Raw genomic sequence first — 57,421 nt, 5'->3', positions numbered from 1 at the left:
GACCAGCTTCTTCACGGCCTGCTCAAGGCCGTACTTCTCCAGGCACGGTGAGCACTCCTCGAAGTGCACCTCGAACTTGGTGCAGTCGCTGTCCGGCATCTCACGGTCGAGGAACTCGTAGAGGTGGTCGAGAACCTCGGCGCAATCCGTCTCATGCGGCTCTCCGCAGCTCATGAGTCCGAACCTTTCCGATCGTCCGACGACTCCCCGACACCCGCCGGGACAAGCCCGCGGTCACGGGCGTAATCCTCCAGCATGCCGCGCAGCTGACGGCGGCCACGGTGCAGTCGTGACATGACCGTACCAATGGGTGTCCCCATGATGTCCGCGATCTCCTTGTAGGCAAAGCCCTCGACATCGGCGAGATACACCGCGATGCGGAACTCCTCGGGAATCGCCTGGAGCGCGGCCTTCACATCGGAGTCCGGAAGGTGGTCGAGCGCCTGCGACTCGGCCGACCGCAGTCCGGTCGACATATGGGACTCGGCGCGCGCGAGCTGCCAGTCCTCGATCTCCTCGGCGGCACTGCGCTGGGGCTCGCGCTGCTTCTTGCGGTACGAGTTGATGAAGGTGTTGGTGAGGATGCGGTACATCCACGCCTTGAGGTTGGTCCCCTCACGGAACTGGTGGAAAGAGGCGTACGCCTTGGCGTAGGTCTCCTGTACGAGGTCCTCGGCATCGGCCGGATTGCGCGTCATGCGCAGCGCGGCCGAGTACATCTGGTCCAGGAAGCCCAGGGCATCCCGCTCGAAACGGGCATTGCGCTCGGCACCGGTCTCACGGATGTCGCCGTCGTCGGTCCCTGTGTCGGTCCCAGTGACCGGACCCACCTCCTCCAACGCTGTGGTGGGGCCGAATGCGGACCCACTCGAATCGGAGAATAGTCGACCTTGCTGCGGCGGGGCCTGTCGGTCCGCTCCGCCCGCCGTACGGACGGGAGCGGTCTTGGCCGCCGAAAGCACCGTCCACTCCAGGTCAGCGGCGTCTGAGCGACGCGGGCAGATGGTCGAACCCATACGACGGACTCCCTCTCCAAGCTCCTGTGTCCTTACACACCCCACAACAGCGATCCCGTCTCCGGCATTCCCTTGTGCCGCAAGGCTTCGGCTGTCTTTTCCGTGCCCGTCCCTTGCCTGTCCCTTGCCTGTCCTTTGTCGGCTCTTTGCCGCTGCGGCCGTCCTACTGCCGTCCTATGCAGAGAGCCACTCCGCGACACCGTCGGTGAGGATTTTCAGGGCCTCCTCCTGGGACAGAGGCGCCCTTTTCGGTACGGCGAAGCCGTGATCGCCGTACGGCACCTCCAGGAACTCGTACGCGCCCTCAGGAAACTCGGCGTGCTTTCCGAAGGTGTCGTTGCCGCCCTGGACGACCAGCGTCGGTACGCCCGCCTCCAGCAGCTCGGCGGCCCGTGACTTCTCCGGCTTGCCCGGCGGATGCAGCGGAAAGCTCAGCGCGAGTACGGAGCGTGCGCCCAGCTCACGCGCCGTACGGCAGACCACGCGCGCGCCGGCGCTGCGCCCGCCCGCGACAACGGGCAGGCCCGGCTTCTCCAGCGCGGGCCAGAGCGCCCGCCAGCCCGTGTCGAGAGTCTTGGGCGCGGGCGCCAGTCTGCGTCCGGCTACTCGCCACGGCTGCTCCACCAGGGCGACGGTGACGCCGAGCGGCGGCAGCGCGGCGGCGAGGGCCTGGAGGTCGCGCGCCTCGATCCCGCCGCCCGCGCCATGGCCGAGGGCGAGAACGAGCCGTGGCCGCGTCGCCGCGTACCAGGTGATACGCGCGTCTCCGGCCGGCGTCCCGACGCTCTCGCGCTCCGGCCCGTCCACGGTGGTCTCTTTCGGCTCACTCGTCACACGTTCATCCTGCCGTGCGAGGTACGGCCCTCAGGAACGTGCGGCCCTCAGAACAGCGTGCTCTCCTCCGGCGCGGCCAGCTCCGCCAGCAGCTCGGGCCCGTTGTTGCGGACATTGCTGACGGCCGTCGCAACGGGATACGCCCGCATCAGCCCGGCCGGCGGCGGTTCGAGCAGCCCCCGCAGCTCCTCGGGATCCGTACGCGCCGGATCCAGCCAGGCGTCCCAGCGGTCCGGCGTCAGCATCAGCGGCATCCTCGGGTGGATCTCCGCCAGCGAGCCCGGTCCTTCGGCGGGAGCGACCGCCAGCGGCGTCTTCTCCGCCTCAGTCGTGATCACCGAACAGGTCACCCACCAGGCCTGCGGATGGTCGTCCGGCAGAGTGCGGTCGCGCCAGAACTCGTAGAGCCCGGCCATGGCCATCACCGCGCCGTCGGCGGGCGTCACGAAATAGGGCTGCTTGCGCGGACGCTTCTTTCTGCCCTGCTCTTCGAGCTGACGCTCGTCGGAGCCGGTGACCCACTCGTAATAGCCGTCGGCCGGCAGGATGCAGCGGCGCGCGAGGAAGGGCCTGCGGAAGGAGGGCTTCTCATGCACGGTCTCGGCGCGCGCGTTGATCATCCGCGCTCCGCCCTCGGGCGTCTTCGCCCAGGACGGTACGAGTCCCCACTTCAGCCTGCGCAGCTGACGAACCGGGACGGGCTCTGCGGCGTCTTTCACCGGACGCTCCAGAACCGCGTAGACCTCCTTCGTCGGAGCCACGTTCCAGTCGGGAGCGAGGGTCTCCTCGGGCTCCCACTTCTCTATGCCGAAGAGCCCCTGAAGAACTTCCGGGCTCCGGCTCGCCGCATACCGTCCGCACATAAATGCAACACTGCCACGACTGCAACACTGCCACGACGCAAACCCAATTGAGGAGCCGCCCGAGAAATGGCCAGTATCGACTCGACCTCGATCGCCGATCTGTGGGACCGCGTCTTCGGCACCCAGCCCGCACCGGAGGACTGGCTGGTGGCCCTGGCCGGTGCCCTCGCGCTCATAGCCGTCGTACCGCGTCCGCTCTGGCGGCTCTCCCGCAACGCGATCACCATCGCGCACGAGGGCGGCCACGGGCTCATAGCCCTGGTCACCGGACGCCGGCTCGACGGCATCCGGCTGCACTCGGACACCTCGGGACTGACGGTCAGCCGTGGCAGGCCCACGGGCCTCGGCATGATCCTCACCGCCGCCGCGGGATACACCGCGCCGCCGCTGCTCGGTCTCGGCGGTGCCTGGCTGCTCTCCGCGCACCACATCACGCTGCTGCTCTGGCTGGCGACGGCCCTGCTGCTCGCGATGCTGGTGATGATCCGCAACGCGTACGGAGCGCTCACCGTGATCCTCACCGGTGCCGCGTTCCTGTTGATCTCCTGGCTGACCGAGCCCGCCGTCCAGTCGGCGTTCGCGTACACGGCTGTCTGGTTTCTGCTCCTCGGGGGCGTACGCCCGGCGTTCGAGCTCCAGGCCAAGCGCCGGCACGGCGGAGCCGGCGATTCGGACGCCGACCAGCTCGGACGGCTGACGCATGTACCACCGGCGCTCTGGCTGTTTCTCTTCCACGCCGTCTCGCTCTGTTCACTCATCGGCGGCGGGCGCTGGCTACTGGGCTTGTAAGCGCCCTGTGCACCTCCTATCACCTTCTCGTTACGCCCTGGTTTCGCCACTTTTGTTCAGGATCCGCTTCGGTTACGAACCACTAAAGTGATGGCCATGACCGAAAGCTCCGTGCAGCCCGCCCTCTGGCCCGCCCCCTACGCACACGGGGCCGTCGAAGCGACGGTTACCGTGCCCGGTTCCAAGTCGGTCACCAACCGCGGTCTGGTCCTCGCCGCGCTGGCCGCCGAGCCCGGCTGGCTCCGCCGCCCGCTGCGCTCCCGTGACACCCTGCTGATGGCCGACGCCCTGCGCGCCATGGGCGTCGGCATCGAGGAGGGCCTCTCGTCCAGCTCCACCGCCGCCGGCGTTCCCGCGCCGGGCGGCGAGGCCTGGCGCGTGATCCCGTCCGGGCTGCACGGCCCGGCGACCGTCGATGTCGGCAATGCCGGCACGGTGATGCGCTTCCTGCCGCCCGTGGCGACGCTCGCCGACGGAGCCATCCGCTTCGACGGCGATCCACGCTCCTACGAACGTCCACTGCACAGCGTCATCCATGCCCTGCGCGCCCTCGGCGCCCGTATTGACGACGACAGCCGCGGCGCGCTCCCGCTGACCGTGCACGGCGGCGGTGCGCTGGACGGCGGCGCGGTGGAGATCGACGCCTCCGCGTCCTCCCAGTTCGTCTCCGCGCTGCTGCTCTCGGGCGCGCGCTTCAACCAGGGCGTGGAGGTACGGCATGTGGGCGCCGTGCTGCCCTCCATGCCGCACATCCGGATGACCGTCGACATGCTCCGCGCGGTCGGCGCCCAGGTTGACGAGCCCGAGACCGGCGGGGAGCCCAATGTCTGGCGCGTCTCTCCCAGCGCCCTGCTCGGCCGCGATCTGACCGTGGAACCGGATCTCTCCAACGCCCAGCCGTTCCTGGCCGCCGCGCTGGTCACCGGCGGCCGGGTCACCGTCCCGGACTGGCCGGAGCGGACCACTCAGCCGGGTGACGCGCTGCGTGAGATCTTCACCGAGATGGGCGGCTCCTGCGAGTACGTCATGACGGCGGAGGGCTCCAGCCTCACCTTCCGTGGCACGGGCACGATCCATGGCATCGACGTCGATCTGAGCGAGGTCGGCGAGCTGACACCCGGTATCGCGGCCGTCGCCGCGCTCGCCGACTCGCCCTCCACGCTGCGCGGCGTCGCGCATCTGCGGCTCCATGAGACGGACCGGCTGGCCGCGCTCACCAAGGAGATCAACGAACTGGGCGGCGATGTCACCGAGACGGCGGACGGACTGCACATCCGCCCGCGCCCGCTGCACGGCGGTGTGTTCCACACCTACGACGACCACCGGATGGCCACGGCTGGTTCGATCATCGGCCTGGCCGTCGAAGGAGTACAGATCGAGAACGTGGGCACGACCGCCAAGACACTGCCCGACTTCCCGCGGATGTGGACCGACATGCTGACGGGAGCGGGAGCCTGACGCGATGCGGCGCTACGGCAAGAACCCCGACGAGGACGACATCCGCTCCCGCCCCAATCCCAAGGGCAACCGGCCGCGTACGAACATCAGGCCCAAGCACGAGGACGCCTCGGAGGGCATGGTCCTGACCGTGGACCGCGGCCGGATCACCTGCCTTGTCGAGGACCGCGTGGTCCTGGCGATGAAGGCACGCGAACTGGGCCGCAAGGCAGCCGTGGTGGGAGACCAGGTCGGTCTGGTCGGTGATCTGTCGGGCAAGAAGGACACGCTGGCGCGGATCGTACGCATCGAGAAGCGCCACTCCGTACTGCGGCGCACGGCGGACGACGACGATCCGTACGAGCGCGTGGTCGTCGCCAACGCCGACCAGTTGGCCGTCGTCACCGCGCTCGCCGATCCCGAGCCGCGTCCCCGGCTGATCGACCGCTGTCTGGTCGCCGCGTACGACGGAGGTCTGGAACCGCTGCTCGTGCTGACGAAGTCCGATCTGGCCTCGCCCGACGAGCTGTTGGAGACCTACAAGGCGCTCGGTATCCGCTATGTCGTCACCCGGCGCGACGAGTTGGCGAGCGGATACGCCGCCGATCTCGTACGCGAGTATCTCGACGGCCGGGTCACCGCCTTCGTCGGCCACTCGGGCGTCGGCAAGACGACGCTGGTCAACGCCCTGGTGCCGGAGGACAGACGACGGACCACCGGCCTGGTCAACGCGGTCACGGGCCGCGGCCGGCACACCACGACCTCGGCGCTGGCCCTGCCGCTGGAGAAGGCGGACGGCTGGGTGATCGACACCCCGGGCATCCGTTCCTTCGGACTGCACCATGTCGATCCGTCCCGGGTCATCCTCGCCTTCCCCGATCTGGTGCCCGGTACGGAGGGCTGCCCTCGGGCATGCAGTCACGACGAGCCGGACTGCGCGCTCGACGCATGGGTGGCCGAGGGACACGCCGATCCGGCCAGGCTCTATTCCCTGCGCCGGCTCCTCGCCACACGCGAACGGCGCGAAGGGGACTGACGCGCACACGTTTGCGATCCCGCGGTGCTGGTAAGGGCATAATCCAACCAGGCGGGACGAGCAGTCACTGATACGGGGAGGCCTCTGACAATGGCGTGGCTGCTGGTTGTGGTCGCCGGAATCCTGGAGACGGGATTCGCCGTCTGCCTCAAACTCTCCCACGGCTTCACCAGGCTCTGGCCGACGATCGCCTTCGCGGCCTTCGCGCTCGGCAGCTTCGGTCTGCTGACGCTCTCGCTGAAGAAACTGGACGTCGGTCCCGCCTACGCGGTCTGGACGGGCATCGGCGCGGCCGGTACCGCGATCTACGGCATGATCTTCCTCGGCGATATCGTCTCCGTACTGAAACTCGTCTCGATCTCCCTGGTCATCATCGGAGTCATCGGGCTCCAGCTCTCGGGCTCGGCGCACTGAGCGGTACGGACGAGGCCGCGGGCAGCGGCGCGGTGACGGCCGTACGGACCAGCGGTGCCACGGACTCGCCACCGGGCGCGACGAGATGGGCGAGCGCGAGCCGCAGGGCCAGCTCACAGCGGTAGAGCAACTCGGCCCTGCCCGCACCGGACCGCAGATGATCCGTACGGTGCCGTTCCAGCGCCGCCACGGCTCTGTCCCGTACCAGCGCGACCAGATCGCCCGTCGCGGGCGGTCCTGCGTCGGCGCGGCGCTGCGCCGGGACGCCGGAGGGCGGCGCGGTGATCCGTACGGGAGCCGGCGCGGGCAGCCACCGTCCCCAGCAGCCGGTGAGCAGCGCCCGCAGCAGAGGCCGCGCCCGCGCCTCGGTGACGGTCCACTCGGCGACGGCCACCAGTCGGTCCACGGTGTCCCGCCGCTCGCTCAACAGCCGTTCCACACCGCGCAGATAGAGATCGACCTCGCGCCGCACGAGCGCGCGGGCCAGCCCGTCCTTGCTGCCGAACTCGTTGTAGAGCGTCTGCCGGGAGACTCCGGCGGCCGAGGCCACATCGACCATTCTGACCGCGGACCAGGGCAGCCCGGCGAGTGCCGAGAGACCGGCGTTGAGCAGGGCTTCACGCGCAGTAGGCATCGTCGCCTCCGGGGCCGTGCGGCTCTGCGCCCAGAGTTGACGGACCGTCGTCGGCTGTCAAGACCAACGGCGAGGCCCGCCTGCGGCTTCTTGCCGGTACGGGCCCCATGGCCGGGGCTTCCTCCCGGTGGATACTGTGACGACCATGCCCGACTACCACGATGATCTGCGTCTCGCCCATGTCCTCGCGGATGCCGCCGACGCCGCGACGATGGACCGCTTCAAGGCCCTGGACCTCAAGGTCGAGACCAAACCGGACATGACTCCGGTGACCGAGGCCGACAAGGCGGCCGAGGAGCTGATCCGTGGCCATCTCCAGCGGGCCAGGCCGCGCGACGCGATCCTGGGCGAGGAGTACGGCATCGAGGGCACGGGCCCGCGCCGCTGGGTCATCGATCCCATCGACGGTACGAAGAACTATGTCCGCGGAGTACCGGTCTGGGCGACGCTGATCTCCCTGATGGTGGCCGCCGAGGGCGGTTACGAGCCGGTCGTCGGCGTGGTGTCGGCGCCCGCGCTGGGCCGGCGGTGGTGGGCGGCGAAGGGCGGCGGCGCGTACACGGGCCGCAGCCTCTCCTCCGCGACCCGGCTGCGTGTCTCGAAGGTCTCGCGCATCCGGGACGCGTCGTTCGCGTACTCCTCGCTGACCGGCTGGGAGGAGCAGGGCCGGCTGGACGGCTTCCTCGACCTGACGCGCGCGTGCTGGCGTACGCGCGGCTACGGCGACTTCTGGCCGTACATGATGGTCGCGGAGGGCTCGGTGGACATCTGCGCGGAGCCGGAACTGTCCCTGTGGGACATGGCGGCGACGACGATCGTGGTCCAGGAGGCGGGCGGCACCTTCACAGGCCTGGACGGCCGAGTGGGCCCGCACAGCGGCAACGCGGCGGCATCGAACGGCATCCTCCACGAGGAACTGCTCGGGTACCTGAACCAGCGGTATTAAGGCCCGAACCCCGGCTTCCCGCCCGGTCCGGGCCCGCATTTCCAGCCCGTCCGGCGAGGCGCGCCGACCCCGCCGGGAGGCGCACCGCGTGCACCGCGTCGCGCCGCGTGCATCGGGCGCCCCCTTGTTGCTCCGGCCAAGGAGTGCCACTCTGAAAGTCCCCCCACTTGTGAACTTGTGAATCGTTTCTCATTGGAGGGTCTCCACAGGACGGTTTACCAGGGAGGTGCATTCACCCCATGCTCGTCCGTGACGCCATGAGTTCGGTGGTTCTGACCATCGGGCCCACGCATACGCTCCGCCAGGCGGCCCGGCTGATGTCCGCGCGCCGCGTCGGCGCCGCCGTTGTTCTCGACCCGGACCACTGCGGCATCGGGATTCTCACCGAGCGCGACATCCTGAACTCGCTCGGTGCGGGCCAGAGCCCCGACGCCGAGACCGCCTGTACCCACACCACCACCGATGTCGTCTTCGCCGCGCCCTCCTGGACGCTGGAGGAAGCCGCGGCAGCCATGTCGAGCGGCGGATTCCGCCATCTGATCGTGCTCAACGACCGGGAGCCGGTCGGCATCGTCTCCGTACGCGACATCATCCGCTGCTGGGCGCCGGACCGGCGCGAGGCGGCGGTGCTGGCCGGCTGACACCGCGCCGCGCCCGGGGGGACGGCGGAAGGGACCGGATCCCGAAGGACCCGGCCCCTTCCGTCTCGGCGAGGCTGTCAGCCGCGCAGGGCCTGGACCGCGGCCTCCAGTCGCTTGCCGAAGTCACCGTCCGCCTGGCGGAAGTTGTTCACCGCGCGCTCGACGATGTCGTCGCGCGAGACCTTGGAGATAAAACCGGCGAGGTTCTCGATCAGCCGGCCCTTCTCGTCCTCGGACATCAGCCGGTAGAGATTGCCCGCCTGGACGAAGTCGTTGTCCTCGGCGTGGCTCGGGGCCGCGTGCTCGCCCGTGGCACCGCTGACCGCGACCGGCTGCCAGAGCGGCCGGTCCGTCTGGAACGGGCCGCCGAAGCTGTTCGGCTCGTAGTTCTTGGCACCCTTGTGGCGGCCGTCGTACAGGAAACCGTCCCGGCTGTTGGTGCGCGCCTCGGTGGCGTGCGGACGGTTCACCGGCAGATGGTCGGCGTTGATGCCGACGCGGTAGCGGTGGGCGTCGCCGTACGCGAAGAGACGGCCCTGGAGCATCTTGTCCGGGGAGGGACCGATGCCCGGCACGAAGTGGGCCGGCGAGAAGATGGACTGCTCGACCTCGGCGAAGATGTTCTCCGGGTTGCGGTTGAGCTCCAGCTTGCCGATCTCGATCGGCGGATAGTCCTCGTGCGGCCAGACCTTGGTCAGGTCGAACGGGTTGAAGCGGTAGGCCGCCGCCTCGTCCGCCGGCATGATCTGCACCTGCACCGTCCAGGACGGGAAGTCACCGCGCTCGATGGACTCGCGCAGATCGCGCTGGTGCGAGTCCGGGTCCTCACCCGCGAGCACCGCGGCCTCGGCCGAGGTCAGGTTCTTGATGCCCTGGTCGGTCTTGAAGTGATACTTGACCCAGAAGACCTCACCGGCCTCGTTGTTCCACTGGTACGTGTGCGAGCCGTACCCGTTCATGTGGCGCAGCGTCGCCGGGATACCGCGGTCACCGAAGAGCCAGGTCACCTGGTGGGTGGACTCGGGCGACAGCCCCCAGAAGTCCCAGACGTTGTCCGCCTCCTGCGAGCCGGTGTACGGGTCGCGCTTCTGGGTGTGGATGAAGTCGGGGAACTTGATGGCGTCCTTGATGAAGAACACCGGGGTGTTGTTGCCGACGAGGTCGTAGTTGCCCTCTTCGGTGTAGAACTTCAGCGCGAAACCGCGCGGGTCGCGTACCGCGTCGGCGGAGCCCAGGTTGCCCGCGACGGTGGAGAAGCGCAGAAACGTCTCGGTCTGCTTGCCGACCTCGGAGAGGAATTTGGCGCGCGTCCACTGCGAGACATCGCGCGTCAGCGTGAACGTGCCGTACGCACCGGCGCCGCGCGCGTGCACGATGCGCTCCGGAATGCGCTCACGGTTGAAGTGCGCGAGCTTCTCCAGCAGCGCCTGGTCCTGGACCAGCACGGGACCGCCGACGCCCGCGCTCTCGCTGTTCTGGTTGTCGGCGACCGGAGCCCCGGCCTCCGTAGTGAGCGGTCCCTGCGTCACGTGCGCCTCCTGCGTCATTTGCTGCCGGTCCTGTCCCTTGGCGGCTACCGCCACCGCCGATCCTACGATGGACTTTGTCCAAGTCAAGCAGACATCCAAAGTCGTACACGTTCGGGACCTGGTTCCCTTCACTGTTAAGCTGGTCATCATGAGTGACCTGTTGGAACGACTTCGCGGACGAGGCTGGCGTATGACGGCCCAGCGGCGCGTTGTGGCCGAGGTGCTCGACGGGGACCATGTACATCTGACGGCCGACGAGGTGCACGCGCGTGCCGTGGCCCGGCTGCCGGAGATCTCACGGGCCACGGTCTACAACACACTGGGCGAGATGGTCATGCTCGGTGAGGTGATCGAGGTCTCCACGGACCGCCGCGCCAAGCGGTACGACCCGAACGCGCACCGGCCTCACCACCATCTGGTCTGCGCCCGGTGCGGCACCATCCGCGATGTCCATCCCACGGGCGATCCGCTGGCCGATCTGCCGGACGGAGAGCGTTTCGGCTTCACGGTCTCGGATGTCGAGGTCACCTACCGCGGCACCTGCCCGGACTGCGCGTCCACCTGACCGCTCCGCTCACCTCGCCGTACGGACTCCACCGTACGAAGCGGCTGAGGCGCGACCGTACGAAACGACTGAGGCCCGGAACTCTTTCGAGTTCCGGGCCTCAGGTCTGTTCAGTAGCGGGGACAGGATTTGAACCTGCGACCTCTGGGTTATGAGCCCAGCGAGCTACCGAGCTGCTCCACCCCGCGTCGGTAAACGCAACATTACGTCACGCCCGCCGACCGGTGCAAATCCCTTTACGCGGGCCCAGGGCCAGGACGCGACGCACGGTGGCTGCGCTGGTTGGTTCAGTACGCCGTTTCCTCCCGGCCGACTGCTTCGTTAGGCCGGAGACAACCGCGTCATCACCTTGCCCCCGGAGGAATCCATGCCACCGTCCAGCAAGTTCGTGCGGTCCGCCGTGACCGTCACCGCCGCCGTCGGGATCGCGGCCGGAGCCGCCACACCGGTCTGCTGGGCCGCTCCCGTCGAGCCCGCCCAGACCATGAGCAGCAAGGCGCCGGCCGCGCCGCAGCCCGCTCCCGGCGCCCAAGCGCAACAGCCTCTCGCGGGACTGCTCGGAGGTCTGCCTCTGATCGGCGGTCTCCTGGGAGGCCTCTCGGACCGCAACGCGAAGACCGATATGACACCGGTGCGCTGGGACCGTTGATCATCGACACCGTGCGTCGCGCCGTCCGCCGTCTGCGGCCGGCGCGACCGGATCGCCTCTCCCGCGCGCGGGCCGGTCATCTCTCCCGCGCGCAGGCCTCGGCCGGTCCGGCGGGGCTGGCCTCCGCCGCCACTGCGGACACCACCGGGCCCGCCGACGCCCTCAACGGCTACGAGGTCCTGGACGAGGTGCTCCGGCTGCCGGTCAGCACCTGGCGCTACCACTGGGATCCGCCACATGTCCGGCATCTGGGCCCGATGGCCCAGGACTGGCACGCCGCCTTCGGACTCGGCGCCGACAACGTCACCATTTCCGCCACCGACACCAACGGTGTCGCTCTGGTCTGTATCCAGGCGCTCCACCGCCATATCGAGGACCTGCGCACACAGATCACCGCTCTCCAGGACCAGATCGCGCGCCTGGAGGAGCCTCGCCGGCCCGACGCGCCCATGCCGCCTGCGCGGTAGTACGCGGCAGTAACCGACGCAACGGGAAACCGACGCGGCGGGCGGCTCAGACCGTGAGTTCCTGCGGCTCAGGCTGTGAGTTCCTGGTGGAGCGCCTCGCGCAGTCGGGCCGCGCGCTCCGCCACCTCGGCGGGGCCCAGCTCGACGGCGCGGGCGCACCAGCGCTGGCCCTCGGTCAGCTCGCCACGGCGCGCGGCGAGCAGCGCCAGACGCAGCGCGGCCCGGCCGTGGCCCGCCTGGGCGGCCCTGGTCCACCACAGGGCGGCCTCCCGCTCGCCGCCCTCGCGTACGAGCAGCAGTCCGAGGTTGAAGGCGCCGTTGCGGCTGCCCGCCTCCGCCGCCTCCCGGTACCAGCGCGCGGCGTCGGTGATGTCACCGCGGGCGGCGGCCAGCATCCCGACCCGTACCTGCGCCCGGCGGTGTCCCTGCTCGGCGGCGCGCTCGTACCACTGCTCGCACTCGCTCTTCACTCCGTACGGCTCGCCGAGCGCGGGCGGTCCTGGCGGCGGCTGGCGCGAGTCGAGCAGCGTGGCCAGCCGGAACGCGGCCTCGGCGCTGCCGCCGCCCGCTGCGCAGCGCAGATGGCGCTCCGCCGAGCGCTCGTCGCCGTCCCGCAGACAGGCGATACCGACCTGGAGGGCCGCCTCCGTATGGCCCGCGGCGGCGGCGCGCTCGTACCAGCGCAGGGCCGTACGGTCCTCGTCCCGCCCGGCGTACAGGATGCCCAGATTGAACGCGGCGTCCACACTGCCCGCCTCGGCCGCCTTGGAGAACCAGGGCTCGGCGCCGGTCGGGTCGTCGGCCTGCAACAACAGCACGGCGAGCGCGTTGGCGGCCTCACGATGGCCCGCGTAGGCGGCGCGGCGGTACCACTGCTCGGCCTGGACGGTGCGGTCCTGGGCGGCGCAGAGCAGCCCGAGGTTGTACGCGCCGTTGACATCGCCCGCGTCCATCGCGGCGCGGTACCAGCGCTCGGCGGTCTGCTGCTCACCTCGGGCGGCGTGCAGCGCGCCGAGGGCGTTGGCCGCGTTGCCGTCGCCCTCCTGCGCGGCACGCAGCCACCAGATGGCCGCGCTCTCCTCGTCGCCCGCGTCGCGCAGCAGAAAGCCGAGGGCGCAGGCCGCCCGCGCGTCGCCGTCCCTGGCGGAGGTCAGATACCAGCGGCCCGCTTCCTTCAGCTCGCCGCGCTTCTCCAGAATCGCGCCGAGGTGCAGCGCGGCCCTGCGGTGGCCGCGGGCGGCTGCCTGCCGGTACCACTGGGCGGCCTCGGCGAGGAGCGCGGGCGCGTCGGCGCCGCCGGTGGCGTCCATGCCCGTGCCGGTGTGCCGCGCACCGGTATGGCTCCCGGTGTTCATACGCGTACCGGTGCTGTCGCGGTGGACGCCGGTACGTCCCGTCCGGTGGCCGCCCGTGCCGCTGCCGCCCGGCGCCGTCGGGCCCGTACCTCTGCGGTGGACAGGGCCGGCTCCGGCGCGGACCGTCTCACGGGCCCGGCGCTCCAGCGTCCTGGCGAGCCGGTACGCCGCCTCGCGGTGTCCCTGCTCGGCGGCGGCGCGCAGCCAGCGCTCGGCCCCGACATCGCTGCGGTGCTCCAGCAGATCGGCGAGGGCGTAGGCGCCGAGGGCATGGCCCTGCTCGGCGGACTGGCGCAGCCAGTACTCCGCGGCCGGCTCGTCGCCCAGCTCACGGTGGTGACGGCCCAGGGCATGGGCCGCGGCGGCGGATCCGGCGACGGCGGCGATACGCCACCAGCCGGCCGCCTCGTCCGGGTAGCCGCGCTGATGCAGCAGAACACCCAGATTGTTGGCGGCGGCGCGGTCGCCCTCGGAGGTCGCGGCCCGCAGATACGGCTCGGCTCCGTCGAGATCGCCACGGCGCAGCAGCAGGGCGCCGAGCACGCTCATCGACGCGACGTCCCCGGCGTCGGCGGCCCGGCGGTGGCGTGCCTCGGTCTCGGCGTCGGCGGTGTCCTCCGGGCCGGCCGGGTGCGGGGCCACACCGGCCGTGTGCGGGGCTCCGGCGCCCGTGGCACCAAGAGAATCCGCGGCGTTCGCGGCGTCGGCCGCGCCTGCCGCATGACGCTGCACAAACCGCCCTGTCTCCAACAGAGTTGTCCTATCCCCCATAATTTCCATCGTCGCACCACCTGCCACCCGCGTACAGCAGGTATACCGCGACCCACAAGGTCACTTCAGCGTTTTGTCGACATGCCCACAGAGAGACAAGTCAAACACGCTCGGGCCCAAGTCCCGCGCCTTGAAACACCGTTCGTGGGGCCGGACACGCCGGACATACGTCAAGGGCCCGGATCCTGTTGGATCCGGGCCCTTGACTTCGCGTAGCGGGGACAGGATTTGAACCTGCGACCTCTGGGTTATGAGCCCAGCGAGCTACCGAGCTGCTCCACCCCGCGTCGTTGTGTCCCAACCGTACCACGACGCGGAGTGATGCCTGCTCAGCCGCTGTCGGCGCTGCCGCTGGCCGTGGCGCTGGCCGACGCCTCGCTGTCCGACGAGCCGCCGCCCGACGCGCTGTCCGAGCCGCCGGCCGGGCTGCTGTCCGCCGCGGCGGCCCGTCGCAGGGCGTCCTGGAGGGCCTCCTGCGCCTTGCCGTACGCCGCCCAGTCCTGCTTCGCCAGCGCCGCCTCACCGTCGTCGTACGCCTTCTGCGCGTCCGCGATGGCCTGTTGGAGCGCCGTGTCACCGGTCGCGGGCGGCTTGGTGGTGTCGCCGTCGGACGGTGGCGGTGTCGTGACCGGCGGCTCGGAACTCTCCTCGCCGAACACGGCGTTGAGCGCCTCGCCCAGGCTGTCCTTGAAGACGGGCTTGCCTCCGTAGGAGACGGCCACCTTCTTCAGCAGCGGATAGTTGGCGCTGCCACCGCGCGCGTACACCGGCTCGATATAGAGGAAGCCGCCTTCGAGCGGCACGGTCAGCAGATTGCCGTACTCGATGTCCGAGTCGGTGCCTCTCAAGTTCCTGACGAACTCGGCGACTTCGGGCACACCGTTCAGCTCGCTCTGTACCTGCTGCGGGCCTTGGACGGTCGAGGTCACTCTCAGCACTCTGATCTTGCCGTAGTCCGCACTGGTCGCATCCGCGTCCACCGCCATGAACGCACCGAGGTTGGGGCGTCCGTTGGGCGTGAAGGTCGTCGTCAGCGAGAACCTCTGATCGTCCTGACCGGGCATCTTGAGGCTCAGATAGTACGGCGGGACCGCGCTGCTGTTCTTGTTGGTCGGATCGTTCGGCACCTGCCACGCGTCACTGCCGCTGTAGAACTGCGCGGGGTTGGTGACGTGGTAGCGGGTGAGCAGCTCGCGCTGCACCTTGAACATGTCCTGCGGATAACGGAGATGGGCCAGCAGATCGGGATCGATCCGGTCCCGCGCCTTCACCGTGCCGGGGAAGGCCTTCATCCAGGTCTTGAGCACCGGGTCCTCGGTGTCCCACTGGTACAGATTGACCGTGCCGTCATAGGCGTCGACGGTGGCCTTCACCGAGTTCCGGATGTAGTTGACCTGGTTCTGCTGTGCGACGACCGCGCGCTGGTTGTCGGTCAGCGAGTCGGCCGTGGTGTCGCCGAGCGTCGTACGGGACGCGTACGGGTAGCCGTTCGTCGTGGTGTACGCGTCGACGATCCACTGGATACGGCCGTCGACCACGGCGGGATAGGCGTCGCCGTCGATCGTCAGCCAGGGCGCGACCGCCTCGACGCGCTCCTTGGGCGTGCGATTGTAAAGGATGCGCGAGCCGTCGCCGATGGCGCCGGAGTAGACCATCTGCGGCTCGCTGAAGGCCACGGCGTATGCCGCGCGGTTCAGCGGATTGGAGAGATCGACTCCGCTCTTGCCCGCGTAGCTCGTGGTCTGCTCGCCGTTCTTCTCGTAGTCGAGCTCCTTCTGCGGGCCGCCCACGATCGAGTACTGCTCGGTCTTCTCGCCGTAGTAGATCCGCTGCTCGTACTTGTCGAGCTGCCCGCTCGTCGGCAGACCGGACTCGGTGAATTCGGGAGCGCCGACCGTGCCCTTGTTCTCGTCGGTCACGGTGTTCGTGCCCTTGGAGGCGATCGCTCCGTACCCGTGCGTGTAGGTGAAGTGGTCGTTGATCCAGTTGCGCTTGGGGATACCCGTGATGTTCAGCTCGCGCAGACCGACGACCGTGTCCTGGATCTTGCCGTCGGCATCGGTGTACCGGTCGACGTCCAGCGTGGCCGGGAACTGGTAGTACTTACGCTCCTGCTGAAGCTGCTGGAACGCGGGCGAGACCACATTGGGGTCGACCAGCCGGTAACTGGCCGCGGAGTCGGCCGCCTTGCGCTGATCGGTCTTCTTGGCCGGATCGCCCTTGCCCTGGTAGTCCTGCACATCGGCGTCGTCGATGCCGTACGCCGCGCGTGTGGCGTCGATGTTCTTCTTGATGTACGGCGCTTCCTTGGCCTGCTCGTTCGGCTGGACTTGGAACTTCTGCACGATCGCCGGGTAGAGACCGCCGATGAGGATCGCCGAGAGCACCATCAGACCGAAGCCGATCACCGGAAGCTGCCAGGTGCGGCGCCAGAGCGTCGCGAAGAACAGCACGGCACAGATGACGGCGATGCAGAAGAGGATCGTCTTCGCCGGGAGATAGGCGTTGGCGTCCACATATCGCAGCCCGGTCCAGCTGCCCGCGGCCTTGAAGTCACTGGCCTTCACGGCCAGCCCGTACCGGTCCAGCCAGTACGCCACGGCCTTCAGCGAGACAAAGACACCGATCAGCACCGACAGATGGCCGGTGGCGGCGGCCGTGGCGCGCGCACCCGGGCTGGTGATCCGCAGCCCTCCGTACAGATAGTGCGTCAGCGCGGCGGCGATCAGCGACAGCACGGCGGCGGCGAAGCCGAAGGCCAGCAGAAAGCGGTACCAGGGAAGATCGAACGCGTAGAACGACACGTCCATCTTGAACTGGGGGTCCTTCTGGCCGAAGGGCACTCCGTTCACCCACATCAGCCAGGTGCGCCACTGGCCGGAGGCGGAGGCGCCGGCGATCAGCCCGACCAGCGCGGTGATCGCCAGAAGCACCCACTTCTTGTACGGCGCGATCCCCATCCGGTACCGGTCGAGGTTCTGCTGCTCCATCGACATCGCGCTCAGCGGCGGGCGCAGCCGGTGCGCCAGCCAGATGTTCAGACCGACGGCGAGGGCCATCAGCAGCCCGAAGACGGCGAAGAGGCCGACCTTCGTCCAGAGCGTGGTCGTGAAAACCGATGAGTACTTCACCGAGCGGTACCAGAGCCAGTCGGTCCAGAACCCGGCGAACATGACGAAGAGCATGGCCAGCACGGCCAGCGCTCCCAGCGTCATGAGCAGGGTCCGGGCCCGACGGGACGGCCGGCCCACTCTGATCCGTGGCCCGGTCGGGCCTCCGCCGCGGTCCGGCATCTGGAAAGCCAACGTGCGCACCTCGAAGTTCGCGGTCGTGTTTCAGCGTGTGAAGCGGGCCCCAGCGATCGTAGGGCCCACTCATGCAACTTACTGAGGCTTTACCTAGTTCCCGCACCGGGGTCCGAAGGAGGCAGGATATCGACCATGTCCAACGTCTCTCCCTCAGGTACACCCATGGCCGCGAGCCCGCTGACCCGCGCGGTGCTCGAAATCGACGAGTACGCGTCGGGGCTCGGCTGGGACCAGCCGGCCCGGCTCTTCGCGCTGGTCGACACCGCGCGGCTGCGCACCGACGAGCCGGAGCTGGCCGCCCAGCTCGGTCTCGACGACGGCGGCGCGGTCGCTCCGCTCACGCCCATCGAGCAGGACGAGATCCCGTCCGGCACTCCGCTGGACGAGTTCCTCGGCACCATCGCCTGGCCCGGGGCGGTGGCGGGCTGCGCAATGACGGTGGAGCGGCTGATGCTGCCGCCGTCGGCGGAGGCGTCCGTACCGGACGGTCTTGACGACGCAGGGCTCGCCCGGTGGGTCTCCGCCCATCCGGAGCGCCAGGAGGTCCGGATGACGGTCGCCGTGCTGCGTGACGGCGCCCGTGAGTCGGCCCTGCGGCTGCGCGAGAAGGACTCGCCGAGCGAGGTGCTCACGGGCTCGGGACTGGTGCCGGGCCTGGCCGAGGCCCTGGCGGCCACGTTCGAGGCATAGACCAGGGCCCGGTGGTGGAGACGGCCGGTCAGCCTGCCGAACAGCTCGGCAGACTGGCCGTGTCCCCGTCGCGGATCTTGTTCAGCGACTTCCTGGCGTCGTCAATCGTCTTCACCTTGACCAGGGTGAGGCCGGCCGGGATGTCGGAGGCCGCCGCCGCGCAGTTCTGCTCCGGCGTGAGGAAGTACTCTGCGCCCGCGCCGCGCGCGCCGACCAGCTTCATCTCGATACCGCCGATCGGGCCGACCTGGCCCTGGTCGTCGATCGTGCCCGTACCTGCGACGAACTTGCCGCCGGTGAGCGCGCCGGGCGTGAGCTTGTCGACAATGCCGAGGGCGAACATCAGCCCGGCGCTCGGGCCGCCCACATCGGCGAGCTTGATGTCGACGTTGAACGGGAAGGTGTGGTCGGTCCCGGCCGTGATACCGACGACCGCGCGGTCGCCCTCCTCGGACCTCTGTGTGGTCAGCGTGATCCGCTCGATGCCCTCGGGCTCCTTGCCGAGCTTCTCCGCCGCCTTCGCGTCCGCCACGGGGATGATGCCGAAGATGACGTCCTCACCGGGCTTGTGCTTGGTGACGAGCCGAGCGACATCGGCGGGCTCCCGCACCGGCGAACCGTCCACCTGCTTGATCACATCACCCGCGTGCAGCGTGCCCTCGGCGGCACCGTCCTTGATCACCGAGGAGACGACGGTGCGCGAGGAGACCGGGATGTCCAGTTCCTTCAGGGCGGCGACCTTGGCGCTCTCCTGGGACTGGCTGAACTCCTCGGCGTTCTCCTGGGTGGACTGCTCCTCCGTCTTGCCGTCCGGATAGAGCGTGTCGTGCGGCACCACGACGTTGTCGTGTGCCAGCCAGCCGTAGACCGCCTCCACGATGTTCATCTTGTAATCCGCGCCCGTGACCCTGACCGTCGTCATATTGAGATGGCCCGACGTCGGATAGGTCTTGTGCCCGGAGATCTGCAGTACCGGTTCTCCACGGGCGTTGCCGAGCGTGTTCACCGTCGGTCCCGGGCTCATCTCCGAATACGGCACTTTGATGAGCACTCCCGCGCAGAGCAGCGCGATGAGGATGAGGGTGGAGGCGAGCATCGTCGCGGTGCGGCGTGGCATGGAACGACAGTACGGTAACCGTCCCTCTGTGCACCGCTGGGGCCGTCCGTACGGGGCTGCGCGCGGATCGGCACAGCGAATGCGTACGGGCGGCTGCCACGGCGTCCGACGTCAGAACCGATCCGGACCGGAATGCGCCTTTTCCATGGCATCACGGAACCGGGCATAGCCATTCAGCTCGGCGATATCCCCGACCGTGCGATCTCTTGCGGCCCAGCTTCCCCATATCGCCGCGCCTACGGCAGCGAATAGCGGAATCAACAACCAGGCGAGTGCGGCCATACCGACCTCCCGACGTACATGAGCGTCCGTGAACTGACCGATCAGCAGATTAACCATCTGCTGAGACAACGCTGCTGGCAGGGGTGCGGTTACGCAAATCGGGCCGTCCGCGACCGACCAGGTTTCAGGCCGGTCCCACCGCGGCAGGACGCCCGGCGGTAGCCCGCTATGGCCTCCTCAACGAAGCGCTACGCGCCCACCCGCCCAACCCGTCGCCCGGCCACCACCCCTCAACGAGGCGCTACGCGCCCACCCACTCTTCGGTGCCGTCGGAGAACTTCTGGTGTTTCCAGATCGGGACCTCGTGCTTGAGGTCATCGATCAGCTTCCGGCAGGCCTCGAACGCCTCGGCCCTGTGCGGGCAGGAGACCGCCACCACGACCGCCAGATCTCCTACCTCCAGATCGCCCACTCGGTGGACGGCCGCCAGCGCCCGCACCGGATGGCCGGCGACGATCTTCTCGGCCACGCGCCGCAGCTCCGCCTCCGCGGAGGGATGACAGGAGTAGCCGAGGGTGTCCACATCGGCGCCGCCGTCGTGGTTGCGCACCGTACCGACGAAGAGGGCCGTACCGCCCGCGGCGTCGTCCCCGACCGCGCGGAAGACCTCATCGACGGTCAGTGGAGTGTCGCGGATCGCCAGCAGGCGGATGGGATCCTGTCCCGCCTGCTCGCCCGGATGGGAATGCGTGCTCGCCATGGTCCCCATCGTGCCGTACGCCACTGACATCCAGGAACGGCGCGTACGGTCCGTACGGCCGCTCCGGCCGACGGCCTCGTGTCAGCTGCCTCGTGTCAGCGGCCCGTCTCAGCGGCCCGTGTCAGCGGCCTCGTCGTGCCTTGCGGGCCCGCCGTACCAGCGCGGCCGTACCGAGCAGCGCCACTGTCGCGCCCGCCGCGCCCGCCGCGGTGGCATCCTTGCGGCCGAGCCGGCGCCCGACGACCGTGTGCCGGCCCTCCACCTCCTCCAGCAGCGCGGCGAGCACCTCCTCATTGGTCCACCGTGGCCGCCAGCCCGCGTCGTGCAGCCTGCTGACGCTGACCACCCAGGGATGCATCGTGTACGCGAGATCGCCGGCCGGAGAGGGCGTGAGACCGATCCGGTGCAGCCTGGCCGCGGCTCCCAGGGCGACCGCGGACGGCAGCTCCATCCGGCGGATGCCGCTCAGCTCCTCGACCTCCTCCTGCTCCAGCCAGCCGTCGCAGCCCACCGCGAACTCCCCGTCGACCTTTTCGAGCGCCGCGTACTCCAGGGCGCTCACCAGATCCTCGACATGGCAGAACTGCCAGGTGGGACGGGATCCGGCGACCACGAGCAGCCGCGGTGACTCGAAATAGCGGGTGAGGGCCGTGTCCGTACCGCCGACCAGGACGGCGGGCCGTACGACCGTCACATTGAGCCCTGGGTGCGCGCGGGGCGCCCGGCGGCCCAGCCGCTCGATCTCCAGCAGATCGCCGACGCCCGTGGCCTCGGCAGTCGCGCGCAGCTCGGCGTCCTCGGAGAGCGGGATGTCGTTGTCGGGCAGCGCGCCGTAGACCATCGCCGAGGTGCACAGCACGACACGGTGGACGCCCGCCGCGGCTGCCGCCGTGAGCACGGTCTGGGTTCCTCGTACGTTGTAGGCCGTTCGGGCGGCGGGATCGGTCTCCAGATCGAGATCGAGCGCCATGTGTACCACCACGTCCGCGCCGCGCAACTTCTCCGCGATGGCCGGATCGCGGACGTCGAGGATGTGCCACTGCGCCTCGGAGACCTCACCTCGGCGCTCGTCGATGGCGATGACCTGCTTGATCTCGTCGGAAGCGGCGAGGCGCCGGGTGAGCAGGTCACCGACGCCGGAGGCGGCGCCGGTGACCGCGACGACAGGGCCCCGGGACGGGTGCGTGGTTGAGCGGTTTCGCGCTGCGCGAACCTGCGGATCTGGGGAACTCACCGGGCGTCTCCAGCGGTTGTCTTCAATACGTACGTGAATGACGCGTACGTACCAGGTGACGTCCATCCTGCCGCAGGCCACAGGCCGACGGAGCACTGAGCCCGGAAGCCGCCCGGGTGTCGCAGCCGTGCGATGCCGCCCGAGGCGGCGGACCGAGCGGGCCGAAGGCGGAGTCCGGGTCGTGCGGCCGGGCCCGGCCGACGGCACGCGGCACCGCCCTCGTCCACCCGGTGCCGCTTAGGCTGGGTGGTGTAGTCGGGCAGCCGCCGCCGGCAGAAGCCGGCGGCCCTACGAGCCGAGGAACCCCGTGAGTGACACCCCATTCGGATTCGGCCTTCCGCCGGAGGAGCCGGAGGACGGCGACGGCAAGAAGAAGGACCCTGCCGGAGGTGGTCAGGGTGCCGGTGGTCAGGGCGGTCCCGGCAATCCCTTCGGAAACTTCGGGTTCGGGCTGCCGGGCGGCGCGGGCGGCGGTGACAATCCGTTCGCCGCGATGTTCGGTTCGCTGAACCCCAGCGACCTGGGCGCGGCCTTCCAGCAGCTCGGCCAGATGCTCAGCTATGAGGGCGGTCCCGTCAACTGGGACATGGCCAAGCAGATCGCCCGCCAGACGGTCGCACAGGGCACGCCTGACGGCACCAAGGACTCCAGCGTCGGCCCTTCGGAGCGCGCCGCGGTGGACGAGGCCGTACGGCTGGCCGATCTGTGGCTGGACGGTGTGACGTCCCTGCCGTCCGGCGCGAGCACGTCGGTGGCGTGGAGCCGCGCCGAGTGGGTCGAGGCGACGCTGCCCGCGTGGCAGCAGCTCGTGGACCCGGTGGCGGAGCGGGTCGGCACGGCCATGGGCGAGGTGCTGCCCGAGGAGATGCAGTCCGTGGCGGGCCCGCTGATCGGGATGATGCGCTCCATGGGCGGCGCCATGTTCGGCCAGCAGATCGGACAGGCCGTGGGCGTGCTGGCGGGCGAGGTGGTCGGCTCGACGGACATCGGGCTGCCGCTGGGCCCGGCCGGCAAGGCCGCGCTCCTCCCGCTGAACATCGAGGCGTTCAGCAAGGACCTCGGTGTGCCCAAGGACGAGATCCGGCTGTATCTGGCCCTGCGCGAGGCCGCCCACCAGCGGCTCTTCGCCCATGTGCCGTGGCTGCGGTCGCATATGTTCGGCGCGGTCGAGGGCTATGCCCGCGGAATCAAGGTCGACACCACCAAGCTGGAGGACGTGGTCGGCCAGTTCGATCCCACGCATCCCGAGGAGCTTCAGGAAGCGCTCCAGCAGGGCATGTTCCAGCCGGAGGACACTCCGGAGCAGAAGGCCGCGCTGGCCCGTCTCGAAACGGCGCTCGCGCTGGTCGAGGGCTGGGTGGACGCGGTGGTGCACGAGGCCGCGAAGTCGCGGCTCACCGGAGCGGACGCGCTGCGCGAGACGCTGCGCAGGCGCCGTGCCTCCGGCGGCCCCGCCGAGCAGACCTTCGCCACGCTCATCGGCCTTCAGCTCCGGCCGCGCCGGCTGCGCGACGCCGCGCGGCTGTGGGCGTCGCTCACGGACGCGCGCGGAGTCGACGGCCGCGACCGGCTGTGGGAGCACCCGGACATGCTGCCGACGGCTTCGGATCTGGACGATCCGGACGGCTTCGTCCACCACGAGCAGCTGGACTTCTCCGAGCTGGACAGAATGCTCGGCGAGGCGGCGGACGAACCGGACGGCAAGGGTGGCAAGGGTGGCAAGGACGACACCGACCAGTGAGCCTGCATGACGACGCCGCCCTCGTACTGAAGGGCTATGAGAGCCGGTACGAGGGCCAGAAGGAGTTGCGCGGGCTCTATCTGGAACATCTGTCCGCCCATCCGGACGCGATGTGGAAGTCCTGCACGGCGGGACATCTCACGGCCAGCGTGCTGGTCATCGATCCGGAGCGCGGCCGGGTGCTGCTGACCTTGCACAAGAAGCTCGGTATGTGGCTCCAGATGGGCGGTCACTGCGAGCCCGGTGACGACACTCTGGAGCGCGCCGCGCTGCGGGAGGCCACGGAGGAGTCCGGGATCGTCGGTCTGCGACCGCTGGAGGGCGGTCCTGTCCAGCTCGACCGGCATGCCATTCCGGCGCCGTGCCACTGGCATCTCGATGTCCAGTACGCGGCGCTGGCACCGGCCGGAGCGGTCGAGCGGATCAGCGAGGAGTCGCTGGACCTGAGCTGGTTCTCCTACGAGGAGGCGGCGGAGGTGGCCGACGGCTCGGTCGTACGGCTGGTGGAGCGGACGCGGGCTGCGCTGGACGGCCGCTACTAGGCCCTGTCCGGTCGGCCACTGCTGGAGAACGGCCGCGAGAACGGCCGCGAAGGAGGCAGCCTCCATAAGGAGGCCGCCTCCTTCCGCTCAGTGCGCGGCGGCCGGAGCGCGGTCATCTGCTCCAGGCGTTGTTCTGGTTCTGACCGTGCGCTCCGTGCTGGCCCATGCCGAACTGCGCGGCCACGCCCTGTCCGATCTGCGCGTTCTGCGGCGGCATGACCTCACTGGGCTGTACGAGCGCGAAGCCCTGCCCGAGGAAGCTCAGCTCCCAGCCCTCGCCGGTGTTGCCGCGCCGCCTCAGTACCCCGGAGGAGTGCGTCTGCGCCTGCATCTGGACCCGCAGTGAGGAGGACCAGGCGACGATCGCGTCGGCGTCGGCGTTGACGTACTTGTCCGGCGTGATCTGGAGCATCAGCGGCTGGCCCGAGGTCATCAGCGCGACCTTGCCCCGGCCGGAGATATTGAGCTGGTACTTGCCGGAGCCGGAGATGCCGTACTGGCTGTCCACCGCGATGACCTCGGTGTGCAGGGAGGAGTCGAGCGCCAGCACATAGGCGCTGTCGACCGTCATCCCTTCCTGTTCGACCTCCACCACATGGATGTACTGGGCGAGATTGGCCAGATAGACCGTGCCCTGCCCGGAACAGCGCATCAGATCGAGGCCCTCACCGGTGCGGGCGCGGGCCTGCCGCTGGCCCTGCGACTGGTACTCACCGTCGAAGTCGATCAGCCCCTGATAGGCGACCATCGCGCCCTTGCGGGCGAGGACATCGTCCTGGCCGGTGAGCGCCACCCGCAGGAGCTGCGGGTTCTGCACCGCGTACCGCTCCTGGGACTGCTGTTCCGTATAGGCGAAAAGCGGACTCTGCATGGTGTGTTCTCGCTCCTCTCAGCCCTGGATCCGCAGACGGTCGGTGCTGTCCTCGCTGGGCTGTACGACGACGATGCCCTGGCCGGAGAAGGCCATCTGGAAGGCCTCTCCGCTGCCTCGTCCTATCAGCGCCGAGGCCTTCAGGCTGCGCTTGCCCTTCACCTTGAGGGCCGGGGACCAGGCGACGAGGGCGTCCGGGTCGACATAGGTCTCGTCCTCGCCACGGCCGCAGTCGACCACGATCGGAGTGCCGCGCGAGGTCAGGGCGACCCAGCCGGTCCCGGAGATCTGTACGTTCCACAGCCCTTGGCCGGCGAACTTGGCCAGGCCCTTCACCCGCTCGACGCCCCACTGGAGATGGGCGTCGAAGGCCAGCAGATTGGTGCCGTTGACCGAGAGGGCGTCGTTGTTGAGGTTGATGACGACGACATCCGCGCCGTAGTCGGCGAGATAGAGCAGGCCGTCGCCGGAGCACTTCATCAGAGGCGTGCCCTCGCCGGTGACCCACTGGGAGGCGATCTGGCGGATGGCGGGCGGATTCGGCTCGTACTGGATGAAGCCTTCGTAGGCGACCATCGAGCCGGTCCGTGCGAAGAGGTCGTGCCCCGAGGCCATGGCGACCTTGAGCATGGCACGGCCGTGGTTCTCCATCCGGGCCGCGATGGGTGTGGGGGCGTAGCCCGCGAGCTGTTGGTTCATGGTCCGGGCTCCCTCAGACCTCGTACGGCTGGACGACGATGAAGTTGCCGGGGGCTCCCCGGAACTGGAGGTTCACGGTCTCTCCGCTGTGGCCGGGATACGCGTTGCGGCGCAGTCTGACCTGGCTGGAGATGATCACCTGGGACGCAGCCGACCAGGCGACGACGGCATTGCAGTCGGCGAAGGTCGTGGGCGTGACGGGCAGGACCACCGGAGTGCCGTGGGTCTTCACGACGACGGTGCCCGTGCCCTGGAAGAGCATGGTGAACAGGGCGCCGCCGGGGATGCCATGGCCCTCGACACGGCGGACCTCGTACTGGAGGGACTCGTCGAAGGCGAGGACGTTCTCCGCCGAGACACAGATACCGTCGCCCTGGAGCTCCACGGGATGCAGATGCGCGCCCTCTTCGGCGAGGAACACCTGGCCGCGGCCGGTACAGCGCATGAGCTGCATCTCCTGGCCGGTGGCGTTGCCGACGATACGGCCGGCGAAACCGGCGCCCTTGTAGCTGAAGTCGACCTTGCCCTGGTACATCACCATGCTGCCCTGGCGGGCGAGGACCGGAGTGCCGCCCATGCCGAGGTCGACCCGCATGAGCTGGCCGTTCTGCGGAGTCCAGCGCTGGCCCGTGGGCAGTTCCTTGTACGGCTGAAGGGCGGCCTGGAGACCGGCGCCGCCGGGCGGTACGCCTTGGGGCACGCCCTGCGGAGCGCCGCCCAGAGGCGGACCGGGCGGCTGCTGACCGTACGGCGCGGGTGCGGGCTGGCCGTACGGAGACGGCGCGGCCGGCGGCGGGACCTGGCCGAACTGCGGCTGCTGGGGCGGCTGTCCGTACGGAGCGGGCGCGGGCGGCGGCGGGATGGTGCCACCGGGCGGCGTCATGGGCGCGACGATGGTCGGCGCGGTATGCATCGGCTGAGGTGCGGGCGCGGGGGCCGGTGCGGGCGCCGGAGGCCCGGCCGGAGCGCCGAACGAGGGCGCGGGCTGCGGAGCCTGCGGGAACTGAGGTGCCTGCGGGGCGGCCGGGGCACCGAACGCCGGCGCGGGCGTGCTCTGCGCGGGCGGCGCGAAGCCCGGCACCTGTCCACCGGCCGACGGCTGCGGCGGCGCCGGCTCCTCCTCGGCGACCTCGCCGCCGAAGTTCTTCAGGAGCGCGTCGAGCCCGCCGTCGAAGCCCTGGCCGACGGCGGCGAACCGCCATACGTCCTTGAGATAGAAGTCGCCGAGCATGACGGCGCGCTCGGTGGTGAACTCCGAACCGTTGAAGGCGTATCGGACGACTTCCTCGCCGCCCGCGACCAGCCGGATATATCCGGGGCCGACCTGGGACATCTGGCCCGCGCCGTCGATGGTGGCGGTGAACGAGAGTTTGTGGATCTGCGCCGGGATACGCTCCAGCGTCACCCTGAAGGACTCGGTGTCACCGGCCTGGGCGCCCAGCAACTGGATTGATTCCTCAGGTGACTTGGGCTGATTGAAGAAGATGAAGTAACGGTCGTCCGAGAGCTGTTCATCGGCATCGAGGCCGAAGCAGCTGATGTCGAAGGTCAGCCCGGGAGCGGCGATCTGCACACCTACGTACAGATCCGTCCCCGGCGTGAGATCACTGATCTTGGCCTTGTGGCCGCGCTGGAATTCCCTGGCCATGCGTAACGACCGTCCCCCATCCCGAATGTGACTGCGTCGCGCCAGGCTAACGGCTATGTCCGACATTGAGCCAAGCCGGTACAGAGTCGGTACATGATCAACGGCGCTGTCGCTCCGTCATTCCTCGCGCGTGACGGGCAGATGCGGCAGCCGGTCGGCGGCGACGACGCCTTCGAGATAGCCGCGGGCGCGCTCGGTGCGCGGATAGGCCTCCAGCAGCCGCCAGAACCGCGGACCGTGGCCCGGTACGAGGAGATGGGCCAGCTCATGGACGAGGACATAGTCGACGACATACTCCGGCATGCCCTGCAACCGGTGCGACAGCCGGATGCTGCCTTCGGCCGGGGTGCAGGAGCCCCAGCGGGTGTTCTGGTTGGTCACCCAGCGCACGGAGGTCGGCCTGGCGCTGCCGTTGAAGTACTGGGCGGACAGCTGCTCGGCGCGCTCGGTCAGCTCGCTGTCACCGAGGACGCGCCGGCTCTCCTGTGCGGCGAGTTTGTCGAGCATCACCGTGACCCAGCGGCGCTCCTCCGCCTCCGACATCCGGGCGGGGATGAGCACGATGGTCCGGTCGCCCTCGCGGTATGCCGAGACGGTTCTGCTGCGACGGGCGCTCCTGCGGACCTCTACGGCGCTCGTCCCCGAGCCGCGCGGCGGGCGGCGGGCGGGCTCCCCCGCCGGGCGAGGGGAAGAATCGGCGGACACGCCCCGACGTTACCTGCTGCGTATGGGGGAAGTCCCGCCTCCGGGACAGTTCGATCTTGATCCACTTTCTCGCCCGGGGAATTTGAACGATTAACGCCCATGGCTGTGGATAACTTTCGGCACTTCCGCGCGCCGCCTTGCATTCTGAGAACCGGATCGGAACAAGCGGTCCGAAGAAGATCAGCGTGCGGAAATCGAGAGCGAGGCCGATATGCATCCGATGGTGAAACCCGCGCTGCGGCGTGCGTGGCGGGAGCGGCAGACCGTGCAGTTCGGAGTCACACCCGCGCACGCGGTGCTGGTGGGTCCTGTCGATACGGCCACGGGCAGCTTTCTGGAGCTTCTCGACGGGACACGCGGGCTGCCGCTGCTGCGGGAGGAGGCGCGGGCGATGGGACTGCCCGACGGGCTGGCCGATTCGCTGGTCAAGCGGCTGACCATGGCGGGAGTGCTCGACGATCCGGACGCGGGCGGACGGGCGGCCGAGGACTTACGGAAGCGGACGGGCGCCTTCGACCGGATGCGGGCCGATCTCGCGTCCCTGTCCGTTCTGCACCGGGAGCCGGGAGCGGGCACACGGCGGCTGGCGGCGCGGCGGGCGATGCGGGTCCAGGTGCGCGGCGCGGGACGGGTGGGCGCGGCTGTCTCGGCGGTGCTCGCGGCCTCCGGGGTGGGCCGGGTCGATGTGCTGGACGGCGGGTTCGCGCAGGAGTGGGACGTGTCGCCCGCCGGGCTGCCGGCCCACTGTGTGGGAGAGCGCCGGGACACGGCGGCGCGGCAGCTGGTCCGGCGGTCCGCGCCCGGGCGGGTGCCGGGTGCGGCCGAGCGCGGGGAATCCTGCGGAGAGGCAGAGCCGGGCCTCTCCCTGGTGATCGTGGCACCTCGGGACGGGCTCGCCGCCTATGCGCCCGACCAGACGGCGGCGGAGCCCTGGATCGCCACGGGCATTCCTCATCTCTATACGGGAGTGATCGAGGCCACAGGTGTGGTCGGACCGCTGGTGCTGCCCGGTGGCACGGCCTGCGCGGGCTGTGTGGCACGGGTGCGGGCCGACCGTGATCCGGGATGGCCCAGGATGCTGGCGCAGTGGCGCTCGGGCCGCAGGACGGCCGCCGTGCCGGCCTGTGATCTGGGGCTGGCCACCACGGTGGCGGGACTGGCGGCGGCTCACGCGCTGTCGTTCCTGGACGGTGAGCTGCCTGCCAGCGCGGGTGCACGATGGGAGGCATCGCTTCCGCTGCTGGACTGGCGGGCGGAGCGGACCGAGCCGCATCCGGACTGCCGCTGTGGTGCGGCCGACAGGCCGCACAGGGGTGCGCCTGGCGGAGACGAGGGCGTCGCACGACACAATGGCCGGGTATCCGGCACAGGCGGCACGGCTGTCTGGGACTTGGAGGGGCTTCATGTCTGATCTTCCCCGGAAGGCGGTCACCCGGACCGCGAAGCTGGCCACGCTGCCACTGGGCTTCGCCGGCCGGGCCACCTGGGGCCTCGGCAAGCGGATCGGCGGAAAGTCCGCGGAGCTCGTCGCCAGGGAGTTGCAGCAGCGCACGGCGGACCAGCTCTTCAAGGTGCTCGGCGAGCTGAAGGGCGGTGCGATGAAGTTCGGGCAGGCGCTGTCCGTCTTCGAATCGGCACTGCCCGAGGAGATCGCCGGGCCCTACCGGGCGGCGCTCACCAAGCTCCAGGAGGCGGCGCCGCCCATGCCGGTCCGTACGGTCCACGCGGTGCTGGCGGAGCGGCTCGGCGAGGAGTGGCGCGAGCTGTTCCTGGAGTTCGAGGACAAGCCCTCGGCCGCCGCGTCGATCGGCCAGGTGCACCGGGCGGTCTGGCACGACGGACGCCAGGTCGCGGTCAAGGTGCAGTATCCGGGAGCCGGTGAGGCGCTGCTCTCCGATCTGGCACAGCTCAGCCGGTTCGCCAGGCTGCTGGGGCCGCTGATCCCGGGGATGGACATCAAGCCGCTGATCACCGAATTGCGCGACCGGGTCTCCGAGGAGCTGGACTACGCGCTGGAGGCCGAGTCACAGCGCGAGCACGCGGCGGAGTTCGCGGGCGATCCGGATGTGGTGGTGCCCGAGGTGGTGCACCAGGGCGAGCAGGTGCTGGTGACGGAGTGGATCGACGGGATACCGCTGTCGGAGGTGATCTCCGACGGGACGCCCGAGCAGCGCGACCGGGCGGGACAGCTCCTGGCCAGGTTTCTCTTCTCGGGCCCGGCGCGCACCGGTCTGCTGCACGCCGATCCGCATCCGGGCAACTTCCGGCTGCTTCCTCCGGCGGCCTCCGACGAGGACGGCACGGACGGCGACGACGGTGAAAGCGGTGCGGGCAGTGAACTGCGGCTCGGGGTGCTGGACTTCGGCACGGTGGACCGGCTGCCGGGCGGACTTCCCGGCACCATCGGTGAGGCCCTGCGGCTGACACTGGAGGACGACGCCGAGGCGGTGTACGACCTGCTGCGCGAGGAGGGATTCGTCAAGGAGTCCATCGATCTCGACCCGGACGCGGTGCTGGACTATCTGCTGCCGATCATCGAACCGGCGGCGGTGGACGAGTTCACCTTCACCCGGAGCTGGATGCGCGATCAGGCCGCCCGGATAGCGGATCCGCGGTCGCCCGCCCATCAGTTGGGCAAGCAGTTGAATCTCCCGCCGTCGTATCTGCTGATACACCGCGTCACGCTGAGCACGATCGGTGTGCTCTGCCAGCTCAACGCGACGGTACGGCTGAGGGACGAACTGGAGGCCTGGCTGCCCGGGTTCGCGGCGGAGCCGTTCATACCGGAGCAGCAGGGCGCGGTGGAGCCGGTGGACAGCTAGGGTCTTTCGTTTGGATCTTGCCGGCCGGCCGCGGCCGGGAAAGCGGTGCGGGGGCCGGTCCCTCGGAACCGGCCCCCGCTCAGTGACGGTGATCGCGCACTGGTTGCCTGGCTGACTACTGCATGACGGCCATGGCCAGCGCGCGGCGGGCGCGCAGCGACGCGCGCTCGGCGCGGCGCTGCAACCGCCGGGCGGCGACCAGGCGCGCGGCCCGGCGTCCCGCGTCGGCTTCACGCAGGCGCTCGCTCATATGCGCGCGTGCCATGGCTTCTGGGATGAGTTGCATCTCGCGGGTCCTGTTCTGACGCGAGTCGTTCGCGCCCATCGTGGTGACTGCCGGGGTCGCGGAGCCGGACGGCTCGCTCAGGGAAGAGGTCATCGGAGCCTGCTTCTGGGGATCGTGCGTAAAGGGACGGTCGATGGTTCCGGCGGCATTCATGCCGTGACCGGGTTCTTGCGCGGACGGCCACGAGGCCGCTTGCGGGCCACGACCACACCCTGGACGAAGAGTTCGCCACCCCATACGCCCCACGGCTCACGCCGCTCCTTGGCGCCGGCGAGGCAGGCCTCGACCAGCGGGCAGGTGCGGCAGAGTGCCTTGGCGTACTCGACATCGGCCGGGGACTCGGCGAAGAAGACCTCCGGGTCGTAGGCACGGCAGGGAACAGGTACGCCGAGGCTCTCGATGGCGTCGTCGAGCGCGGTCAGCGCGGTGAGCGGAGTCAAGGTGGAGTCCTCCGTGGAGACGGGCGGGGAGATCGCTTCGGAAGGCGGTACGGACGGGGCGTGCGCTTCGAGTTGCACGGGTGTCGTTCCTCGTCTGGTCGGTCCGGCCTGTTTGGCCGGGTGTCGGCTGGTACCGAGTAGTGCTAGTTCCGAGGCGCTTCGGTTCTGTCTCCCGTTCGGGACAAACAGAAGGGCCGCGGATCCCTGGTGGGGTTCCGCGGCCCTGAGGCGCCGGTCTGATCGTGGATCAGACTGGATCACTCCAGGGTTCGAGCCCACGGAAGGCCCACATCAAGTGGTGCTGCGTCTGCTGCTTCGTTTCGGCACCGGTCGCCGCAAAGGCATAGGCCTTGGCCGCTGCCGCTGCTACTCCTGCTTCCAGTGCCTTGGTCGGTCGCTCATTGCGCACCCCGACGGGAAGACCCGACAGAGCGGCGGGCCGGACGGCGAAGACGCCGGACAGGCCACTGCCAATGAGTTCGGAACCGGAGAAGCCGAGCGAGCAGGCGGAGACGACGGAGCGATCGGTCATTTTGTTGGAGCCGACAAAGCTGCTGCTGCTGTTGATGATGCTGATCACTGGAATCGCCTCCTCTCGGCGTCTCAAGGACCGGCCTGAGCCAGTCACGCGTATAGCGGGCAAGTACTGCTTTGGATAAGTAGAGCACGGGGACAGGGCTTCGGTGAAGCCCGCCGTTCCCGTGGTTAAGAACCTATGGGGATTCCCCAGGCGGGCGCAAACTATTTTTTCGACGAGTTCGCCTCAGTCGTCCGCGGTGTCTCCCGCACGCTCCTCACCAGCGCAGATGGCGAGTACATCGGCTCCGAAGCGGTCCAGCTTGCGGGCGCCGACACCGGCGATCGCGGCCAGCTCGCGCTCGCCGTCCGGCACGGTCTCGGCGATCGCCATCAGCGTCTTGTCGGTGAACACACAATAGGCGGGCTGGCCCAGTTGCTTCGCCTGCTCCGCGCGCCAGTCACGCAGCCGCTCATAGAGCGCCTCGTCCATGTCGGACGGGCAGTCCTCACAGCGCATCAGCTTCATCTCGCCCGCGTCGGTGAGCGTTTTGCCGCAGACCCGGCAGAGCACCGGACCGCGCCGCTTGCGCCGGACGGCAGTGCCGCCGTGCTCCAGGGAGCCGCCCGGGACCGCCGCCGTGCTTCGTGCTCCCGGGGCCGTGGAGCCCGGACGCAGTCCGTTCAGAAAGCGGGTGGGACGGCGGGAGGCCCGGCCGCCCGGAGAGCGCGAGAGCGCCCAGGAGAGACAGAGATGCGACCGCGCCCGGGTGACACCGACATAGAGGAGCCGGCGCTCCTCCTCGATCTGCTCATCGGTCTTGGCGTAGGTGATCGGCATCATGCCCTCGGCGAGCCCGACCAGGAATACCGCGTCCCACTCCAGGCCCTTCGCCGCGTGCAGCGAGGCGAGTGTGACGCCCTGCACCGTGGGCGCGTGCTGCGCGGCGGCGCGCTCGTCCAGCTCGGCCACCAGATCGGCGAGCGTCGCACCCGGCCTCGCCCGGACGAAGTCCTCGGCGAGACGGACCAGGGCGGCCAGGGACTCCCAGCGGTCACGGACCGCGCCGGAGCCCGCGGGAGGTTCGGTGGTCCAGCCCTTGGTGGAGAGCACCGCCCGGACCTGCGCGGGCAGTTCGACCACATCGTCGAGCAGGGAGTCATTGCCTCCGAAGCGGGCCGCGCCACGGAGCGCCGCGCCCGCTTCCCGTACCTCCTGCCGCTCGAAGAACCGCTCGGCGCCACGGAGCTGATAGGGCACGCCCGCGTCGGCCAGGGCCTGTTCATAGACCTCCGACTGGGCGTTGATCCGGTACAGCACGGCGATCTCGCCTGCCGGGACGCCCGCGGCGATCAGATCGCGGATCCTGCGGGCGGTGCCCTCGGCCTCGGTGGGCTCGTCCGCGTACTCCGTACAGACCGGCTCGGGGCCCGGGTCGCGCTGCGAGACCAGTTCGAGCCGGTGCTCGGCGGCCCGGCCGCGCGCCTGGTTCAGCAGGCCGTTGGCGAGATGGACGACCTGAGGCGTGGAGCGGTAGTCCCGGACCAGCTTCACCACGGTGGCGCCCGGGTGGCGGGTGCGGAAGTTCAGCAGATGGTCGGGCGTCGCGCCGGTGAAGGAGTAGATCGTCTGGCTGGCGTCGCCCACGACACAGAGACTCTCCCGGTCCCCCAGCCAGAGATCGAGCAGCCGCTGCTGGAGCGGGCTGACGTCCTGATACTCGTCGACCACGAAGTGCTGGTACTGCCGTCGGATCTGGTCGGCGATGTCATGCCGGTCCTGGAGGATGCCGACCGTGAGCAGCAGGACATCCTCGAAGTCGATCACCGAGCGGTCGCGCTTGAGCTGTTCGTACATCCCGTAGATCTGGCCGATCTCGGCCGGATCGCGCGGGGCCTCGCGGACGGACTTGGCCACGGCGGCGGGATAGTCGGCCGGTACGGTCTGGGTGACCTTCGCCCACTCGATCTCGCCGGTGACATCCCGCAGTTCATTGCGGTCGAGCCGGATCCGGCAGCGGGCCGCGGACTCGGCGACGAGCTGCACCTTGCGGTCGAGCAGCCGCGGCAGCTCCCCGCCGACCGCCTTGGGCCAGAAGAACTGGAGCTGGCGCAGCGCCGCCGAGTGGAACGTACGCGCCTGGACACCGCCCGCGCCGAGCTGGCGCAGCCGTCCGCGCATCTCGCCCGCCGCCCGGTTGGTGAACGTGACGGCCAGCACACTGGCGGGCTGGAGTATGCCCGCGCGCACGCCATAGGCGATCCGGTGGGTGATGGCGCGCGTCTTGCCCGTGCCGGCCCCGGCCAGCACACACACCGGGCCGTGCAGGGCCGTCGCCACCTCGCGCTGCTCGGGATCGAGCCCGTCGAGCACCGCGTCGGCGTCGCGCGGCGGAGCCATGATCTGGCCGGCCTCGGATTCGCGCGGGAAGAGTGGGGAGTGCGTTGCTGCTGTCACCCCGCCATGCTGCCAGGTCCCCCGGGACAGGTGCGGCGGTTGTCCACAGGGGAGCCGCGTTGGTCGTACAAACACACCCGTCGCCCCGCCGCTGGAAGCCCGTACCGCGGGGCAGCCCTTACCACGTCCGTACGGGAATGGCGGCCGGGCCGCGTACGTTCGACAGGATGCGGACGACGCATTTCGGCGGGACCGAGACAGAGGAGCGCGAGAGACATGCCGGGCACTGTGACGATGTACAGCACCACATGGTGCGGATACTGCCGTCGGCTCAAGGGCCAGATGGACCGCGAAGGCATCGCGTACACCGAGATCAACATCGAGCAGGACCCGGATTCGGCGGCCTTCGTCGAGAAGGCGAACGGCGGCAACCAGACGGTGCCGACCGTGCTGTTCTCCGACGGATCGACGCTGACGAATCCCTCGTTGGCCCAGGTCAAGCAGAAGATCGGCGTCTGAGCGCGCGCAGCGGGACTGCGTGCGGCCCACCGACCGAGCCCCCGCCGGAGCGATTCCGGCGGGGGCTCGGTCGTCGTACGGCTCGGTCGTCCTGAAGGGTTGAGACTCAATACGGTTGAGGCTCAGTTCGCCGGCTTCGGCAAGGGCTTGCCGTACCACAGCTCCACCAGGCGCGCGGCGATGGAGATTCCGGCCGGGGGCAGGATCTCGCCCGATTCGATCGCGGCCCGCAGGTCCTCCCGGGAGAACCAGCGCGCCTCCTCGATCTCCTCGCCGTCCACCGTGATCTCCGACGAGGTGGCACGCGCCATGAAGCCCAGCATCAGGCTCGACGGGAACGGCCATGGCTGGCTGGCGATGTACTCGACCTCGCCGACCGTGACGCCCGCCTCCTCGAAGACCTCGCGGACCACCGACTGCTCGATCGACTCGCCCGGCTCCACAAACCCGGCCAGCGTGGAGAATCGGCCCTCGGGCCAATGCACCTGACGGCCCAGGAGCGCGCGGTCCTCCTCGTCGGTGACCAGCATGATCACGGCGGGATCGGTCCGCGGATAGTGCTCGGCACCGCAGGCCGGGCAGCGGCGGATATGGCCGGCCGCCGCGATCACGGTGCGCTCGCCGCAGCGGGAGCAGAAGCGGTGCAGCCGCTGCCAGTTCTCCAGCGCCACGGCGTGCGCCATCAGGCCCGCGTCACGGGCGGAGAGCAGCATGCCGGCCTCGCGCAGCCCGGCGGCCCGCGCCGACTGGTCGATCCGGCCCGGGAGCGAGTCCTTCTGGAGCGCGAAATAGCGGACGCCGTCCGCGTCCGTACCGAGGAAGTAGCGATGGGCCTCGGTCACGGGCGCCTCGAAGGACGGGATCATGACCAGTTCCGTACGGCCGTCCGGAGTGTCGTCGATCAGCACCTGGCCGCCCGACACCACGAAGACCCGGGTCGTCGGATGGCTCCACGCCGCCGCCAGCCAGGCCTCGTCGAGCCGGTGGTGCGCCGCGCGGTCGATACCGCTGGGCGCGGTCAGGCCGATGGGTCGGTGTGCGGTGGCGTCACTGCTGATGGTGCTCACAGGTACTTCCAACTCCCCCGGATGGATTGGGTTTCTGATCAGCGGAGTGTGCGGCGAAGTCTTCGGCGGTGCGCTCGGCGCGGGACGAGGCGCGCTCGGCACAGGGCTCAGCGCCCTCAGCGCAGGGCGGTGGCAAGGTCGCCCCAGAGGTAGGCCGTCGTTTCCACGCCCTTGAGCAGCAGGTCCAGTTCGACCTTCTCGTTCGGCGCGTGCCAGCCGTCGGACGGTACGGAGATGCCCAGGAAGAGGACGGGCGCGCCGAGCACGTCCTGGAGGTCGGCGGCCGGTCCCGAGCCGCCCTCGCGGGTGAAGCGGACCGGTCGGCCGAAGGCGCGGCCCATGGACCGTACGACCGACTGGAGCGCGGGATGGTCCAGCGGAGTCAGACAGGGCCGGGTGGCCGCGCCGAAGCTGATCTTGTGCCGGATTCCGGCCGGGACACGGGCCTCGATCCAGTCGCGTACGGAACGCTCGACACGCTCCGGATCCTGGCCCGCGACCAGCCGGAACGACAGCTTGAGCTGGGCGGAGGACGGGATGATCGTCTTACCACCGGGGCCCTGGTAGCCGCCCGCGATGCCGTTGACCTCGGCGGTCGGGCGGGCCCAGACGCGCTCCAGGGTGGAGTAACCGGCTTCCCCGAGAGTGCCGTGGGACCTGGCCGTACGGAGCCACTCCTCCTCGGAGAAGGGCAGCTCCGCGAGGAGCGCGCGCTCGGTGTCGTCGAGCTCGGCGACACCGTCGTAGAAGCCCGGGACGGTGACGCGTTCGTGCTCGTCGTGCAGGGCGGCGACCAGACGGGCGGCGACGGTGGCCGGATTCGGGACTGCGCCGCCGAAGGAGCCGGAGTGGATGTCCTGGTCGGGGCCGTACAGCTCGATCTCGCAGTCGGCCAGGCCGCGCATACCGGTGCAGACCGTCGGCGTGGACTCGGACCACATGCCGGTGTCGGAGACGATCACCGCGTCGGCGGCCAGCCGGTCCGCGTGCCGCTCGGCCAGGGCGCGGAAGTGCGGAGAGCCCGACTCCTCCTCGCCCTCGATGAGGAGCTTGAGATGGACGGCGGGAGTGGTACGGCCGGTGGCGGCGAGATGCGCCCGTACCCCGAGCGTGTGGAAGAACACCTGGCCCTTGTCATCGGCGGCGCCGCGCCCGTACATCCGGCCGTCCCGTACGACCGGCTCGAAGGGATCCGTGTGCCAGCCGTCCTCGCGGGCGGCAGGCTGGACGTCGTGGTGGCCGTAGACCAGCACGGTGGGAGCGTCCGCGTCGGCGGAGGGCCACTCGGCGAAGACGGCGGGCGCGCCCGGAGTGTCCCAGATCTCGGCGACCGGGAAGCCGGTCTCCTTGAGCTTCTCGGCGAGCCAGTCGGCGCTGCGCCGTACATCGGCGTCGTGGTCGGGCTGTGCCGATACGGACGGAATGCGCAGCCAGTCGGCGAGGTCGTCGAGGAAAGCCGCGCGGTGGGTGCGGATGTACGTACGGACGACGCTGTCCGGGGTGTCGCTCATGATGTCGAGCCTAACGGGCTCCGGGAGCGGTCCGGTCTGCCGGTTCCTGGGATCCCTCGTCCGTGGGCATGTCGGCGTCGGGGCCCGGCGGGCCTCCGGTCAGGACGCGTTCCAGCTCAGGGCGGCCGGGAAGGCGCTCGGGACGTACGACCTCGCCGGTCCGTACGTAGAGGAACGCGGCCGTCACGGCCGTCAGCGGAAGACCGTGCTGCTCGGCCCAGGCGAGCCGGTAGACGGCGAGCTGGAGAGGATCGGCGGTACGGGCCCGGCTGGTCTTCCAGTCCACGATCTCGTACGTGTACGTCTCCGAGCCGGTCTCCCGGTCGGTGCGGGCATGGCGGTAGACGGCATCGATACGGCCTCGGATCACCCGGCCCGCGAGAGTGAGATGGAAGGGCGCCTCCACGCGGTACGGCGTGCGCCGGGCGTACGGAGTGCGCTCGAAGGCCGCCTTGAGCGCGGCCAGATCACGCTCGTCGGCGATCTCCGGCTCGTCCTCCTCGCCGCCGGGCAGCTCGTCGGGGCCGAGCATCGGCAGCGGGAGCTCCTCGAACCTGGACTCCACCCAGGCGTGGAACCGCGTGCCTCTGCGGGCGGCGGGCTGCGGCGGACGCGGCATGGGCCGGGCCAGCTCATGGGCGAAACCGTCGGGATCGGCGGCGAGACGGAGGAGCTGGGAGGCGGAGAGGGACGGCGGTACGGGTACGTCGCGGACGGTGGCGCGGGCGCGGCGCAGCTCACCGGTGAGGGCGTCGAGATCGCGGTCCCAGGAGGCGAGCGTACGGAGCTCCTCGGGCGTGAGGCTCTCCCCTGGCCCGCCCCTTCCCGTAACCGGGGGCACGCCCCCGGGCTCCCCCGCGTCGGCTCCGCCCGCGGTGCGGGGCCCGGGGATGGCACCGTCCGGCGCGCGGGGCGCCCATGAGTCCCAGCCGGCCGGGTCGTCGTCGGCCGGGTCGTCGTCGGCCGGGTCGTCGTCGGCCGGCCCCGGATCGGCGGGCTCGGGGCCGTCCTGCTCGGGATCATCCGGTACGAAGAAATCGTCCGGTGCGAACGGGTCGTCCGGCTCGACCATGCCTGCCGGGTCGAACAGGTCGTCCGGGCCCGGGTCGGACGGCTCTGCATCGTCCGGTACGAACGAGTCGTCATCGTTCGGTACGAACGGGTCGTCCAGGGCCGGGTCGGCCGGGGGTGCGGCGTCACCGTCCTCCTGTTGGAACTCCGCCAAGTACTTCCGTACCGTTTCCGCCGCCTCTTGGCGGCGAGCCATCGACTCCGGGTCCAGCGGGAGAGGCCAGGCATGAGGTGTGGTCTCCGCGCGCAGGGACGGGTTCTCGTCGGTCTCCTCCGGCTCGTCCGCCCAGGCCTCGATCTCGCCGTATCCCGCCGCGCAGTGGTCGTACAGGGCGTGCAGAAAGTCCGACGGGCCGCGCGGGCGCTTCTGCGTCGGGCCCCACCAGTGGCCGGAGCCGAGCAGCAGGGAGCGCGGGCGGGTGAAGGTGACATAGCCCAGGCGCAGTTCCTCCGTGTGCTGGTGCGTCTTCATCGCGTCCTTGAACGACTTGAGACCTTTCGCGTCCCAGGACGGCACATCCGGCAGTGTCGGCGCGTCGCCGCGCAGCGCGTGCGGCAGGACCTTCGGCTGGGACGTCCAGGCCTCGCGCGCCCGGCCGTTGGGAAACTGTCCCGTCACCAGTCCCGGCACGGCGACCACATCCCACTCAAGTCCCTTGGACTTGTGGGCGGTGAGCACCTTCACGGTGTTCTCGCCGCCCGGCAGCGCGTTGTCCAGGCCCTTCTCGTACTGCGCGGCCGTCCGCAGGAACGCCAGGAACGCCAGCAGACCCGCCTCTCCGTCGAGCGCCGCGAAGGAGGCCGCGATGTCGAGGAAGTTGCTCAGCGTCTCGCGGCGGCGGGCGGCCAGGGCGTGCGGCGAGGCGGAGAGCTCGACCTCCAGACCGGTCGTCGCCAGGACGCGGTGCAGCACGTCCATCAAGGGATCGGCCAGGGACCGGCGCAGCTCGCGCAGTTCGGTGGCCAGCCGCGCGAACCGGACCCGGGCCGCGCCGGAGAAGGGCAGCCCGTCCGCCGGAGCGCCCGCCGGTTCCAGGAAGGTGTCGAGGGCGTCCGCGAGCGAGATCACCTCGGCCGGATCGGTGCCCTCGACCGCCGCCGCCAGCCGCGCGTCGAGATCGTCCTCGCCGTCCTCGCCGCCGCCTCGGTGGACCAGCAGCCGGGCCCTGCGGCCCAGCAGCGCGAGATCGCGCGGCCCGATGCGCCAGCGCGGGCCGGTGAGCAGCCGTACGAGAGAGGCGTTGGCGCCCGGATCCTGGAGGACCTCGCACATGGCGACGAGATCGGCGACCTCGGGAAGATGGAGCAGCCCGGAGAGCCCCACGACCTCGACGGGTATGTCACGGGCCACCAGCGCGCCCTGGATCTCCGGGAAGTCACCGGCCGTACGGCACAGCACGGCGATCTCGCCCGGTTCCTTGCCCGTGCGTACGAGATGGGCGATCGAGTCGGCGAGCCACTCGATCTCCTCCGCGTGCGTGGGAAGCAGGGCGCAGCGCACCGCGCCGTCGCGCTCCGCGCCGGGCGCGGGCCGCAGCGCCTCGACGCCTTCGTGCATCGCGCGCAGCGGCTCGGCGAGACCGTTGGCGAGGTCGAGGAGACGGCCGCCGCTGCGGCGGTTCTCACTGAGCGAGAAGCGGGCGGCCGGGCGGCCGTCGGCGTACGGGAAATGCTCCGGGAAGTCGTCCAGATTGGCGACGGAGGCGCCGCGCCAGCCGTAGATCGCCTGGCAGGGATCGCCGACCGCCGTCACCGCGTGTCCGGTGCCGCCGCCGAAGAGCCCGGAGAGAAGGAGCCGTTGGGCGACCGACGTGTCCTGGTACTCGTCGAGCAGGACGACCCGGAACTCGTCCCGGAGAATCGTCCCGACCTCGGGTCTGGTCGAGGCGAGTTCGGCCGAGAGCGCGATCTGGTCGCCGAAGTCGAGCAGATCGCGGGCGCGCTTGGCCTCGCGGTAACGCCCTACGAGATCAAGCAGTTCACGGCGGGCGGCCACCGTCTCGGGCACCTTGCGCAGCTCGGCGTTGCTGAGCCTCGCGCCCTCCAGAGCGCGCAGCAGCTCGCTGTCGTACGCGCCGAGCCTGCCCGTGCCCACGAGATGCTCGGCCAGCTCGGCGTCGAGCGCGAGCAGATCGCTGACCAGGGCCGGGAGCGTCTTGGTCAGGGCCGGATACGGTCCCGGCGCCTCCCGCAGCACCCGCGCGGCGAGCTGGAAGCGGGTGGCGTCGGCGAGCAGCCGGGCGGTGGGCTCAAGCCCTATCCGCAGACCGTGGTCGGTGAGCAGCCTCCCCGCGAAGGCGTGGTAGGTGGAGATCCGGGGCTCGCCCGGAGGATGGTCCGGATCGATCACATCCGGGTCGGTGACTCCGGCCCGTACGAGCGCCTTGCGGACGCGCTCGGCCAGCTCGCCCGCCGCCTTGTTGGTGAAGGTGAGCCCGAGGACCTGCTCCGGGGCGACCTGTCCGCTGCCCACCAGCCACACCACGCGGGCGGCCATCACCGTGGTCTTCCCGGAACCGGCTCCGGCCACGATGACCTGCGGGGCGGGCGGCGCCGTGATGCAGGCCGTCTGCTCCGGAGTGAACGGGATACCGAGGAGCTCCTTGAGCTGCTCGGGATCGGTGAGATGTACGGACACGCGGAGAGGCTATCCGTCACCACTGACAACGCCCGGCCAATGCCCGGCGGGCGGCTCGCTCCGAGGCTCCCGGAGCGCGGCTCACTCCACGATCTGCCGGCCCTCCGGCCGTGCGCTGCACGAGGCGCGGAAGGCGCAGTTGGCGCAGTGTCCGCCGGTGGTGGGCGTGAACCTCTCGTCCAGTACGCGGCCGGCGGCGGTGGTGAGCAGTTCGCCGACCCACTCCCCCGCGAGCGGCTCCTGCGCCTGGACCTTGGGAAGTTGCTCGCCGCCCTCCTTCTTCGGCGCGGGCTGGCGCAGTTGTACGAGTTCGGCGCCGCCCGGCTCCGGGCGCTGGCCGTCGAAGACCTCGTCCAGCGCGCCCTCCCGTACGGCGAGCTGGTAGACGGCGAGCTGAGGATGGCGGGCGACCTCGTCCTTGGTGGGCGCCTGCTTGCCGGTCTTGAAGTCGACGACATAGGCGCGGCCTTCGGTGTCCCGCTCCACGCGGTCCATCGAACCCCGGATACGCACCTCGTACGCGCCCGCCTCCAGGGTGACGTCGAAACCGTGCTCCGTGGCGGCGGGAGTGCGTCCCCCGCGGTCCATGACATGCCAGCGCAGAAAGCGTTCGAGCGCCACGCGCGCGTGCTCCTTCTCCTGCTGTGACTTCCAGGGCGCGTCGAAGGCGAGCGCGTCCCACACGGAGTCCAGCCGCTCCATGAGCACGGCGAGATCGGCGGGCGTACGGCCGGAGGCGACCTCGTCGGCCAGGACATGGACGACATTGCCGAAGCCCTGGGCGGCCGTGGCGGGCTCGTCCGCCTTCACCTCGCGGCCCAGGAACCACTGGAGCGCGCAGGTGTTCGCCAACTGGTCCAGGGCGCTGCCGGACAGCGCCACGGGCTGGTCCCGGTCGCGCAGCGGAACGGCGCTGCGGGTCGGCTCGTACAGGCCCCACCAGCGGTGCGGATGCGCGGACGGTACGAGCGGCTGGCCCTCCTCGTCGCCGAGCGCCGCGAGCCGGGCCAGACGGCGGGCGGCGGCATCGCGCAGGGCGGGCGTCGCCTCCGGATCGACGGTGGTGGCACGCAGCTCCGCGACGAGTGCGGCGACGGCGAGAGGGCGGCGCGGGCGGCCGGTGATGTCTCTCGGCTCGACGCCGAGTTCGGTGAGGAAGCGGGAGGGCTGGTCGCCGTCGTCGGCGGGCGCCTTGACGGCGGTGACGACCAGCCGGTCGCGCGCGCGGGTGGCGGCGACGTAGAAGAGACGGCGCTCCTCCGTAAGGAGGGCGCCAGGAGTGAGTGGCTCGGCGAGGCCGTCGCGGCCGATCCTGTCCGCCTCCAGGAGGGAGCCACGACGGCGCAGATCGGGCCAGAGGCCCTCCTGCACACCCGCGACGACGACGAGCCGCCACTCCAGGCCCTTGGCGCGGTGGGCCGTCATCAGCCGTACGGCGTCGGGCCGTACGGCACGGCGGCTGAGCGTGTCGGCGGCGATGTCCTGGGCGTCCAGCTCCTCCAGGAAGTTGAGCGCGCCTCGGCCGCCGGTGCGCTCCTCCGCGCGGGCGGCGGCGTCGAAGAGGGCGCATACGGCGTCGAGGTCGCGGTCGGCGTTACGGCCCGCCGCGCCGCCGCGCAGGGCGGAGCGTTCGAGCCGGCCCGGCCAGGAGGTGCCGTCCCACAGTGCCCAGAGCGCCTCCTCGGCGGTGCCGCCACCTTCGAGCAGCTCCCGCGCCTTGCGCAGCAGCGCGCCGAGCCGCTGCGCACCTCGGGCGTACGCCGGATCGTGCGCCACGAGCCGCTCGGGCTCGGCGAGCGCGCGCGCGAGCAGCACATCGGACGGCGCCGGCACGCGGTTGCCTCCGGCCCGCTCCTCGTCGCGCAGCGCGCGGCCGAGCCGGCGCAGATCGGATGCGTCCATACCGCCGAGAGGCGAGGAGAGAAGCGCGAGCGCGGTCTCGACATCGAGCCAGCCGACGGCGCCGGGTGGCGCGACGCCCTGTGCGTCCGGCTCGGACGCGGGCGGCTCGGACACGGGTTGGTCGGACGCCACCTCCAAAGGCGCGTCGTCGCCCGGCATGTGCTCGGCCGCGTCCGGCTCGGGCAGCCCGTGGTCCGGCTCGGTCTGGTCCTGCATGTCGTCGTCCGGCGCGTCCTCCTCCGGCTCGGACTGCGGACGCAGCGCCGCCTCGGCCACGGCCCGGAGCGCCGTCAGGAGCGGCGACACCGCCGGTTCATGGCGCAGTGGCACATCGTCGCCATCCACCTCCAGTGGTACGCCCGCCGAGGTCAGGGCGCGGCGGATGGAAGGGATGGTGCGACCGCCCGCACGGACCAGGACCGCCATGTCGTTCCAAGGGATGCCGTCCTCCAGATGTGCGCGGCGGAGGATGTCGGCGATGTTGTCCAGCTCTGTGGAAGGAGTCGGGAATGTGTATGTCTCCACCTGGCCGCCCTTCCGCACCGGCACGGGCTCACGGTGCGCCTGCACCTTCGCGGCGGGCAACCGTGTGAGCGGCATACGACGGGTGAGCAGCCGGGTCGCGTCGAGCAGCTTCGCGCCGGAACGGCGGGAGGTGCCGAGGACCGCCACCGGTGCCGGGCGGCCGTCCGCGCGCGGGAAGGCGTACGGAAAGTCCAGGATGCCGTTCACATCGGCGCCACGGAACGCGTAGATGGACTGGTCCGGATCGCCGAAGGCGACCAGTGTGCGCCCTTGCCCGGCCAGCGCGCCCAGCAGCCGGACCTGCGCCGGATCGGTGTCCTGGTACTCGTCGACGAACACCGCGTCGTACTGAGCGACCAGCCGCTCCGCGACCTCGCGGCGGCCCGCCAGCAGCACCGCACGGTGGACCAGCTCCGCGTAGTCGAGTACGCCCTGCATGTCCAGGACGTCCAGATACTCCGCGAGGAAGGACGCGGCGGCCGACCAGTCGGGACGGCCCGTGCGCCGCGCGAACGCCGCCAGCGAGTCGGGGCCGAGGCCCAGTTCACGGCTCCGGGCGAGCACCGCCCGTACCTCGTCGGCGAAACCGCGCGTGGTGAGACACGCGCGCAGCTCGTCCGGCCATCTCACACGCCCTCGGCCCTCGCGCTCCAGCACGAGCTCGCCCGCGAGCAGATCCCGTACGGCGACGTCCTGCTCGGCACCGGAAAGCAGCCTCAGCGGTTCGGTGAAGAGATCGGCCTCCTGGTGCGCGCGGATCAGGGCGTAGCAGAACGAGTGGAACGTGGTGGCCTGCGGACCGCGCCGCCCGCCGAGCCGGACGGCCATCCGGTCGCGCAGCTCCACCGCCGCCTTGCGGCTGAAGGTGAGGACCAGGATCCGCTCGGGATCCGTCCCGCGCGCGACGCGCCGGGCGACCGACTCCACGAGCGTCGTGGTCTTGCCCGTACCCGGGCCCGCCAGCACCAGCAGCGGTCCCGTCCCATGGTCAACCACGCCGCGCTGGGCTGCGTCCAGCTCAGGGGGATCCACCGGGACCGGCGGCGTACGCACCAGCCGGTACGCGCCCGGGATCCGCTGCCGTACCCGACGGTGCGGGGTACGCCCGGTGGAGGAGGAGGAACTCACGTGGATCGCCGGTCCTGGAAGAGGTGCTGGTGGTGACGCGGGTGACGGTGACGCCTGAGGCGTGGGTGACAGTGACGGTGACGGGTGCCGATGACGCTACGCCGCCGGGCGGCCGGGACGCAGCCGGTCCGCCACCCGCGACGGCGCCCGCACTCCCGCCCGCGCCGCGGCCCGCTCCATCGCGCAGGAGAGTCCGCCGTGCGCCGGTTCACGCGCCGTCGTGTGCGTCTTCGTCCGGTTCGTGTGGTCCTCAGCACGCCCGTGGCGCATCCCGCCGCAGGGCCGAATGGCGGAAGCTGTCATATGTGAGCCACCTCGTCGGCGTCCGCGCCCTCGCCGTCCCAGCGCGCCCGCTTCATGTCCAGCCGCGGCAGATGCCCTTCGGCGCTCCGCGCGGCCTCGCGCAGCGGTGTGCCCTCCTCGCGGTAGTGGTCCAGGGCCGCCAGCTCATGTCCCGGGAGCAGCACACCGTCCGAGCGGACCACCCGCCACCAGGGCACGGCACCTCCGTAGAGGGCCATGGCGCGGCCCACCTGGCGCGGACCGCCCTCGCCGAGCCACTCCGCGACATCGCCGTACGTCATCACACGGCCGGACGGGATCAGCTCGGCGACGTCCAGCACCCGCTCCGCGTACTCGGGCAGCTCTCCCGGCCCATCGGTCCGGCCCGTGCCCGCCGCCGCGTCCTTCCCCTCGCTCGTACCCTCGTCGTTCCTCATCCGGCCCATCCTGCCGCACGCCACCGACACCTCCGTCGGCGCCGCAACAGGGCCGTTCCGGAGCGCGTCCGGCCGGTCACCCTGTGTACGTACGGCCACAAAGAGGATCATTCCGCCCGCCCCGAGCCCCCGCAATGCACCCTGATGCCCCCGTCTGTCGTCGGCTCGTGCCACCATCGTCCCGGCGGTGACTGGTGATACGAGATCAAGAAGAGACGGATTCGGTGGAGGAGCGGGCCGTGCAGCCAACTGCGACGGCGGACACCTCCGGCGCTGAGCCGCGCCCGGAAGCAGCCCCGAGGGCCCGCGCCGGCGTGACCACCGAGCCCCAGGCCGCAGGACCTCAGGCCGACGGACACCGGCCCACCGGCCCCGACGACCTACCGGCCGGGCCTGTCCCGTCCAAGGACCTCCCGTCCAAGGACCTCGCGCCCAAGAACATCGCGGCCGAAGCCCTCTCACCCGATGACCTCCCGCCCGACGACTGTGACACCGGCGCCACCCGCGTCGACCGCGTCTCCGGCGACGAACCGCTCCTCGCGGCCCGTGTCCACCGGCCCTCCGATCTGCTGCGGCTGCTGATCGGCGTCCTGGCCATCGCGCTCCTCCTCGGCCTCTCCGCCTTCGCCCACGGCACCACCACCGGCCTGGAACAGGACATCTCCAAGGGCACGGGCCAGGCGCCCGACCTGATGGTCAAGGTCGCCGGACTGGTCTCCAGCATCGCCGTGCTGCTCGTCCCGGTCGCGTTCGCGATCGAGCGGCTGATCAAGCGTGACGGGCTGCGGATCGCGGACGGCGTTCTCGCCGCCGTACTGGCCCACGGCGTGACACTCGCCACCGACCTCTGGGTCGCCAGGTCCGCGCCGGAGTCCATCCAGGACGCGCTGACCCGGCCCCAGCTCGGCGCCGGGCTCACCGATCCCGTCCATGGCTATCTCGCGCCCGTCATCGCCTATATGACCGCCGTGGGCATGGCCCGCAGACCACGCTGGCGAGTCGTGCTCTGGGTGGTGCTGCTGCTCGACGCCTTCGCGATGCTGGTCGCCGGCTACACCACTCCGTTCTCGATCGCCCTGACCGTACTGATCGGCTGGAGCGTCGCGTACGGCACGCTCTACGCGGTCGGCTCGCCCAACGTACGGCCCACCGGCCAGAACTTGATGGCGGGTCTACGCCATGTCGGTTTCCGCCCGGTCAGCGCGATGCGCGCCGAGGAGGCGTCGGACTCCGCCGAGCAGGGCGACCGGGGCCGCCGGTATCTGGTCTCACTGGAGGACGGGCCGCCGCTCGATGTGACCGTCGTCGACCGCGAACAGCAGGCGCAGGGCTTCTTCTACCGGGTCTGGCGACAGCTCACCCTGCGCTCCTTCACCACCCGCAGCTCCATCCCTTCCCTGCGCCAGGCGCTCGAACAGGAGGCGCTCCTCGCGTACGCGGCCATCGCCGCCGGCGCCAACGCCCCGAAGCTGATCGCCACCTCCGAGCTCGGTCCCGACGCCGTCATGCTCGTGTACGAGCACCTGGGCGCGCGGTCCCTGGACTCGCTGCCCGACTCGGCGATCACCGACGAGCTGGTACGGAACGCCTGGCACCAGGTGAAGGCGCTCCAGTCCCGCCGTATCGCGCACCGCAGGCTCACCGGTGACGCGCTCGTGGTGGACCGCTCCGGCAAGGTGATCCTCGCGGAGCTGCGCGGCGGCGAGATCGCGGCGGGCGACCTGGTGCTGCGGATGGACACCGCGCAGCTCCTCACGACGATGGGCCTGCGGGTGGGCGCGGAGCGCTCCGTCGCCGCCGCCGTGGAGGTGATCGGCCCGGACGCCGTCGCCAACTGTCTGCCGCTGCTCCAGCCGATCGCACTGAGCCGCTCCACCCGCGCGACACTGCGCCGGCTCGCCCGTGAGCGGTCGCAGCGCGAGCGCGACGCCGTGCTCGCGGCGTCCGAGACGAACAAGCGCGCGCGAGCCGCGGACATCGCCGCCGAGGACGGTGACCGCAAGGCCGTACGGAGGTCCCTGCGCGCGGAGAAGCAGGCCGAGAAGCGGGCGATAGACGACGCGCTCGACGAGGCGCGCGAGGAGGATCTGCTCTCCCAGATGCGCCGGCAGGTGCTGCTGATCAGGCCGCAGGCACCGGTCGAGCCGGTCCGGCTTGAGCGGATCAAGCCCCGTACGCTCATCAGCTTCATCGCCGGGGCCATCGCCGCGTACTTCCTGCTCACGCAGTTGACACAGCTCGACTTCAACACGGTCGTCAGCCAGGCGCACTGGGGCTGGGTGGCCGCCGCGGCGGCGTTCTCGCTCCTCAGCTATGTCGCGGCGTCGATGAGCCTGCTGGGCTTCGTACCGGAACGGGTGCCGTTCCGTAAGACGGTCGCCGCGCAGGTCGCCGGTTCGTTCGTCAAGATCGTCGCTCCGGCGGCGGTCGGCGGTGTGGCGCTGAACACCCGCTTCCTCCAGCGCGCGGGGGTACGGCCGGGGCTCGCGGTGGCGAGCGTGGGCGCGTCGCAGCTCTTCGGGCTCGGCTCGCACATCCTGCTGCTGCTGTCCTTCGGCTATCTCACGGGCACGGAGAAGTCGGCCTCGCTCACTCCGTCCAGGACGGTCATCGCGGGTCTGCTGACGGTCGCGGTGCTGGTGCTGGTCGTGACCGCGATCCCGTTCCTGCGGAAGTTCGTGGTGACGCGGCTGCGCTCGCTGTTCGCCGGTGTGGTGCCGCGCATGCTCGATGTGCTCCAGCGGCCGTTGAAGCTGCTCACGGGTATCGGCGGGATGCTGCTGCTGACCTGTGTGTTCGTGATGTGTCTGGACGCCTCGATCCGGGCGTTCGACAACGGCAACCAGCAGCTCAGCTACGCGAGCATCGCGGTGGTCTTCCTGGCGGGCAGCGCGCTCGGCTCGGCGGCGCCGACACCGGGCGGCGTGGGCGCGATCGAGGGCGCGCTGACGCTGGGACTGATCGCGGTCGGACTGCCGAAGGAGATCGCCGCGCCGGCCGTGCTGCTGTACCGGCTGCTGACGCTGTGGCTGCCGGTGCTGCCGGGCTGGGTGTGCTTCAGCCATCTCACCCGCCGAGGAGAGCTCTAGACCGTCGTTGCGGGCAGGGCGTCGTTGCGAGGCCCTGCTCATGCGGGTCCTGTCCACAGCCCGGCCCGGCCCCGCCCCCGACGCCACTCGCATGGCCGCTGCCCCGCGCGGCCCGCTGCGCCGGAGCGCACGATGGGCACATGCCGACCTCCACCACCCGGCGCGGCAGGGCACTCGCCGCTGTCACCGCCGCCGCCCTGCTGGCCGCCACCGGTTGCTCCGGCATCGGGAGCCCTGCCGACGGCACCAGCTTCAACGGCGGCAACGCGAACAGCACGGCCGTGCCCAAGAACCTGGCCTCCCAGCGGCTGCACTGGACGGCATGCCCGACTCCTTCGACCGCCGAGGGCGGCGGTACGGCACCGTCCCCGCTGCCCGGTGGCGCCCAGTGGCAGTGCGCCTCGATGAAGGTCCCGCTCGACTACGCCAAAGCGGGCGGCAAGACCATCGAACTGGCCCTCATCCGTGCCCCGGCACGCGACAAGGCCCGGCGGATCGGCTCGCTCATCTTCAACTTCGGCGGTCCCGGCGGCTCCGGCATCACCGGACTGCCGTCCTTCGCGGCGGACTACGAGAAGCTCCGGGCCCGTTACGACCTCGTCAGCTTCGACCCGCGCGGTGTCGGCCGCAGCGACCCGGTGGAGTGCAAGGACGACAAACAGCTCGACGCGTACTACGCCAAGGACGCGACACCGGACGACGCCGCCGAGGTCAAGACCTTCACCCAAGGGCTCGCCTCCTACGCGGCGGCCTGCGAGAAACGCTCCGGCAGTTCCCTCCCGTATGTCGGTACGACCAACGCCGCCCGTGACATGGAGCTGATGCGCCAGGTCCTCGGCGACAAGAAGCTGTACTACTTCGGCATCTCGTACGGCACCGAACTGGGCGGCGTCTACGCCCACCTGTATCCGAAATCCGTCGGCCGCGCGGTCTTCGACGCCGTGGTCGATCCGTCCCAGAACACCGAACAGGGCTCGCTCGGCCAGACGAAGGGCTTTCAGCTCGCCCTCGACAACTTCGAGAAGGACTGTGTGGCGCGCGGCCCCGCCTGCCGGCTGCCCGGCACCACACCGAAGCAGATCGAGGGCTTCATCACCGGACTGCTCGCCCGGCTCGACAAGAAGCCGGTCGCGGGCATCGGCAACCGCAAGCTGACGCAGACACAGGCCACCAACGGCATTGCCCAGGCGCTCTATTCGAAGCAGTTCTGGCCGTATCTGGAACAGGGACTGGACGAGGCCGACGGCGGCAACGGCGCGCTGCTGCTCGCACTGTCCGACGCGATGAACGGACGCGACGAGTACGGCAGGTACAGCAATCTCCAGGCGGCCAACACGGCCGTCAACTGTGTGGACTCCAAGGAGCGTTACACACTGGAGCAGACCAAGGCAAAGCTCCCGGAGTTCCGCAAGGCGTCGCCCGTCTTCGGGGACTTCCTGGGCTGGGGCCTGATGAGCTGTTCCAAGTGGCCGGTGCCCGGTCAGTGGGTCCACCCGGACGTCAGCGCGCCCGGCTCGGCGCCGATCCTGATCATCGGCAACACCGGTGATCCGGCGACGCCGTACGCGGGCGCCAAGGCGATGTCCGACGCGCTGGGCAAGGGCGTCGGCGTCGAGATCACGTACCACGGCCAGGGCCATGGCTCGTACGACAGCGGAAACCCGTGTGTGCAGGGCGCCGTGAACAACTATCTGCTGAACGGCACAGTGCCCGCCGCGGGCACGGTATGCCGATAGGCCCTGCCCGGATGGACGCTGTCCGGACAGACGGTGTCCGGTCGGAGGCGACGCCGGCCACCCTCGCACCGGCCAGGACCTCGGTTGTCCTCCCTCCTCGGACGGGCTTGAATTGCCCGATGCCCAGACCTTTCCGGATAGCCGTCCTGTCCATGCTGTCAGCGGGATCGCTGCTGCTGAGCGGCGTCCTCACCGCATGCGGCGGCGGTGCGGAGGACACTCCGCCCGACGCCAAGGCCGCCTCTCCGGTCACCGCCACCACCGCTCCCGCGGCCGGCCGAGGAGAGGCCGGAGGAGCCGGTCCCGCGACTCCCGCGCTGCCCGCCGCGTTCGCAAGGCAGACGCTCGGCTGGCACCGGTGCGCGGCTCCCGAGAAGGCACGCGGCAGCGCCGCGAAGGCTCCCGGCTCCGGCTGGCAGTGCGCCACGATGCAGGCGCCGCTCGACTACACCGAGCCGGCCGGCGAGACCATCGGGATCGCCCTGATCCGCTCGGCGGCGAAGGACAAGGACCGCCGGATCGGCTCGCTCCTCTTCAACTTCGGCGGTCCCGGCGGCTCAGGTGTCGCCGCGCTGCCCGGCGCGGCCGGTCTCTTCGGCAGCCTCCACGCACGGTACGACCTGGTCGGCTTCGATCCTCGCGGAGTCGCCGAGAGCTCCGGAGTGGTGTGCCGGGACAATCAGCAGACGGAACGTTCCCTCCGTATCGACTCCACTCCGGACACTCCGGCCGAGGAGCAGATCTTCCTCGAAGACTCGGCGGCGTTCGGCGCGGGCTGTGTGAAGCGTTCGGGACGGGTACTGCCGTATGTGGGAACCACCAGCGCCGCCCGGGACCTGGATCTGCTGCGCCAGGTGCTCGGCGACCGGAAGCTCCACTACTTCGGCTTCTCGTACGGCACCGAACTGGGAGGCGTCTACGCCCACTTGTTCCCGTCGAAGGTCGGGCGGCTCGCGCTGGACGCGGTGATCGATCCGACGGCCGACTACATCGGCCACTCCCGTAACCAGGCACTCGGCTTCCAGCGCGCCCTGGACAACTACTTCAAGAGCCGTGGCACCAGCGCGAGAAGCGGCACCGCGCGCGTGGTGAAGCTGCTCGACCGGCTGGACCACGAGCCGCTGCCCACCTCCATGGGCCGTACGCTCACCCAGGGCCTCGCCCTGACCGGCATCATCAGCCCGCTGTACGGCGAGAAGAGCTGGCCCGAGCTGACGGACGCGCTGGAGGGCGCCGAGAACGGCGACGGCACCGGACTGCTGCGGCTGGCCGACTCGTACAACGACCGTGACGCGCGCGGTCGTTACGGCGTCTCGCACCACGCCCAGCGCGCCATCTCCTGCGCGGACGCGAAAGGCCGGGTCGACGCGGCCGAGGTCAGGTCCCGGCTGCTGGCCGACTTCAGCGAGGTATCGCCGGTCTTCGGCCCGTATCTGGCATGGGACCTGGCCGGCTGGTGCGCGCGCTGGCCGGTCGCGGGCGAGCACGAGGCTCCGGAGGTGGCGGCGCCGGGCGCGGACCCGATCCTGGTGATAGGCGGCAAGGGCGATCCGGCGACTCCGTACGAGGGATCCGAGCGGATGGTCGCGGAGCTCGGCGAGGGCGTCGGTGTCCATCTCACCTTCGAAGGTGAGGGCCATGGCGCGTACACCACCGGGAATCGCTGTATCACCCAGGTGGTGGACGACTACTTCCTGCGCGGCGAGGTCCCGGCGTCCGGCAAGAGCTGCGCGTAGAACGCACGGAATGCGCAGAAGGGGCCGGTCCACACGATGGTGGACCGGCCCCTTCGGCAGAGCTGACAGAACTGACAGAACTAGTAGACCGGCTTCGCCGGCTCGATCTGGTTGACCCAGCCGATCACTCCGCCGCCGACATGCACCGCGTCCGCGAAGCCCGCCGACTTCAGCACCGCGAGCACCTCCGCGCTGCGGACACCCGTCTTGCAGTGCAGAACGATCTTCTTGTCCTGCGGCAGAGTCGCCAGGGCGGTGCCCATCAGGAACTCGTTCTTCGGGATCAGCTTGGCGCCGGGGATCGAGACGATCTCGTACTCGTTCGGCTCCCGGACATCGATGATCTCGATGTTCTCACCGTCGTCGATCCACTCCTTGAGCTGCTTGGGAGTGATCGTCGAACCGGCCGCCGCCTCCTGGGCCTCCTCCGACACGACACCGCAGAAGGCCTCGTAGTCGATGAGTTCGGTGACGGTGGGATTCTCGCCGCAGACCGCGCAGTCGGGATCCTTGCGGACCTTGACCTGGCGGTACTGCATCTCCAGGGCGTCGTAGATCATCAGCCGGCCGACCAGCGGCTCGCCGACGCCCGTGAGCACCTTGATTGCCTCGGTGACCTGGATCGAGCCGATGGACGCGCAGAGCACGCCCAGCACACCGCCCTCGGCGCAGGAGGGCACCATGCCCGGCGGCGGGGGCTCCGGGTAGAGGCAGCGGTAGCACGGGCCGTGCTCGGACCAGAACACGCTCGCCTGGCCGTCGAAGCGGTAGATCGAACCCCAGACGTACGGCTTGTTCAGCAGCACACAGGCGTCGTTGACCAGATAGCGGGTGGCGAAGTTGTCCGTGCCGTCCACGATCAGGTCGTACTGCGAGAAGATCTCCATCACGTTCTCGGCTTCGAGCCGCTCTTCGTGAAGGATCACATTCACATAGGGATTGATACCGAGGACGGAGTCACGCGCGGACGCGGCCTTCGACCGGCCGATGTCGGCCTGGCTGTGAATGATCTGGCGTTGCAGGTTCGACTCGTCGACCTCGTCGAACTCCACGATGCCGAGCGTACCGACACCGGCCGCGGCCAGGTACATCAGAGCCGGGGAGCCGAGACCTCCGGCACCCACACACAGCACCTTCGCGTTCTTCAGCCGCTTCTGCCCGTCCATCCCGACGTCCGGGATGATCAGATGACGGGAGTACCTGCGGACCTCGTCAACGGTGAGCTCGGCAGCGGGCTCGACCAGGGGTGGCAGCGACACAGGGACCTCAACAGGGGGTTGGTCGATGAATCAGTACGGTTCTTATCCCTGCAACACTGCCACGGCCCTTGTCATTCCGAGACACCCGGTCCGACTCGCGAGATGATCTCGTCCCAGTGGCCGGGCAGCGAGCCCAGGCGGCCGGGCAGTCGGTCCCGGCGGCCGGGAGTCAGTCCCGACGGCCGGGCCCCGGCTCGGACGGGCCGTCGCGCGGGCGGTGGCCGGCGGCGGTCAGATACGGCACGCCGCCTCCATCCAGATGTCCGCGAGTGATTCCTCCAGATTGATCCGGGGCCGCCAGCCGAGCCGGTCGCGGGCAGTGCGTACGTCCGCCTGCTGCCAGCCGCCGCAGCCGTCGGGATACGGGAACGGGCCCGCGCCGATGTGTTCCGGCAGTTGCTCGCCACGCGGCGGGCCGATGGTGGCGTGGCCCGGACGCATCGGTCCCGGCGGCATGTCGAGTTCGTGCAGGGCTCCGGCGTAGCCCGCGACTCTCGCCAGCACCGCGGCGGCGTCCCGGAGCTTGACGGCCCGGCCGGTACCGATGTTGACGATGCCCTGGGCGGCGGAGAGCGAGGCGGCGTGCACGGCGCGCGCCACGTCCCGTACGTCCACGAAGTCGCGCTGTACGCCGAGTCCGCCGAGCTTGAGCTCGCCGTCGCCCGCCTGCATGGCACGGCGCATGGCCTCCGCGAGCCGGCCGAGCGGAGAGCCCGCCGGAGTGCCCGGGCCGACGGGCGAGAAGATCCGCAGCACGATCGCGTCGAGCCCGGAGCCGAGCACCAGCTCGGACGCGGCCAGCTTGCTCACGCCGTACGGGCCGCCCGGGCGCGGCACGGCGTCCTCGGCGGTGGACGAGCCGTGCTGCGAGGGACCGTACTCGGAGGCGCAGCCGAGCTGGACGAGTCTCGCCCCGCAGCCGCTGCGGCGCAGGGCCTCACAGACCGTGGCGACGGCGACGGTGTTGTGCCTGGTCAGTTCGCGGGCGCCGCCACGGGTGGCGCCGGCGCAGTTGATCACGACTCCGGGATGGACGGCGTCCAGGAAGCGGGTGAGGGCTCCCGGGCTGCCGCCCGCGAGATCGAACCGTACGTCCGCGTCGTCGCCGCGGCCGAGCGCGGTGAGGTGCACGGCGGGATCGGCGAGCAGCCGGTCGGCCACGAAGCGGCCGAGGAAACCGTTGGCACCGAGCAGCAGGACCCTCATCGCGGTGCCCTTCCGTGCCGACAGGCCTTGGCGGAGGCCGGTGCTGGGGATAGCGGGGTCATGTCTGGTGTCTCCTTCATCGTGTTGCTGTGCGTGTTGCTGTGCGGTGTCGCTGTGTCGTGTCGCCGAGTGGCGGGGACAGGCTTGGGGAGGCGCTGAGGTCAGAAGTGCTGAGGTCTTATGTGCGCCGAGGCCCGGGACAGGGCGACGGCGGCATGGCTGAGCAGTCCGAGGGCGGCGGCTCCACAGGCGAGGGCGGGCACGGCCGAGGAGCCCCATATCTCGACCGCCCGGGTGACCGGGACGGCGAGCGGATCAAGTCCGGGAAGCCGGCCCGCGAGCACGGACGCGCAGGACAGCGCCTCCACGCCGGCGGCCACGGCGAGTCCGGTGGCCGCGGTGCCGGCGAAGCCGTGGACCGTGAGCAGCCGGGCCAGCAGGAGGAGCGTGCCGAGGGCGACGGTGGAGGCGAGCCCGCCATCCTCGTCGAAAACGAGATTCGCGGTCGCCGTGAGAGCGGTGAGGACGCAGACATAGAGCCCGGCCAGGGCGAGCAGCAGTGGCCGGGCGCCGGCCGTGAACTCGGCCAGTCCATGGCTTTCCGCGAGGCGGCGCCGGGCGCGTACGGAGAAGAGATGGGCGCACCAGGCGGCCGGTGCGACGGCGCACGCCAGCGCGGTGAGCGGTGTCGTGGTCGCGGGCCACGGTCCGTCGGGACCTCCGGTGACCAGTTCGTCCAGCAGTCCGTCACCGCACAGCAGATAGGCCAGCAACCAGTACACGCAGAGGCCTGCGGCGGGGACCGGGCGGCCCTCGGCGCGCAGCGGCCCTCGGCGGAGGCAGGCGGTGAGCGCGCCGGAGAGTGCGAGGGCACCCGCCAGGCCTATCGCGAGCTGGCGCTGTCCAGTGCTGCGTTCGAGCTCCGCGAGGGTGAGACAGGCCACGGCTCCGGGCAGCAGTGTGATCGCCGCCCACCACCATCCGGCGCGCGCGCCGGTTCGGTGGGTTACGTGGGTTCCGCGCGCCGGATCGGCGGCGATCGGCCCGTGCGCACCGTCCGTTCCGTCCGTGCGCTCCGTTCCGCGTGGCACGCGCGCGTACAGCTCCTCGGCGAGCGAGAAGACATCCCGGTGCCGGAAGCGGGCGGCGGTCCGGTCGGTGATCCCGTGGGCCTCCAGACCGGCGGCGATCTCCAGCGGATCGACGGCTCGCTCGCACAGCTCCCGGTACCGGTGCAGCAGGCCCTTGACCGGATCGCCGCTCCCGCGCCGGCCGCCGGGAGGCCCGGCGAACGGCGTGGTCAGCGGAGTGACTTCGTCAGACATCGCTCTCCCTCACACCCACCGGAGTGCGCTCCGAGCGCGCCTCACGCCCCGGACGCTCCTCATGCCCGGAACGCACCTCACGCTCCGGACGGTCGGCGCTCCAGCGGACCGGGGCGTACATCTCGGCCGGGTGCGCGAAGGGCACGTCGTCCGCCGACCGCCGTACGGGAGCGTGCGAGATCAGTTGCAGATAGATGTCGTCGAACGCCGCGAGGTTCTGCTCGACGGTGAAGAGCTCCAGTGCGCGGGCGCGCGCCGCCTCACCGAGCCGTTCGCGCCGCTCCGGGTCGCGCAGCAGCGCGATACAGGCATCCGCGAGCGCCCTGGGATTGCGCGGCGGTACCACCAGCCCGGTACCGCCGATGACTTCCACCACCGCGCCGACATCCGTGGAGACCGTCGCGCGTCCGCAGAACATCGCCTCGACCAGACTGATCGGAAAGCCTTCGACCACGCTGGACAGAACGACCACACCGCCCGCCGCGTACGCGTCGGGCAGCTCGGGCGTCTCGGGGCCGCCGATCTCCTCGAAGGAGACGGGATTGTCGCCCGCGGTGTGCGCGTCGACGGCCTCGTCCGGGAAGAGCTGGGCGGCCAGGGCCCGGCAGTGCGCGAGATACGCCTCCGCTCCCGGGCCCTGCGCGGGCGCGCCCACGATCCTCAGCCGCGCGCCCGGCTCCGCCGCGTGGACCGCCGCGAACGCGTGCAGCAGCGAGACCAGATCCTTGGCGGGCTCGATCCTGCCGACCCAGACGAGCGTGCCCGGATCGCCGTCGCCGGAGCCGCCTGCGGAGCCCACCGCGGAGCCCGCCGAAGAGCCGCCCGGAGAGCCCGCCGCCGGGCCCACCTCGGAGAAACGCTCCGCCTCCATCCCCGGATAGACCGTCCGCAGCTTGGCGCGGTCGGCGCCGCACCGCTCCTGCCACCGTCTGGCGTGGGCGTTGCCGGGAGTGATGACATCCGCCTGCCGGTAGATCTCGGCGGCCAGCCGTCCGTGGAAGGCGGCGAGCAGCGCGCGGACGGGCGTGCCGAGCGGCGCGGCGCCCGCCGGAGCGCTGCCCGTACCACCGATCGCGCTTTCCGTACCACCGCTCGCGAGGTAGTGCGCCCTGAGCTGGACGCCGTACTCCGTGACCAGCAGCGGTACGCCGAAGAAGCGTTTGGCCAACAGCCCGGGCAGAGCGGCGGATCCACCGGAGGCGGCATGGCAGAGATCGACCGCGCCCAGCGTGGCGTCGTCGTACCAGTCCAGCGACAGAGGGCGCAGAGCGCGCTCCAGCCGGTCGGCGAAGGCCAGGAAGTCGGGCACGGTCGCGGAGTGCGCGCTCCGGCGTGCGCCGGGCGCACGGCAGGCGGACTCCAGCAGCCGTACGGCCGCCTCCGAGCGCAGCGCGCGGTAGAGACCACCGCGCTCCCTGGCGAGATCGGCGAGCCCGTAGAGCCCGGCCGCGAAGCCATCGGCGCGCTCCGCCGAACCGTCCCGTGAGCCATCACTGGAGCCGGAGCCGTCCCGTGAGCCGCTCCCCGGGCCGCCCTCCGCCGCGTCCGAGCAGACCGCGGCGGCCAGTTGTCCGAAGTGCTCCGCGAACCGCCGCCGGTCGCGCCGCCCGTAACCACGGCCGTCGTCCGCCGGCGCCCAGAGCGGCGCCGTACGCACCTGCTGGATCCGGCGCGGCAGCTCTATCCAGCCGCGCTCCTCCTGCCGCGCGCTGCGGCTGAGCGCGTAGATGTCGAACTCGTGCTGTGCGAGCCCGCGTACGAGCCGGTCGCACCAGAGTCTGGATTCACCCGTGGCATACGGATAGCCACCGTCCGTGAGCAGTCCGATCCGCACGAGCACACCCCCGATCTCCCTTGTGGGCAGCCGCCGTTGGCCGGCGACACGCAGCGGGACGACCGTAAGCGGATATGCCGGTGGTGGGGGGGGGGGGGGGGGGGGGCCCCCCCCCCCCGCCGGGGGCCCCGGCAAAGATAAGAACCCCCAGCACGGAGGATACCCGCTCAAGAGAGAGGGGCACGCCCACGAAAAAAAAAAACAAAAAACA

At 70.4% G+C, this 57,421-nt stretch carries 47 protein-coding genes, 2 tRNA genes and 1 pseudogene (1 of these 50 cut by a window edge); 18 read left to right on the top strand and 32 right to left on the bottom strand.

The features are described 5' to 3' along the window. The 4 genes from rsrA to ACFV6H_RS00235 form a co-directional block, all read right to left on the bottom strand. On the bottom strand, positions 1-174 hold the 5' portion of the coding sequence (gene rsrA, locus ACFV6H_RS00250) for a mycothiol system anti-sigma-R factor (protein WP_384784019.1). The gene continues 150 nt to the left of window position 1, outside the view; only the first 174 of its 324 coding nucleotides appear in the window; the start codon lies at positions 172-174; its stop codon lies beyond the left edge, outside the window. Beyond that, positions 171-830, bottom strand: coding sequence for a sigma-70 family RNA polymerase sigma factor (locus ACFV6H_RS00245; RefSeq protein ID WP_066955368.1), 660 nt, complete (start codon positions 828-830; stop codon positions 171-173). Before ACFV6H_RS00245 ends, rsrA begins: the two co-directional genes overlap by 4 nt. A 360-nt stretch (positions 831-1,190) precedes the next feature. Continuing rightward, positions 1,191-1,850: an alpha/beta family hydrolase gene (locus tag ACFV6H_RS00240; protein ID WP_385536658.1), complete on the bottom strand. Its 660-nt coding sequence runs from the start codon at positions 1,848-1,850 to the stop codon at positions 1,191-1,193. 47 nt (positions 1,851-1,897) lie between these two features. Next, positions 1,898-2,713: an SOS response-associated peptidase gene (locus tag ACFV6H_RS00235; protein WP_093596398.1), complete on the bottom strand. Its 816-nt coding sequence runs from the start codon at positions 2,711-2,713 to the stop codon at positions 1,898-1,900. Positions 2,714-2,779: 66 nt separating this feature from the next. Between ACFV6H_RS00235 and ACFV6H_RS00230 the strand changes: the two genes are divergently transcribed. From ACFV6H_RS00230 to ACFV6H_RS00215, 4 genes are all read left to right on the top strand, one after another. Continuing rightward, positions 2,780-3,502, top strand: coding sequence for a M50 family metallopeptidase (locus ACFV6H_RS00230; RefSeq protein WP_384784014.1), 723 nt, complete (start codon positions 2,780-2,782; stop codon positions 3,500-3,502). A 96-nt stretch (positions 3,503-3,598) separates the two neighbouring features. Next, entirely contained in the window at positions 3,599-4,960 is a 1,362-nt protein-coding gene (gene aroA / locus ACFV6H_RS00225) for a 3-phosphoshikimate 1-carboxyvinyltransferase (RefSeq protein ID WP_384976232.1), read from the top strand. Between the two features lie 4 nt (positions 4,961-4,964). Next, positions 4,965-5,975, top strand: a complete 1,011-nt coding sequence (gene rsgA / locus ACFV6H_RS00220) for a ribosome small subunit-dependent GTPase A (RefSeq protein ID WP_384784010.1) — start codon at positions 4,965-4,967, stop codon at positions 5,973-5,975. Between the two features lie 90 nt (positions 5,976-6,065). Beyond that, entirely contained in the window at positions 6,066-6,389 is a 324-nt protein-coding gene (locus tag ACFV6H_RS00215) for a multidrug efflux SMR transporter (protein WP_093596394.1), read from the top strand. Here ACFV6H_RS00215 and ACFV6H_RS00210 read toward each other — a convergent pair. After that, the gene (locus ACFV6H_RS00210) at positions 6,355-7,023 is read right to left on the bottom strand and encodes a TetR/AcrR family transcriptional regulator (protein WP_093596392.1); all 669 of its coding nucleotides are present in this window, start codon (positions 7,021-7,023) and stop codon (positions 6,355-6,357) included. The genes ACFV6H_RS00215 and ACFV6H_RS00210 overlap by 35 nt on opposite strands. Positions 7,024-7,168: 145 nt before the next feature. Between ACFV6H_RS00210 and hisN the strand changes: the two genes are divergently transcribed. Then, on the top strand, positions 7,169-7,969 hold the full coding sequence (hisN, locus tag ACFV6H_RS00205) for a histidinol-phosphatase (protein ID WP_384784006.1): 801 nt from the start codon (positions 7,169-7,171) through the stop codon (positions 7,967-7,969). A 239-nt stretch (positions 7,970-8,208) separates the two neighbouring features. Beyond that, positions 8,209-8,610 carry a cyclic nucleotide-binding/CBS domain-containing protein gene (locus ACFV6H_RS00200; protein ID WP_093596388.1) on the top strand — a complete coding sequence of 134 codons (402 nt, stop codon included), beginning with the start codon at positions 8,209-8,211 and terminating at the stop codon, positions 8,608-8,610. Positions 8,611-8,687: 77 nt separating this feature from the next. Here the strand turns inward: ACFV6H_RS00200 and ACFV6H_RS00195 are convergent, their stop codons facing one another. Continuing rightward, complete coding sequence (locus ACFV6H_RS00195) at positions 8,688-10,157, bottom strand: catalase (protein ID WP_385536649.1); 1,470 nt, start codon at positions 10,155-10,157, stop codon at positions 8,688-8,690. Positions 10,158-10,287: 130 nt separating this feature from the next. On the opposite strand from ACFV6H_RS00195, the gene ACFV6H_RS00190 reads away from it, so the two are divergent. Beyond that, positions 10,288-10,704 (top strand): Fur family transcriptional regulator, encoded by a 417-nt coding sequence (locus tag ACFV6H_RS00190; protein WP_385536646.1) that lies wholly within the window; start codon positions 10,288-10,290, stop codon positions 10,702-10,704. 114 nt (positions 10,705-10,818) lie between these two features. Here ACFV6H_RS00190 and ACFV6H_RS00185 read toward each other — a convergent pair. Beyond that, positions 10,819-10,892, bottom strand: a tRNA-Met gene (locus ACFV6H_RS00185). 179 nt (positions 10,893-11,071) lie between these two features. Between ACFV6H_RS00185 and ACFV6H_RS00180 the strand changes: the two genes are divergently transcribed. Further along, entirely contained in the window at positions 11,072-11,353 is a 282-nt protein-coding gene (locus ACFV6H_RS00180) for a hypothetical protein (RefSeq protein WP_385536643.1), read from the top strand. An 11-nt stretch (positions 11,354-11,364) separates the two neighbouring features. Beyond that, positions 11,365-11,820, top strand: a complete 456-nt coding sequence (locus ACFV6H_RS00175; protein WP_176732443.1) for a tail fiber domain-containing protein — start codon at positions 11,365-11,367, stop codon at positions 11,818-11,820. 68 nt (positions 11,821-11,888) lie between these two features. On the opposite strand, the gene ACFV6H_RS00170 is transcribed toward ACFV6H_RS00175, so the two are convergent. The 3 genes from ACFV6H_RS00170 to ACFV6H_RS00160 all read right to left on the bottom strand — a co-directional run bounded on the left by ACFV6H_RS00170 (position 11,889) and on the right by ACFV6H_RS00160 (position 17,239). Next, a complete protein-coding gene (locus tag ACFV6H_RS00170; protein WP_385536639.1) occupies positions 11,889-13,955 on the bottom strand; it encodes a tetratricopeptide repeat protein in 2,067 nt (688 codons plus the stop codon). Between the two features lie 204 nt (positions 13,956-14,159). Next, positions 14,160-14,233, bottom strand: a tRNA-Met gene (locus tag ACFV6H_RS00165). Between the two features lie 42 nt (positions 14,234-14,275). Beyond that, positions 14,276-17,239: a UPF0182 family protein gene (locus ACFV6H_RS00160; protein ID WP_385537870.1), complete on the bottom strand. Its 2,964-nt coding sequence runs from the start codon at positions 17,237-17,239 to the stop codon at positions 14,276-14,278. A 147-nt stretch (positions 17,240-17,386) separates the two neighbouring features. Between ACFV6H_RS00160 and ACFV6H_RS00155 the strand changes: the two genes are divergently transcribed. Further along, positions 17,387-17,944 carry a PPA1309 family protein gene (locus tag ACFV6H_RS00155; RefSeq protein WP_384794123.1) on the top strand — a complete coding sequence of 186 codons (558 nt, stop codon included), beginning with the start codon at positions 17,387-17,389 and terminating at the stop codon, positions 17,942-17,944. Positions 17,945-17,972: 28 nt separating this feature from the next. Here ACFV6H_RS00155 and ACFV6H_RS00150 read toward each other — a convergent pair whose 3' ends face one another. The 4 genes from ACFV6H_RS00150 to ACFV6H_RS00135 all read right to left on the bottom strand — a co-directional run bounded on the left by ACFV6H_RS00150 (position 17,973) and on the right by ACFV6H_RS00135 (position 21,277). Then, positions 17,973-19,061: a PDZ domain-containing protein gene (locus ACFV6H_RS00150; protein WP_385536635.1), complete on the bottom strand. Its 1,089-nt coding sequence runs from the start codon at positions 19,059-19,061 to the stop codon at positions 17,973-17,975. A gap of 111 nt (positions 19,062-19,172) precedes the next feature. After that, positions 19,173-19,343: a hypothetical protein gene (locus tag ACFV6H_RS00145; RefSeq protein ID WP_176732639.1), complete on the bottom strand. Its 171-nt coding sequence runs from the start codon at positions 19,341-19,343 to the stop codon at positions 19,173-19,175. Between the two features lie 241 nt (positions 19,344-19,584). After that, positions 19,585-20,043, bottom strand: a complete 459-nt coding sequence (locus ACFV6H_RS00140; protein WP_093601098.1) for a molybdenum cofactor biosynthesis protein MoaE — start codon at positions 20,041-20,043, stop codon at positions 19,585-19,587. Positions 20,044-20,164: 121 nt separating this feature from the next. Further along, positions 20,165-21,277 (bottom strand): SDR family oxidoreductase, encoded by a 1,113-nt coding sequence (locus ACFV6H_RS00135; RefSeq protein WP_384794118.1) that lies wholly within the window; start codon positions 21,275-21,277, stop codon positions 20,165-20,167. 307 nt (positions 21,278-21,584) lie between these two features. On the opposite strand from ACFV6H_RS00135, the gene ACFV6H_RS00130 reads away from it, so the two are divergent. Then, positions 21,585-23,018: a zinc-dependent metalloprotease gene (locus ACFV6H_RS00130; RefSeq protein WP_093601256.1), complete on the top strand. Its 1,434-nt coding sequence runs from the start codon at positions 21,585-21,587 to the stop codon at positions 23,016-23,018. Continuing rightward, positions 23,015-23,560 carry an NUDIX hydrolase gene (locus ACFV6H_RS00125; RefSeq protein ID WP_385536630.1) on the top strand — a complete coding sequence of 182 codons (546 nt, stop codon included), beginning with the start codon at positions 23,015-23,017 and terminating at the stop codon, positions 23,558-23,560. Before ACFV6H_RS00130 ends, ACFV6H_RS00125 begins: the two co-directional genes overlap by 4 nt. 112 nt (positions 23,561-23,672) lie before the next feature. On the opposite strand, the gene ACFV6H_RS00120 is transcribed toward ACFV6H_RS00125, so the two are convergent. The 4 genes from ACFV6H_RS00120 to ACFV6H_RS00105 form a co-directional block, all read right to left on the bottom strand. Continuing rightward, on the bottom strand, positions 23,673-24,431 hold the full coding sequence (locus ACFV6H_RS00120) for an AIM24 family protein (RefSeq protein WP_093601260.1): 759 nt from the start codon (positions 24,429-24,431) through the stop codon (positions 23,673-23,675). An 18-nt stretch (positions 24,432-24,449) separates the two neighbouring features. Continuing rightward, complete coding sequence (locus ACFV6H_RS00115) at positions 24,450-25,130, bottom strand: AIM24 family protein (RefSeq protein ID WP_384976249.1); 681 nt, start codon at positions 25,128-25,130, stop codon at positions 24,450-24,452. A gap of 13 nt (positions 25,131-25,143) precedes the next feature. After that, complete coding sequence (locus tag ACFV6H_RS00110; protein WP_385536625.1) at positions 25,144-26,778, bottom strand: TerD family protein; 1,635 nt, start codon at positions 26,776-26,778, stop codon at positions 25,144-25,146. Between the two features lie 117 nt (positions 26,779-26,895). After that, positions 26,896-27,483: a M48 family metallopeptidase gene (locus tag ACFV6H_RS00105; RefSeq protein WP_384794101.1), complete on the bottom strand. Its 588-nt coding sequence runs from the start codon at positions 27,481-27,483 to the stop codon at positions 26,896-26,898. Between the two features lie 211 nt (positions 27,484-27,694). On the opposite strand from ACFV6H_RS00105, the pseudogene ACFV6H_RS00100 reads away from it, so the two are divergent. Together ACFV6H_RS00100 and ACFV6H_RS00095 are read left to right on the top strand one after the other, a co-directional pair. Beyond that, positions 27,695-28,841, top strand: a pseudogene (locus ACFV6H_RS00100) (ThiF family adenylyltransferase); the annotation flags it as partial. A gap of 45 nt (positions 28,842-28,886) precedes the next feature. Further along, on the top strand, positions 28,887-30,305 hold the full coding sequence (locus ACFV6H_RS00095) for an ABC1 kinase family protein (protein ID WP_385537867.1): 1,419 nt from the start codon (positions 28,887-28,889) through the stop codon (positions 30,303-30,305). 115 nt (positions 30,306-30,420) lie between these two features. On the opposite strand, the gene ACFV6H_RS00090 is transcribed toward ACFV6H_RS00095, so the two are convergent. The 4 genes from ACFV6H_RS00090 to ACFV6H_RS00075 all read right to left on the bottom strand — a co-directional run bounded on the left by ACFV6H_RS00090 (position 30,421) and on the right by ACFV6H_RS00075 (position 34,005). Further along, positions 30,421-30,744 carry a hypothetical protein gene (locus ACFV6H_RS00090; RefSeq protein WP_384986063.1) on the bottom strand — a complete coding sequence of 108 codons (324 nt, stop codon included), beginning with the start codon at positions 30,742-30,744 and terminating at the stop codon, positions 30,421-30,423. Beyond that, positions 30,741-31,109, bottom strand: a complete 369-nt coding sequence (locus ACFV6H_RS00085) for a WhiB family transcriptional regulator (protein ID WP_384794355.1) — start codon at positions 31,107-31,109, stop codon at positions 30,741-30,743. The genes ACFV6H_RS00090 and ACFV6H_RS00085 overlap by 4 nt, the downstream gene beginning before the upstream one ends. A 169-nt stretch (positions 31,110-31,278) precedes the next feature. After that, positions 31,279-31,611, bottom strand: coding sequence for a hypothetical protein (locus ACFV6H_RS00080; RefSeq protein ID WP_384986064.1), 333 nt, complete (start codon positions 31,609-31,611; stop codon positions 31,279-31,281). Between the two features lie 183 nt (positions 31,612-31,794). Beyond that, a complete protein-coding gene (locus tag ACFV6H_RS00075) occupies positions 31,795-34,005 on the bottom strand; it encodes an ATP-dependent DNA helicase UvrD2 (protein WP_385536619.1) in 2,211 nt (736 codons plus the stop codon). A 216-nt stretch (positions 34,006-34,221) separates the two neighbouring features. Between ACFV6H_RS00075 and ACFV6H_RS00070 the strand changes: the two genes are divergently transcribed. After that, positions 34,222-34,464, top strand: coding sequence for a mycoredoxin (locus tag ACFV6H_RS00070; protein WP_363085755.1), 243 nt, complete (start codon positions 34,222-34,224; stop codon positions 34,462-34,464). 122 nt (positions 34,465-34,586) lie between these two features. On the opposite strand, the gene nudC is transcribed toward ACFV6H_RS00070, so the two are convergent. The 6 genes from nudC to ACFV6H_RS00040 all read right to left on the bottom strand — a co-directional run bounded on the left by nudC (position 34,587) and on the right by ACFV6H_RS00040 (position 45,025). Then, positions 34,587-35,531 carry an NAD(+) diphosphatase gene (nudC, locus tag ACFV6H_RS00065; protein ID WP_385536615.1) on the bottom strand — a complete coding sequence of 315 codons (945 nt, stop codon included), beginning with the start codon at positions 35,529-35,531 and terminating at the stop codon, positions 34,587-34,589. A gap of 116 nt (positions 35,532-35,647) precedes the next feature. Beyond that, positions 35,648-37,042 (bottom strand): dipeptidase, encoded by a 1,395-nt coding sequence (locus tag ACFV6H_RS00060; RefSeq protein WP_093602491.1) that lies wholly within the window; start codon positions 37,040-37,042, stop codon positions 35,648-35,650. A 10-nt stretch (positions 37,043-37,052) separates the two neighbouring features. After that, complete coding sequence (locus tag ACFV6H_RS00055; RefSeq protein ID WP_385536611.1) at positions 37,053-40,751, bottom strand: UvrD-helicase domain-containing protein; 3,699 nt, start codon at positions 40,749-40,751, stop codon at positions 37,053-37,055. Positions 40,752-40,832: 81 nt separating this feature from the next. Further along, complete coding sequence (locus ACFV6H_RS00050; protein ID WP_385536608.1) at positions 40,833-44,306, bottom strand: ATP-dependent helicase; 3,474 nt, start codon at positions 44,304-44,306, stop codon at positions 40,833-40,835. Between the two features lie 96 nt (positions 44,307-44,402). Beyond that, positions 44,403-44,609 (bottom strand): hypothetical protein, encoded by a 207-nt coding sequence (locus tag ACFV6H_RS00045; protein WP_385536605.1) that lies wholly within the window; start codon positions 44,607-44,609, stop codon positions 44,403-44,405. Further along, a complete protein-coding gene (locus tag ACFV6H_RS00040) occupies positions 44,606-45,025 on the bottom strand; it encodes an MGMT family protein (protein ID WP_385536602.1) in 420 nt (139 codons plus the stop codon). The genes ACFV6H_RS00045 and ACFV6H_RS00040 overlap by 4 nt, the downstream gene beginning before the upstream one ends. Before the next feature lie 239 nt (positions 45,026-45,264). Here ACFV6H_RS00040 and ACFV6H_RS00035 point away from each other — a divergent pair, with 239 nt between their 5' ends. From ACFV6H_RS00035 to ACFV6H_RS00025, 3 genes are all read left to right on the top strand, one after another. Beyond that, a complete protein-coding gene (locus ACFV6H_RS00035) occupies positions 45,265-48,114 on the top strand; it encodes a lysylphosphatidylglycerol synthase domain-containing protein (RefSeq protein ID WP_385536599.1) in 2,850 nt (949 codons plus the stop codon). 140 nt (positions 48,115-48,254) lie between these two features. Continuing rightward, positions 48,255-49,850, top strand: coding sequence for an alpha/beta hydrolase (locus tag ACFV6H_RS00030; RefSeq protein WP_385536596.1), 1,596 nt, complete (start codon positions 48,255-48,257; stop codon positions 49,848-49,850). Positions 49,851-49,969: 119 nt separating this feature from the next. Continuing rightward, entirely contained in the window at positions 49,970-51,586 is a 1,617-nt protein-coding gene (locus tag ACFV6H_RS00025) for an alpha/beta hydrolase (RefSeq protein ID WP_385536593.1), read from the top strand. Positions 51,587-51,666: 80 nt separating this feature from the next. Here ACFV6H_RS00025 and moeZ read toward each other — a convergent pair whose 3' ends face one another. The 4 genes from moeZ to ACFV6H_RS00005 all read right to left on the bottom strand — a co-directional run bounded on the left by moeZ (position 51,667) and on the right by ACFV6H_RS00005 (position 57,210). Then, the gene (moeZ, locus tag ACFV6H_RS00020) at positions 51,667-52,845 is read right to left on the bottom strand and encodes an adenylyltransferase/sulfurtransferase MoeZ (RefSeq protein WP_385536590.1); all 1,179 of its coding nucleotides are present in this window, start codon (positions 52,843-52,845) and stop codon (positions 51,667-51,669) included. 231 nt (positions 52,846-53,076) lie between these two features. Beyond that, positions 53,077-54,051: an NAD(P)-dependent oxidoreductase gene (locus ACFV6H_RS00015; RefSeq protein WP_093595720.1), complete on the bottom strand. Its 975-nt coding sequence runs from the start codon at positions 54,049-54,051 to the stop codon at positions 53,077-53,079. Positions 54,052-54,212: 161 nt separating this feature from the next. Continuing rightward, positions 54,213-55,376, bottom strand: coding sequence for a hypothetical protein (locus ACFV6H_RS00010; protein ID WP_385536587.1), 1,164 nt, complete (start codon positions 55,374-55,376; stop codon positions 54,213-54,215). Next, a complete protein-coding gene (locus ACFV6H_RS00005; RefSeq protein ID WP_385537864.1) occupies positions 55,369-57,210 on the bottom strand; it encodes a glycosyltransferase in 1,842 nt (613 codons plus the stop codon). The genes ACFV6H_RS00010 and ACFV6H_RS00005 overlap by 8 nt, the downstream gene beginning before the upstream one ends. Positions 57,211-57,421: the final 211 nt, after the last annotated feature.

The sequence above is a fragment of the Streptomyces sp. NPDC059743 genome (genome assembly GCF_042732975.1).
GTDB lineage: Bacteria > Actinomycetota > Actinomycetes > Streptomycetales > Streptomycetaceae > Streptomyces.
Note: the sequence above shows the minus strand (reverse complement) of the source record. Positions and strands in the feature narration are given on the sequence as shown.

Excerpts from the sequence above, each read along its gene's own strand:
- ACFV6H_RS00120 (WP_093601260.1), bottom strand. The coding sequence starts at position 24,431 with ATGCAGAGTCCGCTTTTCGCCTATACGGAACAGCAGTCCCAGGAGCGG.
- ACFV6H_RS00095 (WP_385537867.1), top strand. The coding sequence starts at position 28,887 with ATGTCTGATCTTCCCCGGAAGGCGGTCACCCGGACCGCGAAGCTGGCC.
- ACFV6H_RS00150 (WP_385536635.1), bottom strand. The coding sequence starts at position 19,061 with ATGCCACGCCGCACCGCGACGATGCTCGCCTCCACCCTCATCCTCATC.
- ACFV6H_RS00235 (WP_093596398.1), bottom strand. The coding sequence starts at position 2,713 with ATGTGCGGACGGTATGCGGCGAGCCGGAGCCCGGAAGTTCTTCAGGGG.
- ACFV6H_RS00170 (WP_385536639.1), bottom strand. The coding sequence starts at position 13,955 with ATGGAAATTATGGGGGATAGGACAACTCTGTTGGAGACAGGGCGGTTT.
- ACFV6H_RS00140 (WP_093601098.1), bottom strand. The coding sequence starts at position 20,043 with ATGGCGAGCACGCATTCCCATCCGGGCGAGCAGGCGGGACAGGATCCC.
- ACFV6H_RS00180 (WP_385536643.1), top strand. The coding sequence starts at position 11,072 with ATGCCACCGTCCAGCAAGTTCGTGCGGTCCGCCGTGACCGTCACCGCC.
- ACFV6H_RS00070 (WP_363085755.1), top strand. The coding sequence starts at position 34,222 with ATGCCGGGCACTGTGACGATGTACAGCACCACATGGTGCGGATACTGC.
- ACFV6H_RS00030 (WP_385536596.1), top strand. The coding sequence starts at position 48,255 with ATGCCGACCTCCACCACCCGGCGCGGCAGGGCACTCGCCGCTGTCACC.
- ACFV6H_RS00195 (WP_385536649.1), bottom strand. The coding sequence starts at position 10,157 with ATGACGCAGGAGGCGCACGTGACGCAGGGACCGCTCACTACGGAGGCC.
- ACFV6H_RS00015 (WP_093595720.1), bottom strand. The coding sequence starts at position 54,051 with ATGAGGGTCCTGCTGCTCGGTGCCAACGGTTTCCTCGGCCGCTTCGTG.
- ACFV6H_RS00190 (WP_385536646.1), top strand. The coding sequence starts at position 10,288 with ATGAGTGACCTGTTGGAACGACTTCGCGGACGAGGCTGGCGTATGACG.
- ACFV6H_RS00025 (WP_385536593.1), top strand. The coding sequence starts at position 49,970 with ATGCCCAGACCTTTCCGGATAGCCGTCCTGTCCATGCTGTCAGCGGGA.
- ACFV6H_RS00040 (WP_385536602.1), bottom strand. The coding sequence starts at position 45,025 with ATGAGGAACGACGAGGGTACGAGCGAGGGGAAGGACGCGGCGGCGGGC.
- ACFV6H_RS00110 (WP_385536625.1), bottom strand. The coding sequence starts at position 26,778 with ATGGCCAGGGAATTCCAGCGCGGCCACAAGGCCAAGATCAGTGATCTC.
- ACFV6H_RS00045 (WP_385536605.1), bottom strand. The coding sequence starts at position 44,609 with ATGACAGCTTCCGCCATTCGGCCCTGCGGCGGGATGCGCCACGGGCGT.
- ACFV6H_RS00160 (WP_385537870.1), bottom strand. The coding sequence starts at position 17,239 with ATGCCGGACCGCGGCGGAGGCCCGACCGGGCCACGGATCAGAGTGGGC.
- ACFV6H_RS00215 (WP_093596394.1), top strand. The coding sequence starts at position 6,066 with ATGGCGTGGCTGCTGGTTGTGGTCGCCGGAATCCTGGAGACGGGATTC.
- ACFV6H_RS00200 (WP_093596388.1), top strand. The coding sequence starts at position 8,209 with ATGCTCGTCCGTGACGCCATGAGTTCGGTGGTTCTGACCATCGGGCCC.
- ACFV6H_RS00090 (WP_384986063.1), bottom strand. The coding sequence starts at position 30,744 with ATGAATGCCGCCGGAACCATCGACCGTCCCTTTACGCACGATCCCCAG.
- hisN (WP_384784006.1), top strand. The coding sequence starts at position 7,169 with ATGCCCGACTACCACGATGATCTGCGTCTCGCCCATGTCCTCGCGGAT.
- ACFV6H_RS00230 (WP_384784014.1), top strand. The coding sequence starts at position 2,780 with ATGGCCAGTATCGACTCGACCTCGATCGCCGATCTGTGGGACCGCGTC.
- ACFV6H_RS00060 (WP_093602491.1), bottom strand. The coding sequence starts at position 37,042 with ATGAGCGACACCCCGGACAGCGTCGTCCGTACGTACATCCGCACCCAC.
- ACFV6H_RS00145 (WP_176732639.1), bottom strand. The coding sequence starts at position 19,343 with ATGGCCGCACTCGCCTGGTTGTTGATTCCGCTATTCGCTGCCGTAGGC.
- ACFV6H_RS00155 (WP_384794123.1), top strand. The coding sequence starts at position 17,387 with ATGTCCAACGTCTCTCCCTCAGGTACACCCATGGCCGCGAGCCCGCTG.
- ACFV6H_RS00115 (WP_384976249.1), bottom strand. The coding sequence starts at position 25,130 with ATGAACCAACAGCTCGCGGGCTACGCCCCCACACCCATCGCGGCCCGG.
- aroA (WP_384976232.1), top strand. The coding sequence starts at position 3,599 with ATGACCGAAAGCTCCGTGCAGCCCGCCCTCTGGCCCGCCCCCTACGCA.
- ACFV6H_RS00010 (WP_385536587.1), bottom strand. The coding sequence starts at position 55,376 with ATGTCTGACGAAGTCACTCCGCTGACCACGCCGTTCGCCGGGCCTCCC.
- rsgA (WP_384784010.1), top strand. The coding sequence starts at position 4,965 with ATGCGGCGCTACGGCAAGAACCCCGACGAGGACGACATCCGCTCCCGC.
- ACFV6H_RS00210 (WP_093596392.1), bottom strand. The coding sequence starts at position 7,023 with ATGCCTACTGCGCGTGAAGCCCTGCTCAACGCCGGTCTCTCGGCACTC.